This is a genomic window from Variovorax brevis, assembly GCF_030317105.1.
Classification (GTDB): Bacteria; Pseudomonadota; Gammaproteobacteria; order Burkholderiales; family Burkholderiaceae_C; genus Variovorax; species Variovorax brevis.
This window is the reverse complement of sequence record NZ_JASZYG010000004.1, coordinates 620,040-677,710: the sequence shown is the minus strand read 5'-3', so window position 1 is coordinate 677,710 and position 57,671 is coordinate 620,040. Positions and strand designations below refer to the sequence as shown.

36 protein-coding genes (2 of these 36 cut by a window edge) are annotated in these 57,671 nt (G+C 67.5%); 14 read left to right on the top strand and 22 right to left on the bottom strand.

Annotated features, from left to right (window positions below):
* Window positions 1–294, top strand: the final stretch of a protein-coding gene (locus tag QTI66_RS15970; RefSeq protein WP_286560771.1) for an SDR family NAD(P)-dependent oxidoreductase. The gene continues 504 nt to the left of window position 1, outside the view; the window shows 294 of its 798 coding nt (coding positions 505–798); the start codon falls outside the window, past its left edge; it ends in the stop codon at window positions 292–294.
* A 16-nt stretch (window positions 295–310) separates the two neighbouring features.
* Here QTI66_RS15970 and QTI66_RS15965 read toward each other — a convergent pair whose 3' ends face one another.
* The 8 genes from QTI66_RS15965 to QTI66_RS15930 all read right to left on the bottom strand — a co-directional run bounded on the left by QTI66_RS15965 (window position 311) and on the right by QTI66_RS15930 (window position 8,832).
* Window positions 311–1,195, bottom strand: coding sequence for a sugar phosphate isomerase/epimerase family protein (locus QTI66_RS15965; RefSeq protein WP_286560770.1), 885 nt, complete (start codon window positions 1,193–1,195; stop codon window positions 311–313).
* Between the two features lie 31 nt (window positions 1,196–1,226).
* Window positions 1,227–2,738 carry an FGGY-family carbohydrate kinase gene (locus QTI66_RS15960; RefSeq protein ID WP_286560769.1) on the bottom strand — a complete coding sequence of 504 codons (1,512 nt, stop codon included), beginning with the start codon at window positions 2,736–2,738 and terminating at the stop codon, window positions 1,227–1,229.
* A 49-nt stretch (window positions 2,739–2,787) separates the two neighbouring features.
* Window positions 2,788–3,324 (bottom strand): lactoylglutathione lyase, encoded by a 537-nt coding sequence (gene gloA / locus QTI66_RS15955; RefSeq protein WP_286560768.1) that lies wholly within the window; start codon window positions 3,322–3,324, stop codon window positions 2,788–2,790.
* On the bottom strand, window positions 3,321–3,662 hold the full coding sequence (locus tag QTI66_RS15950; RefSeq protein WP_286560767.1) for a ribbon-helix-helix domain-containing protein: 342 nt from the start codon (window positions 3,660–3,662) through the stop codon (window positions 3,321–3,323). The genes gloA and QTI66_RS15950 overlap by 4 nt, the downstream gene beginning before the upstream one ends.
* A 28-nt stretch (window positions 3,663–3,690) precedes the next feature.
* Window positions 3,691–5,259: a GMC family oxidoreductase gene (locus QTI66_RS15945; protein ID WP_286560766.1), complete on the bottom strand. Its 1,569-nt coding sequence runs from the start codon at window positions 5,257–5,259 to the stop codon at window positions 3,691–3,693.
* 52 nt (window positions 5,260–5,311) lie between these two features.
* A complete protein-coding gene (locus QTI66_RS15940; protein WP_286560765.1) occupies window positions 5,312–5,932 on the bottom strand; it encodes a twin-arginine translocation signal domain-containing protein in 621 nt (206 codons plus the stop codon).
* Window positions 5,933–6,046: 114 nt separating this feature from the next.
* The gene (locus tag QTI66_RS15935; protein WP_286560764.1) at window positions 6,047–7,258 is read right to left on the bottom strand and encodes a DUF1501 domain-containing protein; all 1,212 of its coding nucleotides are present in this window, start codon (window positions 7,256–7,258) and stop codon (window positions 6,047–6,049) included.
* A gap of 20 nt (window positions 7,259–7,278) precedes the next feature.
* Window positions 7,279–8,832 (bottom strand): DUF1800 domain-containing protein, encoded by a 1,554-nt coding sequence (locus QTI66_RS15930; RefSeq protein ID WP_286560763.1) that lies wholly within the window; start codon window positions 8,830–8,832, stop codon window positions 7,279–7,281.
* A 261-nt stretch (window positions 8,833–9,093) separates the two neighbouring features.
* Between QTI66_RS15930 and QTI66_RS15925 the strand changes: the two genes are divergently transcribed.
* The 5 genes from QTI66_RS15925 (at window position 9,094) to QTI66_RS15905 (ending at window position 14,828) form a co-directional block, all read left to right on the top strand.
* Window positions 9,094–10,125, top strand: a complete 1,032-nt coding sequence (locus tag QTI66_RS15925; protein ID WP_286560762.1) for an aldo/keto reductase — start codon at window positions 9,094–9,096, stop codon at window positions 10,123–10,125.
* A 131-nt stretch (window positions 10,126–10,256) separates the two neighbouring features.
* On the top strand, window positions 10,257–11,258 hold the full coding sequence (locus QTI66_RS15920) for an autoinducer 2 ABC transporter substrate-binding protein (RefSeq protein WP_286560760.1): 1,002 nt from the start codon (window positions 10,257–10,259) through the stop codon (window positions 11,256–11,258).
* 31 nt (window positions 11,259–11,289) lie between these two features.
* A complete protein-coding gene (locus tag QTI66_RS15915) occupies window positions 11,290–12,774 on the top strand; it encodes a sugar ABC transporter ATP-binding protein (RefSeq protein ID WP_286560759.1) in 1,485 nt (494 codons plus the stop codon).
* Window positions 12,767–13,786 (top strand): ABC transporter permease, encoded by a 1,020-nt coding sequence (locus QTI66_RS15910; RefSeq protein WP_286560758.1) that lies wholly within the window; start codon window positions 12,767–12,769, stop codon window positions 13,784–13,786. Before QTI66_RS15915 ends, QTI66_RS15910 begins: the two co-directional genes overlap by 8 nt.
* Before the next feature lie 19 nt (window positions 13,787–13,805).
* Complete coding sequence (locus QTI66_RS15905; protein ID WP_286560757.1) at window positions 13,806–14,828, top strand: ABC transporter permease; 1,023 nt, start codon at window positions 13,806–13,808, stop codon at window positions 14,826–14,828.
* A gap of 29 nt (window positions 14,829–14,857) precedes the next feature.
* Here QTI66_RS15905 and QTI66_RS15900 read toward each other — a convergent pair whose 3' ends face one another.
* On the bottom strand, window positions 14,858–15,850 hold the full coding sequence (locus QTI66_RS15900) for an alpha/beta fold hydrolase (RefSeq protein ID WP_286560756.1): 993 nt from the start codon (window positions 15,848–15,850) through the stop codon (window positions 14,858–14,860).
* Between the two features lie 310 nt (window positions 15,851–16,160).
* Between QTI66_RS15900 and QTI66_RS15895 the strand changes: the two genes are divergently transcribed.
* Entirely contained in the window at window positions 16,161–16,643 is a 483-nt protein-coding gene (locus QTI66_RS15895) for a DUF4148 domain-containing protein (protein ID WP_286560755.1), read from the top strand.
* Between the two features lie 87 nt (window positions 16,644–16,730).
* On the opposite strand, the gene QTI66_RS15890 is transcribed toward QTI66_RS15895, so the two are convergent.
* Window positions 16,731–16,988, bottom strand: a complete 258-nt coding sequence (locus QTI66_RS15890) for a hypothetical protein (protein WP_286560754.1) — start codon at window positions 16,986–16,988, stop codon at window positions 16,731–16,733.
* 156 nt (window positions 16,989–17,144) lie between these two features.
* On the opposite strand from QTI66_RS15890, the gene QTI66_RS15885 reads away from it, so the two are divergent.
* The 4 genes from QTI66_RS15885 (at window position 17,145) to QTI66_RS15870 (ending at window position 25,083) form a co-directional block, all read left to right on the top strand.
* Complete coding sequence (locus QTI66_RS15885) at window positions 17,145–18,377, top strand: efflux RND transporter periplasmic adaptor subunit (RefSeq protein ID WP_286560753.1); 1,233 nt, start codon at window positions 17,145–17,147, stop codon at window positions 18,375–18,377.
* A 14-nt stretch (window positions 18,378–18,391) separates the two neighbouring features.
* Entirely contained in the window at window positions 18,392–21,568 is a 3,177-nt protein-coding gene (locus QTI66_RS15880; RefSeq protein WP_286560752.1) for an efflux RND transporter permease subunit, read from the top strand.
* A 1-nt stretch (window position 21,569) separates the two neighbouring features.
* Entirely contained in the window at window positions 21,570–23,030 is a 1,461-nt protein-coding gene (locus QTI66_RS15875) for an efflux transporter outer membrane subunit (protein WP_286560751.1), read from the top strand.
* A 136-nt stretch (window positions 23,031–23,166) separates the two neighbouring features.
* Window positions 23,167–25,083, top strand: a complete 1,917-nt coding sequence (locus QTI66_RS15870) for a PhoX family protein (RefSeq protein WP_286560750.1) — start codon at window positions 23,167–23,169, stop codon at window positions 25,081–25,083.
* A gap of 23 nt (window positions 25,084–25,106) precedes the next feature.
* On the opposite strand, the gene QTI66_RS15865 is transcribed toward QTI66_RS15870, so the two are convergent.
* The 4 genes from QTI66_RS15865 to QTI66_RS15850 all read right to left on the bottom strand — a co-directional run bounded on the left by QTI66_RS15865 (window position 25,107) and on the right by QTI66_RS15850 (window position 29,391).
* Window positions 25,107–26,165, bottom strand: coding sequence for a DUF3500 domain-containing protein (locus QTI66_RS15865; protein WP_286560747.1), 1,059 nt, complete (start codon window positions 26,163–26,165; stop codon window positions 25,107–25,109).
* A 94-nt stretch (window positions 26,166–26,259) separates the two neighbouring features.
* Window positions 26,260–26,694: a lecithin retinol acyltransferase family protein gene (locus QTI66_RS15860; protein ID WP_286560746.1), complete on the bottom strand. Its 435-nt coding sequence runs from the start codon at window positions 26,692–26,694 to the stop codon at window positions 26,260–26,262.
* 223 nt (window positions 26,695–26,917) lie between these two features.
* Complete coding sequence (locus QTI66_RS15855; RefSeq protein ID WP_286560744.1) at window positions 26,918–29,035, bottom strand: ATP-binding protein; 2,118 nt, start codon at window positions 29,033–29,035, stop codon at window positions 26,918–26,920.
* Window positions 29,032–29,391 (bottom strand): DNA-binding transcriptional response regulator, encoded by a 360-nt coding sequence (locus tag QTI66_RS15850; protein WP_286560743.1) that lies wholly within the window; start codon window positions 29,389–29,391, stop codon window positions 29,032–29,034. Before QTI66_RS15850 ends, QTI66_RS15855 begins: the two co-directional genes overlap by 4 nt.
* 117 nt (window positions 29,392–29,508) lie before the next feature.
* Here QTI66_RS15850 and QTI66_RS15845 point away from each other — a divergent pair, with 117 nt between their 5' ends.
* Window positions 29,509–30,246 carry a response regulator gene (locus QTI66_RS15845; protein WP_286560894.1) on the top strand — a complete coding sequence of 246 codons (738 nt, stop codon included), beginning with the start codon at window positions 29,509–29,511 and terminating at the stop codon, window positions 30,244–30,246.
* A 45-nt stretch (window positions 30,247–30,291) separates the two neighbouring features.
* On the opposite strand, the gene QTI66_RS15840 is transcribed toward QTI66_RS15845, so the two are convergent.
* The gene (locus QTI66_RS15840; RefSeq protein ID WP_286560742.1) at window positions 30,292–30,813 is read right to left on the bottom strand and encodes a Dps family protein; all 522 of its coding nucleotides are present in this window, start codon (window positions 30,811–30,813) and stop codon (window positions 30,292–30,294) included.
* Between the two features lie 256 nt (window positions 30,814–31,069).
* Between QTI66_RS15840 and QTI66_RS15835 the strand changes: the two genes are divergently transcribed.
* Both QTI66_RS15835 and QTI66_RS15830 read left to right on the top strand, forming a co-directional pair.
* Window positions 31,070–31,876 carry an alpha/beta fold hydrolase gene (locus QTI66_RS15835; protein WP_286560741.1) on the top strand — a complete coding sequence of 269 codons (807 nt, stop codon included), beginning with the start codon at window positions 31,070–31,072 and terminating at the stop codon, window positions 31,874–31,876.
* A 7-nt stretch (window positions 31,877–31,883) separates the two neighbouring features.
* The gene (locus tag QTI66_RS15830) at window positions 31,884–32,069 is read left to right on the top strand and encodes a hypothetical protein (RefSeq protein ID WP_286560740.1); all 186 of its coding nucleotides are present in this window, start codon (window positions 31,884–31,886) and stop codon (window positions 32,067–32,069) included.
* On the opposite strand, the gene QTI66_RS15825 is transcribed toward QTI66_RS15830, so the two are convergent.
* The 7 genes from QTI66_RS15825 to QTI66_RS15795 form a co-directional block, all read right to left on the bottom strand.
* Complete coding sequence (locus tag QTI66_RS15825) at window positions 32,038–33,705, bottom strand: ShlB/FhaC/HecB family hemolysin secretion/activation protein (protein ID WP_286560739.1); 1,668 nt, start codon at window positions 33,703–33,705, stop codon at window positions 32,038–32,040. The genes QTI66_RS15830 and QTI66_RS15825 overlap by 32 nt on opposite strands.
* Complete coding sequence (locus QTI66_RS15820; RefSeq protein ID WP_286560738.1) at window positions 33,702–52,406, bottom strand: leukotoxin LktA family filamentous adhesin; 18,705 nt, start codon at window positions 52,404–52,406, stop codon at window positions 33,702–33,704. Before QTI66_RS15820 ends, QTI66_RS15825 begins: the two co-directional genes overlap by 4 nt.
* 215 nt (window positions 52,407–52,621) lie before the next feature.
* Window positions 52,622–53,569, bottom strand: a complete 948-nt coding sequence (locus QTI66_RS15815) for a hypothetical protein (RefSeq protein WP_286560737.1) — start codon at window positions 53,567–53,569, stop codon at window positions 52,622–52,624.
* Window positions 53,570–53,649: 80 nt separating this feature from the next.
* Entirely contained in the window at window positions 53,650–55,224 is a 1,575-nt protein-coding gene (locus tag QTI66_RS15810; protein WP_286560736.1) for a phospholipase D family protein, read from the bottom strand.
* 349 nt (window positions 55,225–55,573) lie between these two features.
* A complete protein-coding gene (locus QTI66_RS15805; RefSeq protein ID WP_286560893.1) occupies window positions 55,574–57,067 on the bottom strand; it encodes an MDR family MFS transporter in 1,494 nt (497 codons plus the stop codon).
* Window positions 57,068–57,108: 41 nt separating this feature from the next.
* The gene (locus QTI66_RS15800; RefSeq protein WP_286560735.1) at window positions 57,109–57,582 is read right to left on the bottom strand and encodes a MarR family winged helix-turn-helix transcriptional regulator; all 474 of its coding nucleotides are present in this window, start codon (window positions 57,580–57,582) and stop codon (window positions 57,109–57,111) included.
* 70 nt (window positions 57,583–57,652) lie between these two features.
* On the bottom strand, window positions 57,653–57,671 hold the 3' end of the coding sequence (locus QTI66_RS15795) for a DciA family protein (RefSeq protein WP_286560734.1). The gene runs 287 nt beyond the window's last position; the window shows 19 of its 306 coding nt (coding positions 288–306); its start codon lies off the right edge, out of view; it ends in the stop codon at window positions 57,653–57,655.

Below are 57,671 nucleotides of genomic sequence, written 5' to 3'. Positions count from 1 at the left end.
TCTTACCAGTCGACCAAGGGCGCTGTCGTCAACATGACGCGCGCACTGGCCGTGGAGTGGGCGGCGCAGGGCATTCGCGTCAACGCCGTGGCACCGACCTGGGTGCGCACCGAATTGACCCAGGGCTTGTTCAGCAACGCCGAACTCCTCAAGCGCGTGCTCGACATGACGCCGATGCGCTGCCTGGCCGAACCGGCCGACGTGGCCGATGCCATCGTGTTCCTTGCCTCGGACAAGGCACGGATGATCACGGGCCACACCTTGCCCGTGGACGGCGGTTTCCTGGCGCAGTAGCAGGCGCGTGCGGGATTCAGGTCAACGCCGAGCGCGCATGCGCTTCCCGCGCCGACTTCATCCCGTGCTCGATGAATCCCTTGGCGTGACGCGCCAGGTCGCCGCCGTCTTCCCACAGGTTGCGCCAGATCCCGAGGATGCCCTGCAGCTGCTTGTTGACCACCGCCGAGGAGAAGGATTCGAAGGTGATCGGTCCTTCATACCCCGCCTTCGCCAGCCCCCTGAAGACGCGGTCGAAGTCGATGTTGCCGGCGCCCAGGTAGCCGCGCCCCGATTCGCCGATGTGGAAGTAGCCCATCATGTCGCCGGTGTCGATCAGCGCCGATTCGATGTCGGCTTCCTCGATGTTCATGTGGTAGGTGTCCAGGTGCACCTTGACGTTGGGCAAGCCCACGCGCCGCGCGAAATCGACCGCCTGGGCGGCCGTGTTGAGCACGTTGCTTTCGTAGCGGTTGACCACCTCCAGCCCTATGGTGATGCCGTGCTGCGCCGCATGCTCGCCAATGCGCCGCAACACATCGACGGAGCCTGCGATGCCCGCTTCGGTCGGTGGCTCGAAATACTTCTGGAAGGCCGAATACAAAATGCCGCAGACATGCGTGGCGCCGATGTCGCGCGCCACGGAAAGCACCTGCATCAGCCGCGCCTGGCCGCGCGCCTGCTTGTCCGGGTCGCCGCTGGAGATGTCAGTGGCGGCGTCGAGCCCAAGCGACATGGTCGTGCCCAGCTGGTACCGGTCGAGCATCTTGCGCGTGAAGGCGCTGTCGATGGATGACGGGTCGAGCGCGGGAATCTCGATCAGGTCGAAGCCGATCTCTGCCGTCTGCGCGATGGTGCGCTCGCATTCCTCATGGCTCCAGCCGCCCACCCAGACCAGCGCATGCACACCGAGCTTGTTCATGGTTCGCGTCTCCTTGCTTGTGTTGAAGGGGCTATCGCTTTGACTGCCGCGTGGCGAGACGGTGCACGACCCGCCTCGAATCCAGATAGAGATCGAGATAGTCGCGATAGAGCGCGTCGTAGCCGGGCCGCAGCGCCGCCGCCGGCTCGATGACGCGTCCCGGCCGCACCCACTCGTCGATCTGGTCGCGCTGGAGCAGGCCCGCCGCGCAGCCTGCGAGGAACGCGTCGCCATAGCACGCGCCCACGGTGACGGTCGGCACCTCTTGCCGCAGGCCCGACACGTCGGACACGATCTGCAGCCAGGTATCGGTCTGCGCACCGCCGCCCACGGCCACCACGCGCCCGACGTGGGCGCCCAGGTCCGCCAGCGTCTCGACGTTGTGCCGCACCCCGCAGGCAACACCTTCCAAGATGGCACGGAACATCTGGTCGCGCGTGTGCGCCAGGCTGAGACCGGCCATCAGGCCGCGCGCCAGCGGGTCGTTCAGCGGAGTGCGCTCGCCGCTGAAGTAGGGCAGGAACACCAACCCGCCCGCGCCCGGCGCCACGCGCGCCGCCGCGTCGAACAGCGCGTGCGCGTCGCCCTCGGGCAGGTCGCGCGCGAGCTGGTCCTGGAACCAGCGCGTGAGGCTGCCGGTCGTGCCCATGCCGGCGGCAAGATTGAACTGCCCGGGCCACGCACCCGCCACGGTCCACACGCGCTCGTCGGGCGTGGGTGCCGACTGCACGAGGATGAAGAAGGTCGTGCTGCCGTACATGATCATCAGGTCGCCCGGACGCACGACGCCCACGCTGATCGCCTCGCTCAAGGCATCGACCGCGCCCACGGCCACGGGCGTTCCGGCGGCAAGGCCCGTGGCTTGCGCGGCAGCGTGCGTGACGGTGCCCGCCACTTCATCGCTCCAGCCGGGCGACGGCAGCATCCACACCGGCGCGACGTGTTCGGCATGCCGCGAGTCCCATTGGCCGGTGGCCGGGTCGTACAGCGGCATGAAATGGCTGGCGGTGTGGCGGTCGATGCGGTGCTCGCCCGTCAGGCGCCACGTGAGGTAGGCGCTGGCGGTCGTGAGCCGATGCGTGCGCTGCCACACATCAGGCTCATGCTTGCGCAGCCAGCGGATCTTCGGGCCGATGGCCTGGCTGGTGTGGCTCATGAGGGAGAAGCGCAGGATCCCGTCGCGGCCGATCAGCGCGTCCAGCTCTCCGATCTCATCGGTGGCGCGCACGTCCACGCCGTACAGGATGCCGGGGCGAAGCGGGCGGCCTGCCTCATCCAGCGGCAGCAGGCAGGGGCCGATGGCGCTCACCGCCACCCCGGCGACATCGCTGCCGCGCCAGGGCGAGCCGTCCAGGAGTTGCATGCACAGGCTGCACAGGTCGTGCCACCAGACGGCATCTGCGTCCTGCTCGACGTGGCCGGGCGCGGGCGTCGAGATGCCGTGCGGCACGACGGCCGTGCGCAGCACCTCGCCCGCAGGCGTGACCAGCGCGGCCTTGCTGCTGAAGGTGCCGACGTCGATGCCGAGCAGAAGCGAACTCATGGAGCCGCCGTTTCTACAGCGCCCATGCCTTCAGCACAACTGCCGCTGGTCAAGTGCCCAGCTTCTTCAGCCTTTCGGGCTCCACGATCTCCACCCAGTAGCCATCCGGATCCTTGATGAAGGCCACGTCTTTCATCTTTCCCTGCTCGGGGCGCTTGACGTAGGGGATCTGGTTGCCGTCGAACCACTGGATGGCGGCGTCCAGGTCGGGCACCGAAAAGCAGATGTGGCCGAAGCCCTGCGGCTGCGCATTGCCGTCGTGGTACCTGAAGGCGGGATCGTTTTCGGTGCCCCAGTTGTGGGTCAGTTCCAGGATGCCGGTCTGGCTGAAGGTCCAGGCGGTGCGTTCGCCTTCGTCGTCCGGTGGTGCGTTGCCTTCCACGGGCCGGTGCAGGAAGTACAGCGAGAACTTCATCTCCGGAAAGTCCAGCTTGCGCAGCACGCGCATGCCGAACACGCGGGTGTAGAAGTCGAGCGAAATGGCCGGGTCCTTCACGCGCAGCATGCTGTGGTTGAGCACGAAGCCCTGCGAATTCGCAGGCGGCTGGGCGCACACGCCCGGATGGTTTTCGGTGTCGAAGCTCATCGCGCCACCGCCAAAGGGCGAACGGCCGCCAGCGTGGGTGGGTTGCTCGCGGCGCGTGGCGCCTGTTCCAGGGCCATGAGCCGCCGTCGCAGGTAGCGCATGCAGGTCACGCGCAGGAAGGACGCGAAGTTGGGCACCTCGCCGCGGTGGGCCATGATCTCGTCGTGGAAGAGGGCGATCAGCGCATTGGTGGTGCGGCCTTCCTCTTCGGCCATCTCGGCCAGCGTGTCCCACATCATGTTCTCCAGCCGCAGGCTGGTCAGCACGCCGTGGATGCGCACGGTGCGCGAGCGTTGCTCGTACTGGATCGGGTCGGCCTTGACGAAGAACTCACACATGGCGTGTCTCCTTGGTGGGCCCGCCGCGCTACACCGTGCGGGCGCTCATCGCGCTGGCAATGTACTCCGCTTGCCGGATCGCCAGCGTAACGATCGTGAGCGTGGGGTTTTCCGCGCCACCGGTCGTGAACTGGCTTCCGTCGCTGATGAAGAGGTTGGGAATGTCGTGCGTCTGGCCGTGGGCGTTGCACACGCTGTCTTTCGCATTCGCGCCCATGCGGCAGGTGCCCAGGTTGTGCGTGCTCGGGTAGGGCGGCGTGCGGAAGGACTTGACGGCGCCGGCCGCTTTGTAAACCCGCTGGCCCTGGCGGAAGGCGTGTTCGCGCATCGCGAGGTCGTTCTCGTGGTCGTCGTAGTGCACGTTGGGAATGGCATTGCCCCACTTGTCCTTCAGGCTGGTGTTGAGCGTGACGCGGTTGCTCTCGCGCGGCATGTCTTCGCCCACGATCCACATGCCGGCCGTGTTGGCGTAGTTGTCCATGTAGTCGGCAAACTCGGCGCCCCAGCCGCCGGGGTTCAAAAAGGCCGCCATGAAAGGAACGCCGAGCGACAACGTCTCCATCTCGTAGCCGCCGACGAAGCCGCGCTTTGGATTCGAATGCGCCTCGTCACGGATGATGCCGGCCATGGTGGTGCCGCGGTACATGTTCACCGGCTGCTTGAACACCGCGTACACCGACGCGGTGAGGTGTCGCATGTAGTTGCGCCCGACCTGGCCGGAGCTGTTCGCCAGCCCGTCCTTGAAGGTGTTGGAGGCAGAGAGCAGCAGCAGCCGCGGCGTCTCGATCGAATTGGCCGCCACGCACACGATGCGCGCCTTCTGCCGTTGCTCCTTGCCGTCCTTGTCGAAGTAGACGACGCCCGTCACCTTGCCCGCGTCGTTGTGCTCGATGCGCGTCACGTGGCTTTCCGGGCGCAGGTCGAGGTTGCCGGTGATCTCCGCCTTGGGCAGCTCGGTGTAGAGCGTGCTCCACTTCGCGCCGCTCTTGCAGCCCTGGAAGCAGAAGCCCAGCTGCATGCAGCGTGCCCGTCCGTCGCGTGGATGACTGTTGATCGCCATGTTGCCGGTGTGCACGTCCTTGTAGCCCAGCTTGGTCGCGCCGGCGTACATCACCTTGAAGTTGTTGTTGCCCGGCAGGCCCGGAATGCCGTGGGTGCGCGTGACGCCCATCTTGTCTTCGGCGCGGTCGTAGTAGGGCTCCAGCTCCTTGAGCGTGAGCGGCCAGTCCATCAGGTTGGCGCCCTTGATGTTTCCGTAGACCGTGCGCGTGCGGAACTCGTGCTCCTGCAACCGCAGCGAGGCGCCGGCCCAGTGCGTGGTCGTGCCGCCGACGGTCTTGCAGGTCCAGGCGGGCAGGTTGGGGAAGTCCTTGGCAACCCGCCAATTGCCGGAGGTGGTGCGGTTGTCCAGCCAGGCCAGCTGGCTGAAGGACTTCCATTCGTCGTTGATGAAGGTCGCGCTGGACTGCTGCGCGCCGGCCTCCAGCACCACGACCTTGATGCCCTTCTGGCACAGCTCGTTGGCCAGGGTGCCGCCGCCGGCGCCGGAACCGATGATGACGACCACCGAGTCGTCGCCGGAATCGAACTTCGCCATGATGTCTGTCTCCTGCTTGCTGTGTACGGGTACGTGGCTGGCGGGGTGGGAGTCAACCGATGTAGGGCGGCGGACTGGCGGCTTGCGGCGGCGCGGGCAGCCACTTCAGATCCTGGAAGCCGCGCGTGATGTAGCCGCCTTTTTCCCAGGACGATCCGGGGTAGCCGAACACGGCGAAGGCCATGTCGTTGTTGTAGAGCGAAGTCACGCACTGCCCACGCACGGTGTTGAAGAAGGGCGTGCCTTCGATGGCCTTCACGGCGGCCAGCTGCTTCGCGGGCGCGGCACTGACGAAGCTGCCGCCCGTCGCCTGGTCCAGGCCGGCCATGCCGGTGCGCAGCATGGGCAGTTGCTCGGCCTTGCCGTCCAGGTCCTTCACGAGCAGCGCGTAGACGGCATCGGGCAGCTTCTTGTGCGGATAGAGCACGCGGCCCATCGCCATCAGCGTCTTGCCTTCGGCTTCGTTGAGTTGCTGCAGTTCGAGCGCCCATACGGAAGATGGGGCCAGCGTCGCCAGAACCGATCCGGCGGCAAGGGTGCCCATGAGGATGCCCGAGCCCTTGAGGAACTCGCGTCGCGCCAAGGGCAGGTCGAGGCGGGGCACTTGGCCGTCGTCTTCGTGGCAGGCGTGCGCGCCGGCGGGCACCGACGCTTCGATGGGTATCACGCGCATGGCTTGTCTCCTGTTGCGTCGGGGCTCGACGCAGGCCCCGTGCGCGCAGTGTTGCACCCGTATCGGCCGACCGGGTTTTAGCCTGCTACCTACACCTCCAGCACGCGGCGCGGGTCAGACCAGCTTCAGATCCCTGGGCGTCACGCCCGCAAAGATGCGGTCCAGCTGTGGCCGCGACAGCCCGTACATCCGCTGGAACAGGCCACCGAACACCGCCCGGTATTCGTTGAGCACGGGGTAGTCGCGGTCCTGGAACAGCGTGGCCTGCGACACGGCGACCTGCTCGCCCAGCACCTGACCGCCGGCCTGCGCGGCAAGGCCGCCGCCGAGCACCCAGTACACCGTGCCGTGCCCGTGGTCGGTGCCGCGGTTGCCGTTCTCGCGAAAGGTGCGCCCGAACTCGCTGATGACCACCACCACCGTGTTGCGCCAGGACTCGCTGCCCAGTTCGTCGGCAAAGCCGGCCAGTCCGCGCCCCAGTTCTTCGAGCCGGTTGGCCAGCACGCCGGTGGCGCCGCCTTGCGCCACGTGCGTGTCCCAGCCGCCCACGTCGACAAAGCCGATGTCGAAGCGCTCCTGCATCAGGCGCGCCATGCGACGCGCCACGAGTTCGAAGCCCTTGGCAGTCATCGCGCTGCGTCCGGCGGCGTCCATTTCCTGCTTGACGCTGCGCTGCACTTCGTCGCGCACCTCGAATCCCTCGGCCACGGTTTGGGCGAGCGGGGTGTTGCGGTACATCGAGGTGATGATCTGGCTCCTCCGATCGTCGATGCCTGATTTGCCGACGGAGGCGAGCGACATGTTGGCGGCTTTGGCGTCGCCACGCAGTGCGATCGGCAACAGGTCGGTGAATGCGATGGGCGCCACGTTGGCGTGCGCGCCGGCGCCGAGCACGCCCGCCAGCCGGTTCAGGAATCCGGAGCGCGGGTCGCGCTTGCCATCGGGGGCCTGGCCCAATTCAATGGAATCCTGCGTCTCGAAATGGCTGCGCGTGAGGTCGTCGGTGCCGGCGAATGCAATGAAGGCGGCCTCTTTCTTCTGGAACAGCGGGTGCACGCTGGACGCCAGGGCCGGATGCAGTCCCCATTGCGAATCAAGGGGCAGGGCGCCGCTGGGCTGGCCCGGCCGGGCGATGGCGATGTTGGGCCGCGCGCTGTAGTAGAAGTCGCTCGACACGGGCACCAGCACGTTCGCGCAGTCGTAGGCGCCGCGCAGGAATACGACGAGCAGTTTGGCGTCGCTGGCGGCCGGTGCGGCGATCAGCCGGCCCGCCGCGCCGCCCAGTGGCGCAGCGGCAAGGTATTTCAGGAGTTCGCGTCGTTGCATGTGGGGGCTCTTTTTTCTTTTCAGCGGCGCATCAGCTCGGGGGAAGCCAGCAGGAAGGTGTTCCACTCCGTGGGCGAACGCGCCTGGGCCAGCGCGCCGCGCGTGTCGGGGCTCATGCCCGACAAAGTGGCGCGGACGGTCGGGGCTTCGGCCAGGGGCGGGTACTGTGGCTTTTCCAGCGGCGCCTTGTCATCGGTGCGAAACAGCACCGCGCCGCTGCCGCCGATGGCTTGCGCGATGTCGAAGCGCGCGTTCATCTGCGCCGCGCTGGCCCAGGCCTCCTGCGTGAGCGGATAGCCGTCGGGTGTCTCATTGGCGTAGAGCGGCTCGCCCAGGCGGCTGAGCCAGCTGATCATCGGGCGGACGTTGGTCGCGACACGCTGGTCATAGGCCAGGCGCACGCTGGCCACCACGTAGTGAACCGGATCGCGGAACTTCTTGCCGAGCGATGCTGCAAATTCCGGTGCTTCGAACATCGTCGTGAGCGTTGCGGCAATGTCGCCGTCGCTGCGCAGGAAGGTCGCGGCCATGCGGTCCACCAAGGCTGGCGGCGGATTGTCGGCCACGAAATAGACGGCGATCTTGCGGGAGATGAAGCGCGCCGTGGCCGGCGAGCGCGCAAGACGGTCCAGCGCCTCATCGGCTTCGGCCAGGCCGCGCTGCCGGATGGGCTGGCCGAGGAAAACCTTGGCGCCATAGTCATGTCGGTTGGGATTGAACTCGAACAGGCCCTGCTGCACGTAGTCGGCCTGAAGTTCGGGCTTGAGCTTGGGCGGCGCGGCGTTGGGTCCCAACGGGGTCATGCCGATGCCCGTGAGAATGCGCGCAAGCTCCTGAACGTCGCGCTGGGAGTAGCCACTGCCCACGCCGAGCGTGTGCAGTTCCATCAGTTCGCGCGCATAGTTCTCGTTGATGGCATTGACCGCATTCACCGAGTTGTCGAGGTACCGCAGCATGGCGGGGTGGCGCATCGTTGCGCCCAGCATGACGCGGAACCTGCCCAGTGCATTCGGGCGAATGACGGTCTCTTCGTAGTCGCCGACGGTGGCGCGTACGTTGGCCTTGCGCACGCTCACGTGGAAGTGATTCATCCAGAACCACGTCATCTGTTCCTGCAACTGGTTGGGCGAATAGAGGGCCCGAAGCAGCATGCGCTGCTGCGCCTCGCGCGACAGCAGATTCATCGTGTCCTGCGGAAGCTGCTGGGCGGCCTTCTTTTGCGCGTCGTCGCTCATGGGCGCCGCCGCAGCGCGCAACTGGCTTTCCACCGTCGCGAGCAGTTGCGGAAAGGGCGTCTGCGTGATGGTCATGGCGTCGATCTGCGCTTGGGCCTGTGGCGGCAGCCTGGCCGGGCCGGGGTGCAGTTGCTCCCGCAGCCACGCCGGCAGACCGGCCTTTGACAGGCGCTCGGCATCCTCGCCATTGGCGCCCCAGCTCACACGGTCGAGCCAGCGCAACTGGGAAGCCTTGTCAGGTGCCGAGACCTTCAGCGGCGGGCCGAGGTTGAATGACGCGCACGCGGCCAGCAGCAGGGCGGCTGCGGGCACCATCCATCGCCAGGGTGCGCGGGTCATGCGGCGGCCCTCAGCCAAGTTTGCGACTGTGCGGATTGCGTCTTCAAGCTTCTTCTCCCTGCCATTCATCGGCGGCTCATTTATAACCAACGGGTCCGGCGACGGTTGACTCGCCTGAATGTAAAGGCGCCCGGCGTGATGCAAACCCGCGGCCTGCGCGCTATGCTGCCGCCTGCCACCCATTCGCTTGTCGTCCCGTGTCCCGAACCGGAAATTCGGGCCACTGGCGACAAGCCGTTTCCAGCCAGGAGACATCAAGAAATGAAATCGCGCAGCTTCAAGAGCCGCAACGGCACGGATCTGGTGTTCTCGGCCATCGGCCTGGGAACGGCGCCGATGGGCGATCTTTACGAACTCCTCGACGAAAAGACCTCGATCGCGACGATCGAGCGGGGCGTCGAATGTGGCGTTCGCGTGTTCGACACCTCGCCGCACTACGGCAACGGCTTGTCCGAATCGCGTGTGGGCGCCGGCCTGCGCTATGCCCCGCGAAAGGACATCATCGTCTCCACCAAGATCGGCCGGGTGATGGACCCTTTCACCCAACCGCCGCCCAAGAACCCCGATGTGTTCTCGCCGGGCTTCAAGGGCGGCTACCCGCACGCGCCGCGCTTCGACTATTCGTACGACGGCACGATGCGCTCGGTCGAGCAGTCGCTCCTGCGCATGGGGCTGGACCGGATCGACGTGCTCCTCATCCACGACTGCGATGTGTGGACTCACGGCAAGACGGACGCGCCGATCCGCTTCAAGGAAGCCATGGACGGCGCCTACAAGGCGCTCGACAAGCTGCGCAGCGAAAAGACGGTGGCGGCCATCGGCTTCGGCATCAACGAGGCCGACACCTGCGTCAAGTTCGCGAAGGCAGGTGACTTCGACGTGGCGATGATGGCCGGGCGCTACTCGCTGCTGATCCAGAACGGCTTGGCCGAATTCCTGCCGCTGGCGCTGGAAAAGAACATGGGCGTGATGCTGGCCGGCGTGTTCAATTCCGGCATCCTGGCGACGGGTGCGGTGCCCGGCGCCAAGTTCGAATACGGCCCGGCGCCCGACGACATCATGGCGCGCGTGCGCAAGATCGAGGCCGTCTGCGCCACGCATGGCACGTCGATCCGGCGTGCGGCGCTGCACTTCGCGATGTCGCATCCCGCGGTGGTGAGCGTGGTGCTCGGCGGTGTGAAGCCCGGGGAGGTCGAAGCCAATGCGGCCGATGCCGACGGGCAGGTGCCGCCCGCGCTGTGGAGCGACCTCAAGTCCGCCGGCTTGCTCGACGCCGCCGCGCCCGTGGGCTGAGCAGATCCGCCGAACGGTCACCGGGCGCTGTTGTCAACCAACACCCGACGCACTAGCATCGGCGCAGCTTCGCGTTTCACCTGGGAGGACCACACAACCCGCCAAGAGCGGAAACAACTCGGAGACATCCAGTGGACAGACGCAAGACTCTCAAGACATTGGGAAGCGCCGCCATGGCTGGCGCAACGGGCCTGACCAGCCGACTCGCCTTCGCGGCAAATCCCAGCATGGTCACGGTGGTGAAGATCGCCGGCATACCCTGGTTCAACGCCGTCGAAAAAGGCATCCTCAAGGGCGGCAAGGACTTCAACGTCGACGCCACCATGGTCGGCCCGGCCAATGTCGATCCCGCGCAGCAGGTCAAGCTGCTGGAAGACCAGATCGCCAAGAAAGTGACCGTCATCGGCCTGGTGCCACTGGACGTGAAGGTGTGCGAGCCGGTGCTCAAGCGTGCGCAGGCGGCCGGCATCAAGGTCATCACGCACGAAGGGCCGGAGCAGGAAGGGCGCGACTGGAACGTCGAACTCATCGACTCGGTCAAGTTCGGCGAAGTGCAGATGCAGCGCATCGCCAAGGACATGGGCGAGGAAGGCGAGTACGTCGTCTACGTCGGCACGCTGACCACGCCGCTGCACAACAAGTGGGCCGACGCCGCCATCGCGTACCAGAAGAAGAACTACCCCAAGATGAAGCTCGCCGCCGACCGCTTCCCCGGCGCGGACGAGATCGACACCTCGTACAAGACCACGCTCGACGTGATCAAGGCGTACCCGAACCTCAAGGGCATCCTCGGCTTCGGTTCCAACGGACCCATCGGCGCGGGCAACGCGGTGCGCGAAAAGCGGCTGGGCAAGAAGATCGCGGTCGTCGGCACGGTGCTGCCCTCGCAGGCCAAGGACCTGATCGCCGACGGCATCATCCGCGAAGGCTTCCTGTGGAACCCGACGGATGCGGGCTACGCCATGGTGGCCGTGGCGCGCCTGGTGGTCGACGGCAAGCAGATCAAGGACGGCGTCGAGATTCCGGGCCTCGGCAAGGCGGCGGTGGACGTGCCGGGCAAGCTGATCAAGGTCGACAAGATCATGCGGATCAACAACGAGACCATTGCTGGCTTGATTGCCGGCGGCCTCTAGGTGTCTGAATGCGCAAGTGCTTGAGGCTTGATTGGCGAATTTTCTTGATCTGAAGGCAATCTCCAAACGCTTCGGCGGCGTTGTGGCCTTGCGCGACGTCGACCTCTCGCTGGCCGCCGGCGAGGTGCATTGCCTGGTCGGTGAAAACGGATCGGGCAAGTCGACGCTGATCAAGATCATCTCGGGCGTGCTGCACCCCGAGCCGGGCGGTCGCATCGTGATCGGGGGGCGGGAGTATCCGCATCTCGACCCGGTGCAGTCGACCGCGTGCGGCATCCAGGTGATCTACCAGGACCTCTCGCTGTTTCCGAACCTCACGGTGGCGGAGAACATCGCCATCGCGAGCCATCTGGGTCGGCCGCAGGTGGTGAACTGGAAGCGCCTGCGCGCCACCGCCGCCGCGGCGATGGCCCGCATCGGCGCCTCGCTCGACCCGGACGCGCGGGTGGAGGACCTGTCCATTGCCAACCGCCAGCTGGTCGCCATCTGCCGTGCGATGGCGGCGGATGCCAGGCTGGTCATCATGGACGAGCCGACGGCGTCGCTCTCGCGTCACGAGGTCGAGGCGCTGGTGCGCCTGGTGGACGACCTGAAGCAGCACGGCATCTGCATCGTCTTCGTCTCGCATCGGCTGGACGAGGTGATGGAGATCGCCGAACGCGTGACAGTGCTGCGCGACGGCGCCAAGGTCGGCGAATTCCCGGCGCGCGAGATGGACGACAGGAAGCTGGCGACGCTGATGACCGGCAAGGCCTTCGCGTACAAGACGTCGGCCACGAACGGTGCGAAGCCGGAGTTGGTGCTGTCCGTGCGCGGGCTCACGCGAACGGGCCAGTACGCGGACATCAGCATGGACATCCGCGCGGGTGAGATCGTCGGCCTGACAGGCCTGCTCGGCTCCGGGCGCACCGAGTTTGCGTTGTCGCTCTTCGGCATGAACCGGCCAACCTCCGGCGAGATCCGACTCAATGGCAAGCCGCTGGCGCTCAAGACCAATGCGCAGGCCATTGAGGAGGGCATCGCCTACGTGTCCGAAGACCGGCTCAACCTGGGCCTGGTGCTGGAGCAGCCGATCTCTTCGAACATCCTCGTCACGGTGCTCGACAAGCTTTCCAACGGATTGGGCCTGGTGCGCGAAGAGACGCGCCAGAAGACCGCCCGCCACTGGATCGAGGAACTGGCCATCAAGGCACCCAACGCGGACAACGCGGTGCGCACGCTGTCGGGCGGCAACCAGCAGCGCGTGGTGCTCGCCAAGTGGATGGCGACGCAGCCGAAGCTGCTGATCCTCGACAGCCCGACCGTGGGTGTCGACATCGCCGCCAAAGACGGCATCTATGAAGTGGTGCGTGCGCTGGCCGCTCGCGGCGTGGCGATCCTGCTGATCTCGGACGAGATTCCCGAGGTGTTCTATCACTCGCATCGGGTGCTGGTGATGCGGGGAGGGCGCCTTGTTGGCGAGCGCGTGCCGCACGACTCTTCGGAACAGGAACTGCAGGCGATGGTCGATGCATAGCGCCAGCCACAGCGCGAGCGCCGGCTCTGCGTTGCAGCGCTTTCGGCGAAGCCACGAGTTCTGGCTGCTGGCCGTCATCCTGGTGCTGTCACTCGCGTTGTCGCTGGCCACGGACAGCTTTCTCACGGTGCAGAACCTCTACGACCTGCTCACGTCCAACGCCTTCATCGGCATCCTGGCTTCCGGCTTGCTGGTGGTACTGATTGCCGGCGGCATCGACATCTCGTTTACGGCGACGGCGTCGATTGCGCAGTACGTGGCGCTGACCATCGGCATCCGGCATGGGCTGGGGTGGGCGCCGCTGTTTGCCATTGCCGCCGCGGTGGGCGTGGTGTGCGGCGTGATCAATGCGGTGTTCATCACCAAGCTGCGCATCTCCTCGATCATCGTGTCGATTGCCACGCTCAACATCTTCTATGGCCTGCTCATTTTCTCGACCGGCGGCAAGTACATCACCTCGCTGCCCAAGTTCTTCCGCGACGGCATCTGGTGGTTCGAACAGGTGGACGCGAGCGGCGTGCCCTATGCGCTCAACCTGCAGATCATCGTGCTGGTGCTGGCCTTTGCCGCCGCATGGCTGCTGCTCAACCGCACCAACGTCGGACGGCAGATCTACGCGATGGGTGGCAACAAGGACGCGGCGCAGCGGCTGGGCTTTCATGTGTTCCGGCTCAACGTTCTGGTGTACGGCTACCTTGGCTTCGTGGCGGGCGTGGCCTCGCTGGTGCAGGCGCAACTGGCGCAGTCGGTGACGCCCACCGTGCTGGTGGGAAAGGAGCTCGATGTGCTGGCGGCCGTGGTGCTGGGCGGTGCGAGCCTCACGGGTGGCGTGGGCACGGTCTTCGGCGCCATCCTCGGCGTCGCGCTGCTGGCCATCCTGCAGAACGGCCTGGTGCTCATTGGCGTGTCGTCTTACTGGAACCAGTGGTTCGTCGGCCTGACGATCCTGGTGGCGGTGTCGATGACGGCATGGTCGGAACGTCGACGCCGCGCGGCGAAGGCGATCAACTGATGATGGAGCGACACCACACATGAGCGCTGCGCCATCTCCCGCATCGCGCCCGGCATTCCAGTTGCCGCGCTTCCTGCGCGGCGGCACCGTGCCCATGCTGTCGCTGGTGCTGGTGGCGCTGGTGGCGGTGTTCGGACTCTTGCTGGGCGAACGATTCTTCAGTGTCGGCTCGCTGCAGTCGATGGCCTTCCAGTTGCCCGAACTCGGCATCCTTTCGCTGGCGATGATGGTCACGCTGCTGTCGGGCGGTTTGAATCTTTCGATCATCGCCACGGCCAATCTTTGTGCGCTTGCCATGGCGTGGGTGCTGACGACGCATGTGCCCGGCGCGCAAGGCTTCATGTGGGGCGGCTGGCAGGTCATCGCGATCCTCGCGGGGGTGGCGGTGGCGCTGGTGGTCGGGCTCATCAACGGCTTCGTCATTGCGTACCTCGGCGTGTCGCCGATCCTCGCGACGCTGGGCACGATGACGATGTGCAAGGGCCTGTCGATCGGCCTCACGCGCGGCAACGTCATCTCCGGCTTTCCCGAGCCGATCGTCTTCCTGGGCAACGGCACGCTCGCCGGCGTGCCGGTGGCGCTGCTGATCTTCCTGGCGCTGTGCGTGCCGATGGCGGTGCTGCTCAACAAGAGTCCGTTCGGCCACAAGGTCTACATGATCGGATCGAGTGAGAAAGCCACGCGCTATTCGGGCGTCGACACGCGGCGCGTGCTGCTGGGCGTGTACGTGCTGTCGAGCCTGCTGGCCTTCGTCGCCGCGCTGGTGATGATGGCGCGCTTCAACTCGGCCAACGCGTCCTACGGCGAGAGCTACCTGCTGGTGACCATCCTGGCCGCCGTGCTCGGGGGCGTCGATCCCTTCGGCGGCTTCGGCAAGGTGGGCGGACTGGTGATGGCGCTGGTGTTGCTGCAGCTCATCTCGTCGGCCTTCAACCTGCTCAACTTCAGCCCCTTCCTGACGCTGGCGATCTGGGGAGTGCTGATCCTGGCGGTCACCGCGCTGGGCGTGGTGATGGAGGGGTTGGGGGCGACGAGGCGATAGTGTCTTCATCGCCTCGCGCCTGGTGTGCTTCAGTCGCCCTGGATGAACGCGAGCAGATCGGCGTTGACCTCCTCCTTGCGCGTCGTGCACATGCCGTGCGGCGCGCCCTTGTAGACCTTCAGGGTTGCGTGCTTGACCAGCTTGACAGAGAGCATCGCGGAGTCGGCGATGGGAACGATCTGGTCATCGTCACCGTGAAGGATCAGCGTGGGAACGGTGATGCGCTTCAGGTCTTCGGTGAGGTCCGTCTCCGAGAATGCCTTGACGCAGAAATACGATGCGGGCATGCCAGCCATCATGCCCTGCAGCCAGAACGATTCGCGCACGCCTTCCGACACCTTGGCGCCGGGCCAGTTGTAGCCGTAGAAGGGCATGCTGAGGTCCTTCCAGAAGGCGGAGCGATCGGCCAGCACACCTGCGCGAATCTGGTCGAAGACGTCGATCGGCAAGCCGCCCGGATTCGCGGCCGTCTTGAGCATCAGGGGCGGCACGGCGCCGATCAGCACCGCCTTGGCCACGCGCTTGTTTCCGTGCCGGCCGATGTAGCGCGCGACTTCGCCGCCGCCCGTCGAGTGGCCGACGTGAACGGCATTCTTCAGGTCCAGGTGCTCCACCAGGGCGGCAAGGTCGTCCGCGTAGGTGTCCATGTCGTTGCCGTTCCATGGCTGGCTGGAGCGCCCGTGCCCGCGGCGGTCGTGCGCAATGCAGCGGTAGCCGCGCGAAGCCAGGTAAAACATCTGGTCTTCAAATGCGTCGGAGCTGAGGGGCCAGCCGTGGCTGAATACCACGGGCTGTCCACTGCCCCAATCCTTGTAGTAGATCTCTGTTCCGTCGTGGGTCTTGATGGTGCTCATCGTCTTTCCTTTGCGTGCTGGTGAAGAAGAAAGATCGGCAGCACCGGCAGGCGGTGCGACCGACATCAGGGCGGCGGCCGGAATCCCGGCTGCCAGGGCGATCCCCGCGCCACCCGCGATGAACCGGCGCCGGGACGTCGGGAAGCCTGTCGGTTTCGGGTCATTCATGGAGCGTTCTCCCGGGTTGCGTTGAGGAACGCCCCCACGATGTACGTCGGCCGTTGCATGCTGATTTCCTGGCGCCTTTCGCGGTTACCGGCGTAGCAACCGCGGTTTCATCTGCAATGCGCCGGGCGCCACGGCCGGCTCGCCTGACGGCGCCGTTTCCTGCCGTGTTTCGTTTGCAATCGCGGCGGCGCCACCCGAAATCAACGCGCAACGGGCGCTCCCGACAGTAGAGCCAGGACAAGCGCGGTGCGTTGGTCCGGGGAATCACTGGATGCGTGTCTGCCGGTGCGGCCCCCTCCTTGAATTGCAGATGCGCGCAAAGGAAATCATCATGAAGAAACTCAATCTGACGCTCGCCGTTCTCGCCGTTGGCGCGGCGCTCTCCGGTGCCCAAATGGCTTCTGCGCAGGGACTGACCCGCGCCGAGGTGAAGGCCCAGTTGGCGCAGGCCCAGGCCGATGGCTCGCTCAACGCGCTGAACAACGCCGACAGCGGTTCGTTCTACCTGTCCAAGCAGTTCCATTCCACCGAGCCGCGTTCGGAAGTCAAGGCCGAGCTGGCCGCAGCGGAAGCCAACGGCACGCTCGACGTGCAAACGGGTGAAGACAGTGGCTCAACCTACCTGACGGAGCAATTCCACTCCACCGAGCCGCGTTCCGAAGTCAAGGCGGAGGTCAAGCAAGCGGAAGCAGACGGTTCGCTCAACGCGCTGGACGGCGAGGACAGCGGTTCTTTCTACCTGGCCCGGCATCAAGCAACCCGCAGCGGCAACAACGCAGTGGCAAGTCGCTGATTTCCTCGCCATTGCAGCGAGGCAGGACGTGCAGGCTATCGGCCCGCGGGAAGCGGGGCCGGTCGCCGTGCACGTGCCGGCGCTGCGTCATCCTGGCGGAGATTGCGTGGCGTCTTTTCGTTGCGGGTCGGGCAGATGGCCTTGCGACTGGCTGGCAACGGGTGTCGGGTCGTCCAACTCGCTGTCGATCAGCTTGCGCAGTGATTCGTCCAGCACCGGGGTCTTGCCATCGATCAACCGGACCTCGACAGCGCGTACGACCGTGGAGAGAAGCGCGTCGGGCAACTGACGGCCGTTCAGATAGCTTCCGACCAGCGCATTGGCGGCAAACAGGACGAGGGACATGCGGCCATCGTAGGCCTTTATTTGCTGCACTGCACCATCCGGCGGGTGCGAATGCGAATTTTTAGAGGCCGATACCCAAATTTTTGCACCGTCGCGGTGCATCCACCGAAAGTCGCAGCCAGAACGGCTTGCGGGCCACTGACAGGAGTTCGTTCCATGTACCCGTTCGAAGCACTCGCGCGCTGCCGTGGCAGCGCCGCCCTCTGCGTCCTCCTGCTGGCGGGATGCGGAGACTCGAAACCCCATGCGCCGCCTGTCGCGCAGGTGCCCGAAGTCGAAGTGCTTGCCGTGCACCGGCAAGCCGTTCCGGTGAGCACCGAGTTGCCGGGCCGCACGTCGGCGTACCTCGTGGCGCAGGTTCGCGCGCGGGTCGACGGCATCGTGCTGAAGCGCGAATTCGAGGAAGGCTCGGACGTGAAGGCGAACCAGTCGCTGTACCGCATCGATCCGGCCCCCTACCGCGCCGCACTCGACAGCGCGCTGGCCACGCTGCAGACCGCGCAGGCCAGGCTGGTGTCGGCCAACGCGCTGGCACAGCGCTACAAGCAGCTCATCGAGTCGAATGCAGTGAGCAGGCAGGACCTGGACAACGCGGTCGCCGCGCAGGGCGAGGCGCAGGCGGCGGTTGCCGCCGGCAAGGCGGCCGTCGAGACCGCGCGCATCAACCTGGCCTACACCGACGTGGTCTCGCCGATCAGCGGCCGTGTCGGCATCTCGCAGGTCACGCAGGGCGCCTATGTGCAGGGCAGCACGGCGACGCTGCTGTCCACCGTGCAGCAGCTGGACCCGATCTACGTCGACCTGAACCGCTCCAGCCTGGCAGGCCTGCAATGGCGCCGCGACCTCGCGTCCGGCAAGCTCAAGCTGGATGGCGCCGAAGCGGCGAAGGTGCAGCTCACGCTGGAGGACGGCACGAAGTATCCGCTGCCCGGCAAGCTCGAGTTCAGCGACATCACGGTCGACGCGGGCACGGGCTCGGTGACGGTGCGCGCGGTGTTTCCGAATCCGGCGCATGTGCTGCTGCCGGGCATGTTCGTGCGCGCCAGCATCGACCAGGGCGTGGACGATGGCGCGCTGCTGGTGCCGCAGGTTGGCGTGACCCACGATCCGAAGGGCCAGGCCACGGTGCTGGTCGTTGGCCCGGACGACAAGGTGGCGCTGCGCACCGTGCAGGCCACGCGCACCATCGGTGACAAGTGGGTGGTCGACGGCGGCCTCGCCGATGGCGAGAAGGTCATCGTGGCTGGCCTGCAGAAGGTGAAGGCCGGTGCGCAGGTGCGGCCGGTGGAGACCGCCCCGGCGGGCACGCCTGCGGTGCCGCTTGCGCCTGTCGCGGCCGGCGGAAACGCCCCGGCCGATCGTCCCGTCGTCGCCTCCGCGGCCCACTAGAAAGAGGTCGCGCCATGGCCAGGTTCTTCATCCAGCGGCCGATCTTCGCGATCGTGCTCGCCATCCTCGTCATGCTGGCGGGGTCCCTGTCGATCTTCACGCTGCCGGTCGAGCAGTATCCGCAGATTGCGCCGCCCACGGTGCAGATCACCACGAGCTATCCCGGCGCCTCGGCGACGACCGTGCAGGACACGGTGGTGCAGGTGATCGAGCAATCGATGAGCGGGCTCGACCACTTGCTGTACCTGTCCTCGTCCAGCGACGACACCGGCCAGTCGACCACCACGCTGACCTTCGCGCCCGGCACCAATCCGGACATCGCCGAGGTGCAGGTGCAGAACAAGCTGCAGCTCGCCACGCCGCTGCTGCCCGCGCCGGTGCAGCAGACGGGCGTGCGCATCACCAAGTCCAGCAGCGCGTCGCTGCTCGTGGCGGGCTTCGTGTCGACGGACGGCAGCATGAACAAGTTCGACATCGCCAACTATGTCGTCTCGCATGTGCAGGATCCGGTCAGCCGGATCGATGGCGTGGGCAACCTCAACGTGTTCGGCACGCAGTACGCCATTCGCATCTGGCTGGACACGCGCAAGCTCTACAGCTACGCGCTCACGCCGGTCGACGTGACCACGGCGGTGACCAACCAGAACGTGCAGGTCTCGGCCGGCCAGCTCGGCGGCGCGCCGGCCGTCGGCAACCAGCAGCTGACCGCGACCATCACCGCCGCGACGCTGCTGCGCACGCCGCAGGACTTCGGCGCGATCCTGCTGAAGGTGCTGCCGGACGGCTCGCAGGTGCGCCTGCGCGACGTCTCGCGCATCGAACTGGGTGCCGAGAATTTTGCCGTCGACACGCGCTACAACGGCAAGCCGGCCGCAGGCATCGCCGTGCAACTGGCCACCGGCGCGAATGCGTTGCAGACGGCCACGGCGGTGCGCGGGCGCATCGAGGAACTGTCGAAGTATTTCCCGCCAGGCTTGAAAGTCGTCTACCCGAACGACTCGACGCCCTTCATCCGCGAGTCGATCAAGGAAGTGGTGAAGACGCTCTTCGAAGGCATCGCGCTGGTGTTCCTCGTGATGCTGCTCTTTTTGCAGAACATCCGCGCCACCATCATTCCCACCATCGCGGTGCCGGTGGTGCTGCTCGGCACCTTCGGCGTGATGGCGGCGCTGGGCTTCACGGTCAACACGCTCTCCATGTTCGGCCTGGTGCTGGCCGTCGGCCTGCTGGTGGACGACGCGATCGTCGTGGTGGAGAACGTCGAGCGCGTCATGCAGGAAGAGGGCCTGTCGGCGCCCGACGCCACGCGCAAGGCGATGGGCCAGATCTCCGGCGCGCTCATCGGCGTGGCGATGGTGCTGTGCGCGGTGTTCGTGCCGGTGGCGTTCTCGGGCGGCACGGTGGGTGCGATCTACCGGCAGTTCTCGCTCACCATCGTCTCGGCGATGCTGCTGTCGGTGTTCGTGGCGCTCACGCTCACGCCGGCGCTGTGCGCCATGATCCTGAAGCCGGCCCATGACCCGGGCGCGCAGCAGACGGGTTTCTTCGGCTGGTTCAACCGCAGTTTCGACCGTTCGCGCGATGGCTACCTGCGCGGCGTGCGCCATGTGATCGGGCGCGCCGGGCGCTGGTTCGCCATCTACGCCGCGATCATCGCGGCGGTGGGATGGATGTTCGTGCACCTGCCAACGTCCTTCCTGCCGACAGAGGACCAGGGCTTCCTCTACATCCAGGTGCAGACGCCGCCCGGTGCGACGATGGAGCGCACGGGCGGCGTGCTCGAGACCATCTCCGACTACCTTGCGAAGGATGAGGCCGACACTGTCGAGGCCAGCTTTCTCGTGAACGGGTTCAACTTTGCCGGCCGCGGCCAGAGCCAGGGGCTGCTGTACGTGCAGCTGAAGGACTGGCACCAGCGAACAAAGCCGGCGCAAAACGCCGAAGCGCTGACCGCGCGGCTGGCCAAACACTTCGCGACTTACAAGGACGCGGTCATCATCCCGATCACGCCGCCGGCGATCCAGGGACTGGGCACGGCCGCCGGCTTCGACTTCGAGCTGCAGGACCGCGGCGGCGTCGGCCACGAGAAGCTGATGCAGGCGCTCGACAAGCTGCTGGACCTCGCAAGGCACGACCCCGACCTCGCGCTGGTGCGGCCCAACGGACTGGCCGACAACCCGACCTTCAAGGTCGACGTGGACCGCGAGAAGGCCAGCGCCCTGGGCGTCGCCATCACCGACGCCGACCAGGCCTTCTCGACCGCCTGGGGCTCGAAGTACGTCAACAACTTCCTGGACACCGACGGCCGCATCAAGAAGGTGTATGTGCAGGCCGACGCGCCCTTCCGCATGAATCCCGAGGACCTGGACCGGCTCTACGTGCGCAACGCGCAAGGCGGCATGACGCCGTTCTCTTCCTTCGCGACAGGCACGTGGACCTACGGCCCGCCGCAACTGCAGCGCTACAACGGCGTGCCGGCCGTGGAGATCCAGGGGCAGGCCGCGCCGGGCCGCAGCACCGGCCAGGCCATCGCCGCGATGGAGCGCCTGATGAAGCAGATGCCGCTCGGCATCGGATTCGAGTGGACCGGCGTCTCGCTGCAGCAGCAGCAGTCGGGCTCGCAGGCGCCGTACTTCTATGCGCTGTCGATCCTGGTGGTGTTCCTCTGCCTGGCCGCGCTGTACGAGAGCTGGTCGATTCCGCTGTCCGTCATGCTGGTCATTCCGCTGGGCGTGCTCGGTGCGCTGGGCCTGACGACGCTGTTCGGCCTGTCCAACGACGTGTACTTCCAGGTGGGGCTGCTCACGACCATCGGGCTGTCGGCGAAGAACGCGATCCTGATCGTGGAGTTCGCCCGCGACCTGCAGGCCAGCGGACGCAGCGCACTGGAAGCGGCGGTCGAGGCGGCGCACATGCGGCTGCGGCCGATCGTCATGACCTCGCTGGCCTTCGGGCTCGGCGTGCTGCCGCTGGCGCTGGCCAGGGGTGCCGGCTCGGCCAGCCAGAACGCGATCGGCGTCTGTGTCATCGGTGGCATGGGCGCGGCGACCTTCCTCGCCATCTTCATGATCCCGATGTTCTACGTGGTGGTTGCCGGGCGGCTGGCGCGGACGAAGCCTGTCCATGCGCCTGCGCCTGTGCCTGCACTGCAACGGCCGGGCACCGTGATCGCCACCCCCGAAGGAGCCTGACATGCGCACCCTGAAGCTTTGCACCCTCGCGATGCTTGCCGCCGTTGCCACGGCCGGCTGTTCGCTGGAGCCGCTGTACCAGCGGCCCGCCGCGCCCGTCGCCGCGACCTATCCCCAGGGCGAAGGCCAGGGAAAGCCGGCCAGCGACGCGGCAGGGCAGGCGGCTGCCGCGGACATCGGCTGGCGCGACTTCCTCGCCGATGCGCGCCTGCAGCGCCTGGTGGAAATCGCGCTGCAGAACAACCGCGACCTGCGCGTTGCGATGCTGAACGTGGAGCAGGTGCGGGCGCAGTACAGCGTCCAGCACGCGGCCTTGTTCCCGCAAGTCACGGCCGGCGTGCAGGGCTCGAACGCGCGCACGCCCGGCAGCCTGGAAACGACGGGAAAGCCGCTGGTCGCGCATTCGTCGGCGGTTGCATTGTCCGCGGCGTGGGAGATCGACTTCTTCGGCCGCCTGCAAAGCCTTGGCAACGCAGCATTCGAGCAATACCTGGCCAGCGCGCATGCGCGCCAGGCCGCCGAAATCCTGCTGGTGTCGCAAGTGGCAGACCAGTACCTCGCCACCCTTGCGTACGACGAGCAATTGGCCGTCACGCGCGCGACGCTGGACGCTGTCACCCGCTCGCTCGCAATCGTGCAGCGCCGCTTCGACGTGGGCACCGCGTCTGACCTCGACCTGAGCCAGGCGCAGACGCTGGTCGAACAGGCCCGCGTCAATGAGGCGGCGCAATTGCGACTGCGTGCACAGGCCGAGAACGCGCTGGTGCTGCTGATCGGCGAGCCGCTGCCGGGCGACCTGCCGCCGCCGGTGCGGCTGGGCGAACAGGCCATTCGCGACGATGTGCCGGCGGGCTTGCCCTCCGACCTGCTGGCGCGCCGCCCGGACATCCTGCAGGCCGAAGCGCTGCTGCGCTCGGAGAACGCCAACATCGGCGCCGCACGCGCTGCGTTCTTTCCGCGCATCACGCTGACCGGCGCCTTCGGCTCGGCGAGCCCGACGCTGGGCGGGCTGTTCGGCGCAGGGTCCAGCGCCTGGTCCTTCGTGCCCGCGCTCACCTTGCCGATCTTCGATGCCGGCATCAACCAGGCCAACCTGGACATCGCGAAAGTGCGCAAGGACATCGGCATCGCGCAGTACGAGAAGGCGATACAGACGGCGTTCCGCGAGGTGGCCGACGGCCTGTCCGCGCGCAGCACCTACGGGGATCAGCTCACCGCGGCGCGGCGCCTCACCGACGAAGAGAACCGGCGGCTGCGGATCTCGCAGGCGCGCTACGCAAGCGGCGTGGACGGCTACCTCGATGTGCTCACCGCGCAGACGGACCTTTACAACGCCCAGCTGGCGCTGGTGTCGGTGCAGATGAACCGGCTGGAAAGCCTGGTCGACCTGTACCGCGCGCTGGGCGGCGGCTGGATCCGCGACACCGGCGATGCGCCGCGCGTGGCGGGTGATTTCAGATAGGCCACTGGCGCGACAGCGAAGGCCTGGCTGGCTGGGGGGATTCCAGGCCTCGCCCATGCAGGAACTCCCTTCGCCTGTCATTGAACCTTCACGTCGTCGATGCACCATCGGGGATCCCCCACGATGTGAGCACGGCATGGCCAAGGACTTCGCGCGCATGGAGAACTCCAACTCCAGCGCCAACCCCAGCATTCACGAGGTGTCCGATCCACGGCGCCGCATCCTCATCCGCGGGGGACTGGCCGCTGCCGTGGCCGGCACCCTCGGCCCGCTCGCGGTCGGCAGCATCGCGGGCTGCGCCACCTCGCCGTCCTTCGCGTCGATCGGCCGCGCCATCGGTTTCAAGAGCGTGCCCATGAGCGCCACCGACCAGGTCGTGGTGCCTGAAGGCTACACGGCACGCGTGCTCTATCGCTGGGGTGATCCGACCGGCTCCGGCGCCATGCCCGCCTTCAAGGCCGATGGCAGCAACACGGCCGAAGAGCAATCCGAACAAGCCGGCATGCACCACGACGGGATGGCCTTTTTCCCGCAGGGCAGTGATCGCGGCCTGCTCGTGCTGAACCACGAATACGTCGATGACGGCCTGCTCCATCCCGACGGCATGAAGACGTGGACGCCCGACAAGGTCCGCAAGTCCATGAACGCGCACGGCGTGTCGGTCATCGAACTGCGACGCGAGGGCGGCCAGTGGAAACAGGTGCTTCCGTCGCGCATGGCGCGCCGCATCACGGCCAGCACGCCGATGACCGTGACGGGCCCGGCGGCCGGCCACGAGATGCTCCGCACGGCCGCCGATCCGGGCGGCACCGAAGTGCTGGGCACCTTCAACAACTGCGCGAACGGCCAGACGCCCTGGGGCACCTACCTGACCTGCGAGGAGAACTTTGCGGACTACTTCGAAGGGCCGGAACAGCCTGACGCGCACCAGCGCCGCTGGGGCATCCGAAAGGGCAACGGCGCCAAGTACCGCTGGCACGAGCACGAGGCGCGCTTCAACGTCGCCAGCCATCCCAACGAACCCAACCGCTTCGGCTGGGTGGTGGAGATCGATCCGCTCGATCCCGCCTCCAAACCCCGCAAGCGCACCGCCCTCGGCCGCGCGGCGCACGAAGGCGCGGCGACCGCGACGACGCGCGATGGCCGCGCCGTTGTCTACATGGGGGAGGACTCGCGCTTCGAGTACATCTACAAGTTCGTCAGCCGCGACCGGATGCAGCCGGGTGGTGCGGCCGCCAACCGGGACCTGCTCGACAACGGCACCCTGTATGTCGCTCGCTTCGACGTCGATGGAACCGGCGAGTGGCTGCCGCTGGTGCAAGGCCGCGGTCCGCTGACGGCGGACAAGGGTTTCGCCAACCAGGGCGATGTGCTGATCAAGTCGCGCCAGGCCAGCGACCTGCTCGGCGCGACGAAGATGGACCGGCCCGAGTGGACCACGGTCGATCCGCTCACCGGCGAGGTCTATTGCACCCTGACCAACAACAGCAACCGGGGCGCGCCCGGCCAGCCCTTCATGGACGCGGCCAACCCGCGTGCCAACAACACCATGGGCCAGATCATCCGCTGGAAGGAATCGGGCGACCTGGACGCCGCAAAGTTCGAGTGGAACCACCTGGTGCTGGCCGGCGACCCCAAGCAGTCGCGCTTCGAGGCGCAGGGCAATGTGAAGGGCGACACCTTCGGCAGCCCCGACGGCCTCATGGTGGACGCGCGCGGCGTGCTGTGGATCGAGACCGACGTCTCCACGTCCACGCTCGGCCGGGGCGACTACAGCAACCTGCCCAACAACCAGATGCTGGCGTGCGACCCCACGCGCGGCGAGATCCGGCGATTCCTGGTCGGCCCGGCTGGCTGCGAGGTGACCGGCCTGGCGACCTCGCCGGATCTGCGCACGTTGTTCATCAACATCCAGCATCCGGGCGAGCCCGCCAACGAGCGAAGCGACCCCGACCGCCCGCTCGCCGTCTCGCGCTGGCCGGATGGCAGCGGCCGGCCCCGCTCCGCGACCGTGGCCATCACCAAGGACGACGGGGGCGTGATCGGCACCTGAATTCGATCCTCGAACCCGGGCACTCAGTGCTTGTGGTCGCTGCCGCGCGCGCGGCGGTAGTGTTCGCCGAGCACGTCGCGTCCCCAGTCGCCCTCGAAGTCGCGCCACACGTTGTGGATGTGGTTGCCGCCCGAGTTGTCCCATTCGATGAGAAAGCGCGCGCCCTGGATGCGCCAGTAGTGCGGCTGGCCGCGCTCGGTGGCGCCGGCCCACGCGAAGCGGATGCCGTCCAGGCCGCCCGCCCGCACGCGTTCCAGCCGCTGCTGCGCCAGCGACGGTTCGGCCACCGAGGCCAGCGACTCGACGATGCGCAGCAGCAAGGCCTGCTGCGCCGCGTCCATGGCGCTGAAAGGCAGGCCCACCGGCGCCAGCGGGTCCAGCTGTGCGGCGTTGCGCGTGACGATGTCTCCGAAAGGCTTGGTACTGAAGACGGCCTGCTGGCGCTGCGCCGGCGAAAGCGCGCCCAGCAGCGCAAAGGCGCGGTCTTCCTCCTCGCCCAGCGCGCGCTGGCCCTTGCGCGGGCCCTGGTTGGCGATGTCGCGCGGCACCTGCGCCGGGTTGGCACCCAGGAACTGCGGCAGCGTCGCCACGACCTGGCCGTCAGCCAGCGTGAAGTGCAGCGAGAGATGATGTCCTTCGATGCGCCAGCCCCATGCCGAGCTGGCGTCCGGCGTGCCGAACAGCGCGAAAGCGTAGTTCTCCGGATCGCGCGAGAAGCCGAAGGATTCGATCTCGCGCAGCGCGATTTCCAGGGCGATGATGGCCTGCACCTTCACCAGACCGGGTTCCGACAAGGCCGCGGCGAGCAACTGTTGCGCCGCCTTGCGCTGTGCGTCCGCCATGGTCTTGAACGGGATGCCAGGCCGGCTGCGTGGCGTGTAGTTCCAGTCGCCACGGGCCTCCAGCGTGAACGGCCGCAGCAGCTCGGGTCGCTGCGCCGCCGGCGTGGCCTCCAGCAGCGCCCGCGCCGCGGCCGTCATCGCTTGCGCCGCGCGGCTGGTGTCCGCCGCGGCAGCGACCAAGGGCACGACGGCGAGCAAGGTCCAGCAGGACAGCCAGGTGGAGAGCGTGCGCAGCAGCATGGTTGGTCCTTCTGCGTGAGATGACCAATGAACAGGCGCAAGGATGCCGGAGTTGGCGTGGCGAGTCGAGTTGGGGGTCATGGCGACTCCTGCATCAACGGCTGGGCGCCAGCGGTCCCGGATGGCCGAGCACCGACAGGATGCGATGCACGCGTACGCGCAAGGCATCGACCTGGGCGCTGCGGGCGATGCCATGCGCGCACCATGTGCAGAAGTGCTCGCAATTGTTGGTCCACAGCGAGTAGCGGTCCTCGCCCATGCGCTGCCGTGCACGCGCGACGCGGGCTGCACCGTCGTGCCGGGCACCTGCGTCGTCCACCACGGCGACTGGTCTTCCCATGCAGAAGCGGCCCAGCGTCACTTCTTCGACCGGCCCCGCCCACCAGCCGCGGCTGAAGCCGGCGTAGTGGATCACGCGGCCCTGGCCGGCGTAGATGCCGTGGTGCTTGTAGCCACGACGCGGCGACACGAGGTGGGCTCCGAGGGGCCACGCGTGCGGCGAAACGGGGGTGTGCGTATCCGGGTTCATGGGCCCCAGTCTTGCCACCCCCGGTTGCGAGCGAATGCCACGCGCGCCGGCGTGCATTGCGTTTGAAACACCGCCGCAACCGGCGAGTGCGTCGCCGCCACTTGCACGCAACCCCGACGCCAAACGCTGGCAACAGTTGCCAGGCCGAATCGCGACCGGCAGTCACAAGCTCATCGCCGAAGCGGCGATGCATCGATGCCTTGCAGTTTGGGCAAGCGCCCGATCAGGACCGGGGTTGCGTGGCTTGCGAGCCGAGCGTCTGCGCCAGGCTCTCGGCCAGTTCCTGCAGGCGCAGCGGCTTTCGAAGGAGCGTGGCGACCCCGGCGTCGCGCGCCCGCTGCTCCAGCGCAGCGCCGACGTTGCCGCTGACCAGGATCACCGGCAGGTCAGGCCGAACGGCGAGCAGACGCCGCGCCAATTCGCTGCCCGCCAAGCCGGGCAGCATCTCGTCGGTGAGCACCGCGTCGAAGCGCTGCGGGTCGGCCATGAAAGCCTCCAGCGCGCGCTCGGCGGAATCGAAGCCGTCCGGCTCGTAGCCCAGCACGGCCAGCAGTTCCTCCGCCAGCTCGACCAGTGGCCGCTCGTCGTCCACCACCATCACCACTTCGCCGTTGCCCAGTGGCCAGCTGGGGTCCAGGCGTGCCGGCGCGGCTTCCGCTTCACCGGACACGGGCAGCCAGACCGTGACGCGCGTGCCGCGCCCCGGCTCGGTCTCGATGTCGATGGCGCCGCCGAGATCGGCCACGATGCCGTGCACCATCGACAAGCCCAGGCCCGTGCCTTCGCCCACCTTCTTGGTCGTGAAGAAGGGGTCGAAGGCGCGCTGCAGCACGTCGGCCGACATGCCGCGGCCGGTGTCCGACACGGCAAGGCGCGCGTACGGGCCCGCGGCCAGCTCGCCGTGCAGCAGCGGCTTTGGCGCGTCGCACTGCACGCGGTCGAGGTGCACGTCGATGGTGCCGGCATCGACGATCGCCTGCGCGGCGTTGGTGCACAGGTTCATGACGACCTGGTAGAGCTGCGTGCCATCGCCCAGCACGGCGGCGGTGCCGGCTTCCAGCCTGGCCTCGAACCGGATCGCTTCGGGCAGCGTGGGCCGCAGCATCCCGATGGCCTCCGCCGTGACCGCCTGGATGTTGACCGGCAGCCGTTCGGCCACGCCGCTGCGGCTGAAGTCGAGGATGCGTCGCACCAGCACCCGCGCCCGAGCGCCGGCCTCCATCACGCGATCGACGTAGCGGCGCATGTCGCTGCCCGGCGGTGCGTGCTGCTGCGCCATTTCGCCGAAGCCGAGGATCGCGCCGAGGATGTTGTTGAAGTCGTGGGCGATGCCGCCGGCCAGGGTGCCGAGCGACTCCAGCCGCTGGGCCTTCTGCAGCCGGGCCTGCAGCGCGGCCTTTTCTGCCTCGCCGGCCTCCAGCCGCCGCAACTGGCGCAGCAGGCCGGCGATGGTCAGCACCACCAGCGCCGCCAGCAGCAGCGTGCGGATGATGGCGCTGCGCATCTCGTCGTGCCAAGGGCGCAGCGCGTTTTCCTCGTCGCGCATGATGGTCAGCGTCAAGGGCCGCCGGGCGACACCCACGGCAGCGAGCAGCTTGGCCCGGCCGTCGACCGGGCTGATGGAGCGGTCGATGAGTGGCGCGCCCTTGAAAGCTGCCAGCTCGGGATAGCGCCGTCCCACGTCCGGCGTGGTCGCCTCGGGCTGGCGCACCACCAGTGTGCCGTCGTCGAGCGTCAGCAGGAGGGCGCTGCCTTCGCCCAGCTCGATCGCGGAATAGGCCGCCTGCATCTGCTGCAGCGTGACGATGGCGGTGACGACGCCGTCGAAGTCGCCATCCGGCGTGCTGAGGCGGCGCGACACCACCAGCGCGGGCAGCCGCTCGGTGCGCGTCACCACCGGCTCGTTGATGTAGAGGTCGCCCGTCGGAAGTTCGCGCTGGTTGCGGAAATAGGGCCGGTCGGAGACGTCGGCCAGCGGCTCGCCGGTGACGCGGGAGCGGTGGCGCTGCCTGCCCTGCGCATCGACGATGGTCAGCACGCTGACCTGCGAGACGCCGACCACGCGCGAGGCCAGCGCGGCGGAGATGGCATCGGGCGGAAGGTTGCGGCCGGTGATCTGGTACCACTCGGCGGTGTCGCGCAGCAGCACGTCCACGGCCTGCAGGGTTCGGGCGCCTTGCTCGGCCAGGGCCTTGGCGAGGTTGCCGAGTTCGCGCTCCGTTGCGAACGTGATCTGCTGGTGCAGCCGCCAGCCGTCGTAAACCGCTGCGCCGGCAAAGGCCGCGATCAGCACGGCGCCGGCGGCAATAATCCGCTGCCTCAGGCGCTCGCTCGAGGTCATGCGGCGGCCGCCACGGCGCCCAGCAGTTCATCGCGGCTGCACGGCTTGGCGAGCAGCCGGCGGACCCCGAGCGCACGGGCGGCGTCCGAATCGCTGCCCAGGCTGCGTCCGAGCTGGGCGGAGATGCCGATCACCGATGAATGCGGAAAGGCCGCGCGCACCGCCTGCACGGCACGGGCCGTCTTGCCGTCGCGCGAGCGAGGCTCGGGGAGGTCGAGGATGACGAGGTCCACCGTGTCGTCGGGCGCGGCGTCGAGCCGCGGCAGCGAAAGCACTTCGTGCCCTTCGCCGGCCAGCCATTCGGAGATCAGCACGCGCATCGCTCCATCCTTGTCTATCACCATGATCTTCAGCATGGACACCATTGGCGCTCATGCAAATGCCGGCGCCATGTCAGACGCATGGAAAAACCATTACACCTGTAATGTGCCGGTAGCCCCTTGTAGGAGCAATTGAACTACGCTTCGAGCGCCATGAACACCGCCGCTTCACCCCACATCCTCGTCGTCGACGACGATCCGGCACTGCGCGAACTGATGTCGGACTACCTGGCAGAAAACGAATTCAAGGTGACCGCCGTGTCGAGCGGCGCCGAGATGAACGCGATCCTGCAGGAAAGCGTGATCGACCTGGTCATGCTCGACCTGCGCCTGAGCGGCGAGGACGGCATGCAACTGGCGCGCAGCCTGCGCGACACCAGCGACCTGCCGGTCATCATCGTCACGGGCAAGCAGGACGAGGCCGATCGCGTGATGGGTCTGGAAATTGCCGCCGACGACTACGTGACCAAGCCCTTCAGCAACCGCGAGATCCTGGCCCGCATCCGTGCGGTGCTGCGCCGCTACCAGGCGCGCTCCGACGCGGCGCCGCAGGCGCGCAGCACCAAGCGGCGGGCCTATCGCTTCGCCGGCTGGGAGCTCAACCTGCTGGCGCGCCGGCTGACCTCGCCGGACGGACAGCGCGTGGAACTCAGCAACGGCGAATTCAACCTGCTGCTGGCGCTGTGCGAGCAGCCCCAGCGCGTGCTGTCGCGCGACCAGTTGCTGGAGATGTCGCGCCTGCACGGCGCGGAGGTGTACGACCGCTCGATCGACGTGCAGATCCTGCGGCTGCGCCGCAAGATCGAAACGGACGCCTCGGCGCCGAAGATGATCCGCACCGAGCGCGGCGCCGGCTACGTGTTCGAGCCCCAGGTGCAGGTGCTGCACTGAGCCGCGGGCCGGACCGGCCCACTTTGTTCCGGCCCGGCGCGCGCGTCAGGCTTCGCGTCCGGTCTCGAACAGGAACCACGCGCGCCGCTCGGCTTCGTCGATCCACACCTCCAGCAGGCTGGCCGTGGCGACGTCGCCGTACGCGTCGCACAGCGCGTGGGTCGCTCGCAGGAAGTCCACCAGGCGCAGGTTGTCCTGGCGCAGTTCGGCCAGCATGTCGGCCGGCGTGACGAAGGGCGCGTCGTTGTCAGACAGCCGCTGGTGGCGCGAGATGTCGCCGATCGAGCGCAGCGTGGTGCCGCCAATCTTGCGCGAGCGCTCGGCGATCGGATCGGTGGTCGCAAAAATTTCGGACGCCTGTTCATCGAGCATCAGGTGGTAGTCCCGAAAGTGCGGGCCGGACATGTGCCAGTGGAAGTTCTTGGTCTTCAGGTACAGCGCGAAGCTGTCCGCCAGCAAGGCCGACAGGCCGCCGGCAATGTCGCGCCGGGCTTCGGTGCCCAGTGCCGTGGGCGTGCGCAGGGGCGCCTGGCGGCGCGCGATGGAAGATTCGACAGTGATGGTCATGGAAGGTGCTTCTGGTTGGCGCGCATCGGAGTGAACGCGGGTCGTCCGGAGATGCGCATCCGGCCGCCCGGGTTCGACTGTGGTGTGGCGGCGCTGCGGCTTCATTGCCGCGCCGGTTTCATCTGAAACCGGCGCCGTTGCGATCGCAGCGGTGCGCGGGCCGCCTGCAATGGCCAGGCAACGGCGGCAAGAGATCTTTCAGGTGTCAGTTCGAGGCCTGCGCATCCCGCGCTGGCGTCTGACCCAGGAGACTCCCATGCTCAATCGCCGCAACTTTTCCGCAACCCTGGCAGGCGCGGGCGCCGCGCTCTTTGCCGCTTCCTCGATGGCCCAAGCGGCCTCCGCGCAGCCGGCGCGCCCAACACCGGCCAGCGCCGCCAACGTGCGCGTTCGCAACGTCGTGCTGGTGCACGGCGCCTATGCCGATGGTTCCTGCTGGACCGAGGTGATCGCCCGGCTGCAGGCGGCCGGCCTGCGCGCGACGGCGGTGCAGAACCCGCTCACCTCGCTGGACGACGACGTGCAGGCCACGCGCCGCATCCTCGAATTGCAGGACGGCCCGACCGTGCTGGTCGGCCACTCGTGGGCCGGCATGGTCATCAGCGAGGCGGGCGTGCACGAGAAGGTGTCGGGGCTCGTGTATGTATCGGCCCGCGCGCCCGATGCGGGCGAGGACTTCGGCGCACTCGCCGCGAAGTTTCCCAAGCCCCCGGCCAGCGCCGGCCTTGTCACCTCCGGCGGCTTTGCGCAGCTGAGCGAGGAAGCCTTCCTGCGCGACTTCGCGGGCGACATCGATCCGGCGAAGGCACGCGTGCTCTATGCCGTTCAGGGCCGCGTGTCATCGACGCTGTTCAGCGGTCGAACGACCGTGGCGGCCTGGCGCAGCAAGCCGACCTGGTACCAGGTCTCGACCAACGACCGCACCATCGACCCGGAGCTCGAGCGATTCCTGGCCAAGCGCATGGGCGCGAAGACCATCGAATTGCCGGCGAGCCACCTGGGCCTCATTTCGCATCCGGACGAGATCACCCGTCTCATCCTGGACGCGGCTGCCAACAGCTGAGAAAGCCATGCTCTGGCGTGTCGTGCCCATCATCGGGTTGATCTGGCTGGCGGCCGCCGGACCGATGCCGGCGTTCGCGAAGACGGGTGGCGTGCAGACGCGCGCCGTGTTTGACACTGGCCGTACCGCCGGCATCGCGCCGATGCCGCCCGACGCCCGCGTCAAAGCACGCTGGCAATCAGCTGGAACATGACCTGCTTTTGCTGTCCCTGATTGGGCGGCGGCAGGCGATCCAGTCCCCACGCAAAGGTGAGCCGCGCACTGAGGTTCTTGCCGAGCGCCGCGTTCAGGCCGAAGCCGACGCCGGTGAGCTGCTCGCTCGGCGGCAGCAGCGACTGCGGCGGCCGAAAGGGCTCGACGCGGCCGTAGTCTGCAAACAAGAAGGCACTGGGCACCAGCGCCTGCGTGCCCAGCGCCAGCGAGGGCAGGGGATGGTGCAATTCCAGGGTGGCGGTGTAGCCCTGGTCGCCCGACACGCTGCCGACCGGGTAGCCGCGCACGCTGCCTTCGCCGCCCAGCACGATCTGCTCGGCCGACGGCAGGTTCTTGTCCCGCGCCGATTGACCGCTCAGGTTGGCGCGCAGGGCCAGGTCCCACGGCAGCGCCTGGTTGTAGCGCAGCCAGGCACGGTCGACCATGAAGGTTCCCGGCACGTCGTTGGTCGTGGCGTCGATCCAGTAGGTCACCAAGCTCGCCGACACCGTGCTCGCGGTGCCTGTCCAATTCCATTCGATGCCGAGGTTGCGGTCCTTGTCGTCCGTGCGCTGGAGGAAGACGCCATCGATGTAGTTGCTGCTCACGCGCTGCTTGCCGCCGCCCACCAGCGTCCATTGCGAGCGCGAGTCGATCCACACCGGCTGGCGAATGCCCAGCACCTTGGCGTTCGACGTGCCGGTGATGTTGAGTGGTGCCAGCGGGCCGTACTTGATCGACGTCTTGTCTTCGTAGACGCCAAAGCTCAGCCGGCCGCCCCAGTGGTTGATGGGGATGGCGTAGCTGACGGCCTCGCTGTTTTGCCCGCCCGCGCCGGTGTACGACATGTACAGCTCGTCGCGCAGGCCCAGCAGGCTGCGGTTGCGGTAGGACACGCCGCCGCGCCATTCGCCGGTGAGCTTGCTGCCCAGGTTGTCTGCGATGAGCAGCAGTTCGTGCCGGGGCGGTTCGGCCACGACCACGTTGATGTCGGTGGTGCCGAAAACAGTGCCGGGTTGCAGGTCGGCCTGCAGGCGAATGTCGTTGCTTTCGTTGAACCAGATCAGGCTGCGTTCGAGCTTGTTGAGGTCCACCAGTTGCCCCGCGCTCAAGGCCAGGCGCGGCGTGATGTAGTCGTCGCGTGTGGACGCGTTGCCGGAGATCTTCACGGCGCCCACGCGGCCTTCGACCAGGCGCACTTCGATGATGCCTTCGGTCACGTCCTGCTGCGGGATGGTGGCCAGCGCCGTGACCACGCCCTTGGCCTTGTAGAGCGCGTTCACGCGGTCGGCCAGTTGCTGCAGTTCGGCCAGCGAGACCTGCTTGCCGCGGTAGTCGGCGGCAATGGCTTCCAGCTCGGCGGCGCTCAGGATGTCGGAGCGGGTGAAGCGGATCTCCTTGACGGTGATGCGCACGTTGGCGTCGGCGCGCGGCACCGCGGGTGCGGCGGGCGCGGCGGGCCGCGTCAGGGGTTGCGCGGGCTGCGGCAGTTCGCGTTCCGCTTCACGGCGGCGCCGCTCTTCGTCGAGCTGGCGTTGCTGCTGCGCGCCGGCATCGATGGCCGGCGGCAGGTTCACCTGGGCGGCCACCTGGAAGGCGGCCAGGGCAGCGAAAGCCGCTGCGCTGTGTCGAATCATTTCTTGCACTCCGGAACCAGGCCGCACTGATTGCCCAGGGAAACAGGCAGGCCCGAATAACTCACAGGCGATGCCTGCTCTTCTTTGCCCGGTTGGGCATCGTTGTCTTGCTTCATGTTGGCGTCGCTGGCCACGGTGAGGGCCAATTCGCTGTACTCGGCCGCGCTGCGGTTCAGGCCCATGCTGGCGATCTGGTCGTGCTGCGCGTCGCGGTAGATCACGTAGGCGTTGGTGAACACGTGGTTGTCGTACATGGAGAACTTGAAGGGCGCGCCGTTGGAGTAGATCTGCACGTTGGCGCCCGGCTGGATGCTGCGGTCGTGCTGGTCGACGATGACTTGCGTCATCGGGTTGCCCACGGTGGCTCGGTCCACGATCTGCATGTTGTCGACCGAGAGGGCGCCCGGCGCCACGCTGACCGCGGCGGTGCGCGCCTGGAAGTTGTCGACGTCGAACCCGCCCGCCCCGGCGAGCGCCAGCAGCACGTTGGTGGCCACGCCGCCGTCGTAGCCGGTGACGGTGCCGCGCACCGGCGTCGCGCCGCCGTTGATGTTCGCGCTCACCATGTCGCCTGCCAGGCGGAAGAAGGACGCGACGTTGAGCTGGTCGGCATGCACGGTGCCCGCCGCGTTCATCACCACGCCGTTGGCCGTCAGCGTGCCGGCCGTTGCGTTGCCGCCGGTGGACGTCAGCGAGAAGGTGCCGCCGGAGGTGCCGTTGCCGATCGACACGTCACCCTGCGAGACCAGCGTGAAGTCGCGGCCGGTGTTGACCGTGCCGACGATCGGCTGGCCTTGCGGGGCGCTGAGCGTTCCGTCCAGATGCGCGTCGAAACCCTGCACGCGGATGTCGCCGGTACGCGCGAGGGCGGCGATGCTGCCCGAGGTGCTGGTGAGCTGGCCGGCCGTGAGGTTGCGGCCGGCGTCGAGAGCGATGTCGCCTTGCGCGGTGGCGGTGCCGAGCGTCATGTCGCGGCCACTGCTGGCGTCGATGCCGCCGTGGGTGCTGGTCAAGCTGCTGGCGTTGATGTCGCGTCCGGCGGTGAGGGCGATGTCGCCGGCTGCGGTCACGGTGCCGAGCGAGATGTCTTGCGCGGCGTTGGCGGTGAAGTTGCCGCTGGCCAGGCTGTCGTTCGCGTTCACCGAACCGGCGTTGGCCGTCATCGTGATGCTGCCGCCCGCTTGCGTGGTGCCGGCGTCGACGTTGCCGGTGCTGGCGTGCAGGCTGACGTCGCCGCTTGTGGTGGAGACGGTCGCGGTCGTCACGTTGCCAGTGGCTGATGTCGCTGCGATGGTGCCCGTCGTGCTGGTCACGCTGTTGGCCTGCACGTCGCCGCCGGCTGCCAGCGTCACGTCTCCGCCGGCATTGACGGTGTTCACCGTGACACCCTGCGCGGCTTGCGTCGTGAAGGCGTTGCCGGCACGGCTGTCGTCGGCTTGCACCGAGCCCGCGTCGGCGATGAGCTGGATGCTGCCGCCAGCCTGCGTGCTGCCCGTGTCGACCTTGCCTGCGGCGGCATGGAGCGCGACGTTGCCGTTCGTGCTGGTTGCCGCGCCGGTCGTGATGTTGCCGGTCGCCGAATTCGCGACGATGTTGCCGTTTGCGCTTGTCAGCGTCGTGGCTTGCACGTCGCCGCCGGCCGTGAGCGTGATGTTGCCGCCTGCGCTGGTGTTGTTCAGCGTCACGTCTTGCGCGGCACTGATGCCGATCTGTCCGCCGGCCGTCGTCTGGTCCGCCTGCACCGCGCCCGTGGCGGATGTCAGCGTCACGTCGCCGTGTGCGCTTGTGCTGCCGGCGTTCACATCGCCGCCGGTGCTGGTGATCGCCACGCTGCCCAGTGCGCTGTCGACCTGCGTTGTCGTCACCGTGCCTGCGGCCACCAGCGCCACGTTGTCGAGCGCCGTGAGCGTGCCGACGGTCACGCCGCCTTGCACCGCCAGTTCGACGCCGCCGCCGGACGATGCGTTCAGGTTCAACAAGCGGACTTCCAGCGCATTGCCCTTGCCGATGTCGCCGCCTGCCGTCATCGTGAGACCAGCCGCCGGTGCGGTGTCGGCGACGATGTCCAGATGCGTGTCGCCACCGTCGCGGATGTCGCCGCCGGCGGTGATGCGCACCGCGTTGGCCGTCGCGTTGTTCGTCGAGATGCCGGTGATGGTCGCGTCGCCTGTGGTGTCGATGCGCACGGTGCCGGTGTTGCCGGTCAGCGTCGCGCCGTCGGCCATTCGCAGTTCGTAGGCCTGCAGGTGCAGGTCGCCACCCGTCGAGAGCGTGGTCGACGTGCTGTTCATCGTCAGAACGTAGCCCGCCGAGATGTCGACGTTGCCGGCTGCGATCAGCTTGCCGTCCAGCATCGTGTCGATCTGGCCCGCGAGGCCCAGCGCGGCGCCGGCCGTGAGGTCGCCCAGGAAGAAGTTGCGGCCGGCGGTGCCGTTGAGGTACAGGTTGCCCGCCGCCGTCGCCGTGATGCGGCCGTCGGTGCTGGCCACGCCCGTGCCCAGCGCGCCCAGGCCTGAGCCGCCGATGGAGCCGTTGATGGCGGTCAGTTCGATGTTGTCCGCCAGCACGTTGAGCTCGTTCGTGCCCACCGCGTCGTTGATCGAGCCACCCGCTTTCAGCTTGACCGTCTTGCGCGAGTAGACGGTGTCGACGTTCATGTCGTCCTGCTCGCTGATCTCGACGTTGTCGGCCGCGCGCGCGGTGAGCGATGCGCCGTCGCGCAGGTTGAGGCGCAACGGTTGCGAGGTGCCCGGCGTGGTGCCGTCGCCCGACACGAAGCCGATGCCGTTCGACGCCGATTCGAGCACCAGGTTGCCTGTCTGCACCGCCGGCGATGAGCCCAGCGCGTTGGTGATGGCGCCGCGAACCTTGATGCGCGTGTCGCCCGTCACGTCGATGGTGCCCAGCGGCGCACTGCCCATCGATGCGAGATAGGCCGCGCCGAAGTCGGTGCCGGCCGCAGGCGTCGCCGTCACCGCCACGTTGAGCGCGTCGACCACGCTGAAGTTGACCGGCGCGCGGCGCAGCACGGTGATGCTGCCGTCCGTCACCACCACGTCGGAGCGCTCGGCCGAGGCCAGCGCCACCTTCATCTCATCCGTCAGGTTCTTCGGGTCGATGTTGGTCGGCACCACCACGGCCGCCTGCGTCTCGCCGATGGCCGTGCCGGCTTGCAGCGTCACGGTGCGGCCCGAGACGTTGGCGCTCTTCACGATGGGGTTGGTGCTGGTCACATCCTTCAGCAAGCCGGCGCTGATCGAGATGCCCAGTTCGCGGTCCGTCCAGGACGCCTTCGCAAGGATCGCATCGCGCTCCGGCTTGCTCGCCGCGTACTTGAAGCTGCTGTCGTAGCTGCTGGTGATGCCGCCGACGGACGCGTTCAGGTCGTGGTACTGCGCGGTGCGCTGCGCCTCGAAGTTGGCAATGGCCGTGGGCGTGCCCAGCGCCTGCTTCTCCGCGGCCGAAGCCTTGTACTGGAAGGCCGCGTCGTACACGGAAGGATCGGCCTGCGTGCTGCGCATCTGCCAATACAGCTTGTACTGCTGCGTCTGGCCCTGCTCGAAGGACTTGATCGCCTGCGCCTGGTTGGCGGCGTTCTGCGTGGTGCCGGCCCGAAGGCCTGCGTTGTCCCAGAAGGCGAGCAACTCGTTCCAGGTGCGCGTGTCGACCGACTCGATCGGGTTGTTGTCGATGATGCGGCCCGGTGTTTTCAGCAAGACATCGCCGCCGTTGGAGACCACCGTGTCGACCAGCAGGTCGCCGTTCGCGTTGCCGCTCCACGTCTGCGCTTCGATGCCGATGTCGCCTTGTGCCGACGCGCGTACGCCGTAGAGGCCGCGTTTGGAAAGGTCACTGCTGTAGCCCACGTTCACCATCAGCGGAGAGGCCGTGCTGCCGATGCTGCCGCCCTGCGAACTGAGGTCGATGCGGTCGCCCTGGATCCGCGATGCGGCGCTGGCTGCAAGGATGCTGCCGTCCGACGCGAGGGTCACGCGGCCGTTGCCGTCCAGCGCACTGCCGCCGGCGGTGATGGTGCCGATGCGCAGATCACCCACCGTCTGGTCGATGTTGACGTTGCCCACGCCGGCCGTCGCATTCAGTTCACCACCGTTGACGGCGACATTGATGGCCTTCGCCGGATTGCCGCCGATGGCGCCGCCCACGTCGCCCGTCGCGTTGAGCGTGATGTTCTTGCCCGTGACCAGCGCCGTGTCGTTGAGCTGCACGATCGAACGATCGGCCGTCGACACGCCCGCAGCCGCCGTCACGCCGCTGCCGGCGTTGATGGTGGTGTTGCCCGCGCTGTTGCGGATTTCGCCCTTGAGCAGCACGTCGGCGGCCGAGTTGATTGCCACCGTGCCGGTGTCGTAGCCGCTGAACTCGATGCGGATCGGGTTGTCCGCTTTCAGCGTCTTGGTGGTGATGGTCTTCGTCGGCGTCGTCTGCGTGAAGGTCATGTGGTAGTCGCCGGCGATGCACAGCGTCCACCAGTTGCAGGTCGACCATTCGTCGGTCTTGACCCACAGCGCCGGGCCGTTGGGCACGGTGCTCGGCGTCGAGGTGTAGGCCGTGCCGGTGATGCCCGTGTCCTTGTAGAGGTAGGTGCCGTTGTCCAGGCGATAGCTGTCCAGCAGGTAGGGGCCGGACTGGCTTTCCACATGGCCGGTCGGCGCGTTGCGCAGGTCGCTGGAGCCGAAGTACTGCGCGCCCGAGAACTCCCAGTAGGTGATGGTCGAGTTGTCGGTGCCGGTGGTCCACGCATAGCGCAAGCCGGTCTGCGGTGCGTAGGTGGTGGCGCGGCCGCTGGAGGCGCCTGCGTCGACCACGCTGTTCTTCGTGATGACGCCGTTCTCGCGCTTGTAGATCGTGGTGATGGCCGGCGTGTTGACGTTGGCGCTCTGGATGTCGGTGATCTCGATGATCCCCGCGATGCCGCGGCCGGTGCCGGTCGAATCCTTGCCGGTGTCCAGCTTGTTGATCACCACCGCCAGGCCCGTCGGGTTGTTCACCGCGATCTGGCCGTAGCCGTCGAGTGCCCGCAGCGTGCCCGAGGTGCTGGATGTGTTGATGATCTGCCCGTAGGCCTGGATGTAGCCGCCGCTCACCTGCGTGCCGTCGAGCTCGAAGCGGTTGTTGACCACGTCGTAGCTCGCGCCAATGTTGCCGTAGTCCGACACGAGCTGGTACAGCCCGCCGGTGGTGGCGGTGCGCGTGGCCCAGTCCGTGGTGTTGCGGTCTGCCTTGGCGAAGTCCATGTCGACTTCCAGGCGCTGCAGCTGCGCGTCGTAGCGTACCTGGCCCGCGGCCACGTTGTAGTAGCTGTAGCGCAGGTTTGCCTTGGCCGTGGCGTCGGCCGCGTTGTTGTACGCGGTGACGGCCGCATCGAGCGACGACTGTGCAATGCCGAAGAAGCTCGCCGTGCCCGTGAGCTTGGGCGAGACTGGCAGGTTCAGGCTCCAGTTCTCGATGCCGCTTTGCACCAGGCTGTTGATGTTCAGGTAGCGCGCGCTCAGGAACACGCTGCCGTTGGCGATGATGCCGTTGCCCAGCGTGCTGAGGCCGTCCTGGATCGAGCCCGCGTCGCCGCCCACGTGGAAGAAGTTGTCCACGTAGCTTTGCACGAAGTCGCCGTTCTCGGCCTTGATGTCCACCGAGCCGGCGCGGATCGAGCCGTTCGACAGGATGCTGCCCGCCGCGCTGTGCACGTTGACCGCACCACGCAGGTTGCTGATGTCGCCGGCCAGCTCGATGTTCGGCGCCGGCGCCAGCACCGTGACGCCTGCGCCGTTCGGGTCGTAGGTGCTGGTGATGTTGATGGACGGCTTGGGCGCCGCGCTGCTGTCGCGCGTCAGCACCGTGAGGTCGCTCGCACCCGTGCCGCCTGCGTTCAGCCGGTTGATGTCGGTGGTCGAGTTCACCAGCACGCCGTTGAAGCGCAGCGTGCCGCCGTCGTCGCTGTTCACCGTCAGGTTGCCCAGCTTCAGGAAGTTCGGCGTGTTGTTGGTGATGTCGATGCGCGCATCGCCCGGCGCGCTCAGGTTGCCATTGCCTTCGAGCGTGTCGCCCGTCACGCGGATGTTGCCCAGCTTGACGGTGATGTCGTCGACGGTGATGAAGTCGGCAATCGGCCCGTTGGCGCGCGTGGTCGATTGGTTGGGCAGGTCGGATTGAACCTGTGCGAGGTTGGTGCTGGCGCTGGCCTTGTTGCCCAGCGCCGTGTCGAGCGCCGTCCAGGTCGTGTTGACCGTTTGCACGTAACCCGTGCTGCCGTCGAACTTGCCGGCTTCGGTGTCGATGGTGTTGGCTGCCGTGCTGATGCTCGTGCGCGCGGAGTTGGCAGCCGTGCTGGTGCGCGTGTTGTTGATGTCGGTGACGATCGCGTCCTGCCCGTTGGCCGAGCCCTTGAAGGCCGTGGCCAGCGCCGCCTGGTTGGCACTGATCGTCGCGTTGTTCGTCGCGATCTTGCTCGCGGCCGTGTCGATCAGGTCGTTGCGCCCATCGACGGTCGCCAGCAGCGTCTTGATGTCGCTCGCGTAGGTCTTGATGCTGGCTTGCCGCGTGTCGATCTCGGCTTGCAGCGTGTTGTACTGCGCCGAGCCCACGGTGAGCGACTGCATGGCGGTGCGCCGCGTGCCGATCTCGCTGATGAGCGTGTCGATCGAGCTGTTCTTGCTCGTGATGCTCGCAAGGTCCGTCGCGTTCAGGCCGCGCTGCGTCGAGATGGTGCCCAGCTGCGTCGCGTTGTCGTTGATGAGGTTGACGGTCGCCACGTAGGTGGCGTTCGTCCCGCTGAAGTTGCCGAGTGTCCGCAGCTTGGTGTCGATGCTGCTGTTGGTCGATGCCAGCGTGCTGCCGCTGGTGGCGATGGTGTTGGCGCTGCTGCCGATCAGGTTGCCGGAGGTGGCGGCCGAGCTGGCCGTGGTCTCGATGAGCTGGCCGCTGCCGGTCGCCTTGCCGGTCTCGCTCATCAACTGCAACTGGTACTGCTTGATCTTCGTCTCGGCCAGTTCGCGCGGGCTCGGATTGCTCCATTGGCCCGGGTTGATGATCGGCTGGCCGGTGGTCGCGTCGACCATGATCTTGCCGCTGCCGTCTTCCGCGCCCTTGGCCAGGCCGAGCTCGACCAGCTTGTACATCAGGAAGTTGATTTCCGACTGGTAGGCGCCCGTGGCAATCGTGTCGCCCGCGTACTGCGCCATCAGGCTGCGCAGGCGCTGGATGCGCTCCAGGATGTCGGCGCCGATGCCCTTGCCCATTTCCACCGAGTAGGTCACGCCCTTGCTCGCGGTCGACTTCATGCGCCACAGCACGCGGCTGCCGATCTGCACCGGGTTGCCGTTCACCAGCACCTGGTTGCCGTTCGCATCGGTCTGGTAGACAGGCGCGTAGACCGGTGTGGACACGGGGTTGCCGCTCGCGTCGATCAGCTCGATCTCGAAGGTCAGCGAGGCGCGCCGGTTGATGCCGGTCATCGCGATGCCGTCCACGTGCACTGTCGCCACGCCGCCCACGAAGGTGCTGCCACCCGTGACGTCGAAGGACACGTCGCCGCCGCCGAAGAGATTGCTGATGCCGCTGGCCACCGCCGCGAGCGCCTCGCGGTACAGGTCCTTGCCAATGCCCTTGGCGCTGGCGGTGACCATGCCCTTGTCGGCGAAGAGCGAGATGTCTTCCGCCGCTTCGACCTTGCTGCCCGAAGCCAGCGTCACCTTTGCGTTGTTGCTGATGGTGACCGTCGGGTCGGGCGTGATGCTGATCGGAATCGCCGTCTTGTTCCACAGGTTGACGGACGCGTTGGCGTCGATGCGCGTCTGCGTGCCGTCGGAGCCCTGGCCGCCCGACAGCATGATCGAGCCGTCGTCCGCGTGCACCGTCGCGTTGCTGCCTACCAGCGCCTGGTTGGTGCCCGCGTAGTAGATGTCGGCATGGCCCGAAGGCGCGCCGGCCAGGCCGTAGACGTTGGCCGATGCGCGCGCGTCGAGCGACACGTTGGCGCGTGCGCCGGCGTTGATGTCGCCGATGTCGCTGGTCAGCGTCGCGTCGTCGCCCAGTGAAACAGTGGCGTCGGCCTTGAGCACGCTGATGCGCGACGACGCTTGCGCCACCGAGATCGCGCCGCCCGAATCGAGCTTGGCCTTGTCGCGCGCCACGATCTCGTTGAGCGCGTCGATGTTGACGGTCGCGCGGCCGGCCGAAGGCATGAGCGCATGCACCACGGCATCTGCGCCGATGGCGGCCGTCGTGTCGTGCAGGATGGTCGTGTTGCTCGACGCGGCCGGCAGGTCGATGAGGCCGCCCGAGCCCGAGTCGATGTTGAAGCCCGCGGTGTCGCCGTTGCTGGAGCCAATCCAGTCCTTGCGGCTGGTGTTGCTCGCGACCAGGTCGATGTCGTTGCCCGACACGCGGCCGTCGGCGCCGACGGTGGCGGCCACGGTGCCGTTCACCAGGTTGTTGGCCTGCGCGCCGCTGGCGCCCACCACCGAGGCGTTCACGCTGTTGACGGTGGCGTTGTAGTCGGTGCGGTGCGTGGCCTGCACGCGCACCGCCTTTGCGGCGATGGTGTGGGCGTCGTCGCCGCTGCCGGTGGCTGCCTGCGTGTTGCTCGTGCTGCCGGTGCTCGCTGTTGCCGCCGCGCCGGAGACGAGTCCGCCGCTGCCGGACGTCGCGGTCGCGAAGTTGCGGTCGGTGCCGTCGGCGCTGACTTGCACCGAGTTCATCAGCGTGGCCGGCGAAGTGACGGGCGCGCCGACCTGCAGGCCGTTGCCGAGCAGGGCCTGCGTGACGGTGTTCGACGTCGCACTCGATTCATTCGAGCCTGCAGCGACGATGCCGACGGCCAGGCCCGAGGCGTTGGCGGACTGGCTCGTGTTGTTGGTCGCGTTGACGGCCGCGCTGCCGCTGAGCGTTAACGTGCTGTTGTCGCCCACGGTGCTGGTCACGCGGCTGTCGTGGTCTGCGTGCGCTTCGGTGGCGGTGATGCCGGCGAAGAGGGCGCCTGAAGCGCCGGCCGCATCCGCCCACACGTCGGCGCCGCTGCCGCTCAGTTGCTGCGTGGCGACGACCGTGAGGTTGCGGCCCGTCAGCGTTGTGCTGCTGCCGAGCGCGGCGTTGACGCGTGAGGTGGCATCCGCCGTCGCCACCGAAGCGCCGGCCGATGCGCCGAAGCCGACGTTGACGCCTTCGGCCTGCGCCTTGGCGCGTGTCTTGCCGTTGGCGGTGATGCTGGTGTCTTGCGTCAGTTTGATGGTGCCGCCGCCCACGCTGGCATCGACGTTGGGAGCCGCGGTGGCCGTGGCGACAGAGCCGCTCAGCGCCAGGCCCAGGCCGGCCGCGGCCGCGACGCTGTGGCTCTGCGCATTCACGTCGCCGCTCGCGGAAACGGTGAGTGCGCGCACGGCGTCACCCGGCGCCGAGCCGATGGCTGCGCCAGTGCCAATGGTCGCGCTGGTCGAGCCGTCGATGTCGCTGCTCGCAACAGATGCGCCGCCGGCCACGGCGCCCGCGCTGGCGCCCCAGGCCTGCGCGTCCAGCGAACGCGTGTCGGCCGCGTTCACCGTGACTTCATCGGCCTTGTGGATCGCGACGTTGTTGCCGATGGCCGCACGCGTCACGCTGTCGTCGCTCAACCCGGCATAGGCCGCGTTCAGCGCCACGATGCCACCCGTGCCGGCAAAGCCTTGCGCGGCAGCGTTTTCCGTCAGCGAGGCGCGCACGCGCACGTCGCCATTGGCGCTCAGGGACACGTTGTTGCCCACCAGCGCCTGGTTGTTGAAGTTGAAGCTCGCGATGCCCACGCCGGCGCCCAGGCCCAGCGCGCCAACGGCCACGGCGCCGGTCTTCATCGAGAAGTCCAGCGTGCCGTGCGCGTTCACGCTGACGTCGCGTCCGGCGTTGAGCACTGCGTTGTTGCCGATCTGCGCCGTGTTGCCTGAAGGCAGTGAACTGCTGAGCGACGAGCTGATGCTGACTGTCGAGCGCCTGGCCTGCGCCTTGCCGCCCACGTCGCGCATGTGCGCGTCGTCGGACGCGGCGAACATCTTGCCTACCGTGTCGTCGCCGGCCTGCTTGTCGGCTTCCTCGTTGACGTTGCGGTCGTTGCCTTCGTGCGAAAGCTGGTCCTTCGCGTCCTGGCCCATGGCTTGTCCGACCGAGTACACCGCCACGCCACCCGCGAGGCCGATGAGGCCGCCCGCGCCGCTGACGACGGTCGTCTCGTAGTCCTGCCTGGCGAGCGCGCTCACCTGGATGTCGCGCGCCGCCTGCACCATCGCGCCGTTGCCGATGGTGGCGCCAGTGCGGTTGTTGGTCGTGCCCACGTCCACGCCGCCGGCCAGTGCGCCGGCGCCCAAGGCGAGCGAGCCGGTGATGACTTGCGACGTCAGCTGGTTGTGCGCAGAGACGTTGACGTCCTGCGCCGCGTTGGCACCGGTGTTGGTTTGGTTGATCCGCGCGTTGTTGCCGATGAAAGCCTGCGTGTCCGAGCGCACCGCCTCGACCGAGATCGCGCCCGAGATGCCGGCGTACAAGCCGGCCGCACCGCTGGCGGTCACGGTGAAGAGGTCTTCCGATGACGTGGCCTGCACCTGCACGCCGCGCGCGTCGTTCACGGTGGCGCTGTCGCTCGCACCGCTGTAGGCCGTCATGTTGGCCGTGTTGTTGCCAAGCGCGTTGACCGTCGCGCCATCGCCGATGCCGGCCTGCGTGTCCTTGGTGATGCTGCTGACGCCCACCGCCGCACCCACGCCCGCCACGCCGATGCCAGCGGCGGCCGAGCCGGCGATCATGTTGGTCTGCGTGTCGTCGCGCGCTGCGACGCGTGCGTTGCCGCCGGCGTCCACGCGCGTGCTGCCGCCGGCGATCAATGCCTGCGTCTTGTCGGCGATGGAGACCACCGACACCGACCCCGCCACCGCCACGCTGCCCGCCACGGCCAGGCCGATGCCCATGTCGAGCACTTGCGTCTGGCCTTCGGCGAGCACCTGCACGTCGCGCGCGGCCTTGACCTGCGCGCCGCTGCCGATGTTGGCGAGCGTGTCGTTCTTCGCGACGAACACGTCGGCCCCTGCGCCGATCGCGGCGCCACCCGCGCCCGATGCCGCACCGGCCAGGCCGAGGTGGAACTGTTCGTTGCCCGCCGCCACGCGCACCGACTGCACGCCGTTGGCCGTGCCGCCGGCCGTGTTGACCTGCGCGTTGTCGCCGATCACCGCGTGGGTCGAGGTGTCGATGGTCGACACGTTGGCGCCCAGAGTGATGGCTGCAGCGCCTGCCGCCGCACCGGTGACGGCATAGGCCTTCACGCTGTCGCTGTTGGTGGCGGTGACGGCCAAGCCGTTCACGGCCTGCGTCTGGCGCGCGGCGTTGCGCTGCTTCGTGAGTGCGAGGAAGGCGTCGCGGCCGTTGATGTCGTTGCCTTCGGCGTCGGTCGGCGCGAGGTCGCTCTTGCTCACGCGGCCGTCGCCGGTGATGTTGGCGCCGTAACTGATGTCGTAGTGGCCTGTCGCCGCCTGCACCGCTGCGCCGTTGCCCAGCGCCTGCACCGAAGCGCCGTTGCCGATGCTGCCCAGCGTGGTCTTGTCGAGCACCACCACGCCGGCCGCTGCGCCCAATGCTGCGGAACCACCGCCTGCCGCACTGCCGGCGATCAGGTCGACGGCCGTGCGGCCATCGGCCGACACCACGGCATTGCCGTTGGCACGCACGGTGGCGCCGTTGTCGATGCGCGCTTCGGTGCCGGTCGTCAGCGCATAGGCGGCAGCCGAGCCTGCGAGCCCGGCCGAGCCGCCCACGCCGAAGCCGATGCTGGTCAGGCGCATGTCTTCATTGGACGTGGACTGCACGTTCACGTCGCGGCCCGCCTCGACCCATGCGCCGCTGCCGATGCGTGCCTGCGTGGTCTTGGACATCACGCCCACGTCGGCGGCCGCGCCGCCGCCCACCGAGCCACCGCCACCCGCACCGACCACCACGTCGAACACGGTGGTGTCGTCGCTCGCGTTGACGCTCACGGCTTGCTGGTTGAGTGCATCGCCCTTGTTGACTTGCGCGTTGTCGCCGATCGTTGCCTGCGTCGCCGCGTTCAGCACATTGACGATGGCGGCGCCGCCCACGGCCACCGAGCCGGAAGCCGCTGCGCCGATGGCGAAGGTCTGGAAGTTTTCGCTGGCGCTGGCGTCGAGCCGGGTCGTGCCGGCCACGTGCGCCTGCACGCCCTGGCCCAGCGTCGCGCGCGTCTGGTTCTCGATGGTGTGCACGGCGGCAGCCACGCCCACGCCAACCGATCCGCCCACGGCCACGCCGCTCACGATGTCGAACACCGAGAGCGCGTTGCCCGCGTTGAAGCTCAAGTCGCCGCCGGTGCGAAGACGCGTCGCGGTGGAGTCGGCCACGGTGGCCTGCGCGATGTTCTTCGCGACCAGCACATTGGCCACGCCGGCCACGCCGACGTTGCCGCCCACCGCGCCGCTGAAGCCGACCAGCTTCACGTCCTGCACGTTCTGCGCGGCCAGCTGGATGCCACCCGTGCCCGTGACGTTGGCAGCGGCATCGATGTGCGCGCTGGTGTTGTTCTCGCTCGAGACGGATGCGCTCGACACGCCTACGCCCACCTTGCCGGCCACCGATGCGCCGGCCGCGAGCGAAGTCGCGCCGGTGTCGTTGCGGCTGTTGAGCGAGACATTGCCGCTGGTGGTAACGGTCGAGCCGCTGCCAATGGCTGTCTCGGTCGTGTCGGTGAACACGCTGAGTGCGACCGCGCCACTCACGGCCACGCTGTCGCCGGCCGCGCCGGACACGGCTTCGGTGTAGTAGTTGGTGCCGCCGATCAGCGGACCGCTGGTGAGGCGGTCGGGCAGGTTCTTGACGTCGTCGACGTTGCTCACCTGCAGCGACACGCCCGGAATGCTGACCTTCTTGTTCTCCGCGGTGAGCGCGAGGCTGTCCGCGTTCACCAGCGCGCCGCTTCCGAGCGTGGCCTTGTAGGTGTTGTTGGAGATCACCGTGGCCACGGAAGCGCCGATGCCCACGTTGCCGCCCACCGCGCCGGCCCAAGCCTTGGCGCCGAGCATGCTGGTGTTGGTCGCGTCGATGCTGATGGCGCCCGCGTTGTCGATGCGCGCGTTGTTGCCGATGGAGGCCACCGTCTGCGCGTTGGAAACGACCACGGCGAAGGCACCCGCCACGCCCACCTTGTTGCCGCCCGCACCCGCGACGCCTTCGGCCGCGAGCTTGCGCGCGAAGTCGGGCGATGTGTTCTGCGTTGACTCCGCCGACACGCCGAGATCACCGGCGTTGGTGACGTGCGTGTTGTCGTCCAGCGTCGCGCTGGTGCTGTTGTTGGCGATGCTGATGCCCACGCCCACCGCCACGCCGACTTTGGTCTTGGGGTCGACGGCATCGCCCGCGCCGCGTGCGCTGAAGTTGCTGTCGTTGTGGGCGCTGACGTTCATCGCGCCGCCGGAAGAGATCGTGCGCCCGCCGGTCACGCCCGCCTGCACGTCGTCGTCGAGATCGTTCACGCCGACTGCGGCGGCGATGGCGACCTTGCCGCCGCCTTGCGTGCCCTTGTTGCTTTGGCTGGTCTGGCTCTTGTCGAGGGTCTTCGAGCTTTGCGAGCTGTCGGCTTGCGTCTTGTTGTCCGAATAGGTCTTGTCGGATTGCGAGCCGCCTGCGCTGGCCGTCGCGTCGGAGGTGTAGGCGCGCGTGGCATCGGCGGCGATGTCGAAGCTGCCGCCGGCTGAAAGGTCGCGGTCGAGCGTCGCCTGCGTCACGCTGTCGCTGGTGAGGACGGCCACCGCGGCGCCCACGGCTGCCGTGCCGGACTTCGCTTCGCCCTTGGCGGTGGCAGTGTGTGTACCGCTGCTGCTGGCGTTCAGGGCCACGTCGCCGCCGGTGCTGATGGCGGCGCCCGATGCGATGTCGGCGCGCGTTGTCTGATTAAGCGTGGCCACGGCCACGGCCGCGTCGAAGGCCAGCTTGCCGCCGGCCGCGCCGGCGGTGGCGAGCGCTTCGCTGTCGCCATCGTTCGTCGCGGAGAGCTTGAGGTCGTTGGCGTTGTGGATCGCGGCGTTGGTGCCGACGTGCGCGGCGGCCGTCGAGTTGATGATGTTGATCGCCACCGAGGCGCCCACGCCGACGTTGCCGCCTGATGCGCCGCCCTTGGTAGTGGGTGTGGCTTCGGCCACGACTCTGGATGCGTCGTGCGCGTTGAGCGACACATCGCCGCCGTTGGCATCGAGGCTTGCGCGGTCGCCCACCAGCGCCTGGCTGGCGGTGTCGACGATGTTGAGCGCCAGCGATGCGGCGATGCCGACCTTGCTGCCGCCTGCGCCCGACTGCGCCTTGGCGCCAAGGTCATGATGCTGGTCACCGCTGACATCCGTCATCGAGGCGTCGATGGTGATGCCGTTGGCGCTCACCGACGCGTCCTGCCCCACGCGGGCCGTCGTCGACGAGTTCACCTGGTTGACCGACACGCCGGCGCCGATGCCGACTTGCGCCGTCTTGCCGACCGCCGTGCCGTCGGATGAGGCGCTCGCATCCGTCTGGCCGTTCGCGTTGGCTGCGAACGCACCGCTCGTGGACACCGTTCGTCCGTTGCCGACCGATGCAACAGCTTGCGCGTCGATCACGTTCACCGCGACCGCTGCGGCCACCGACACCTTGCCTTCGCTCGATGAAGCCGACTGCTTGTTGCCCGCCGCGCTGCCCGTTGCGCCCTGCTGGCTGCTGCTGCCGACCTTGTTCTTTGCCTGCTGCTGCTTGCCGTAGGCGAGCTGGCCGTCTGTCTTGTCGTCGACCGTCGCGTCTTCCTGCTTCTTGCCGTCGCTGCCCGTCTTGCCGGCTTCGTCGTCGGACTTGCCGCCCTTGGAACTGGCGCTAGCCGCGGTCGTGTGTTGCGAGGACGATGTGGCGGACAGGCGAACGTCGCCGGTCGCCGCGAGGATGTCGCGCTCCGTCGTGGCGCTGGTGCTGTCGTTGACCAGCGCCAAGCCGACGGCCGCGCCGATGGCGGCCTTCTCGCCCTGCGCACTGCCCTTGGCGGTGGTGGTGGTGAGGTTCGACTGCGCGGCCGACACCGACACGCCAGCCGTATTGCCTAGCGCCGCACCCGTGCCGATGCGTGCGCTGGTCGTGTTGTTGAGCATCGCCAGCGCCAACGCTGGCGTGATTGCGATGCCGCCGGACGCGCCGGCCTCGGCTTCGCTTGTGGCTTCATGCGAGGCCTTGGCATCGAGCGACACGGTACCGGTCGTCGCAACGCTGGCCGCGTCCTCGATCTCGGCGGTGCTGCGATTGCCCGTGACGTTGACCGCCACCGAGGCGCCGATGCCCACCGTGCCGCCGCTCGCGCCCTTGTCCACCGGCGCGGCCTTCGCGCTGATGCGCGTGTTGTTCTCCGCGGAAAGATCGACCGAGCCGCTGCCTGCATTGACGACGGCACCGCCTTGCACTGCCGCCTGGCTGCTCGTATCGATGAGGTTCAAGGCCAGCGCACCGGCCACGCCGATGCTGCTGCCGCCCGCGCCTGCGCTGGCTTGCGTCTCGATGGCGTGGGTCGTGTCGCCGGCAAGATCCGTCATGCCGGCCGAGAGCGACAGGCCCTGCGACTGGATGTGCGCCTGCCCGCCGATCAATGCTTCGTTGACCGTGGCCACCTTGTTCACCGACACGGCAGCGCCGATGCCGATCTTGGTGGCCGGATCGCCGTCGTCCTGCGGCAAGGCGCTGCCGTCGGCCGTGACCTTCGCGTCCGTGTTGTTCGACGAGGCCAGCGTGAGCGCACCTGCGGACGTCACGTCCACCGGCACCTTGGCGCGTGCCGTCGAGTTCTGGATGTTGACGCCCACGGCCGCCGCCACTGCGACCTGGCCTTCGCTGCTGCTGGCCGAAGCACCGCCGTTCTTCTGCGCATCCACGCCATCGCTGGTCGAGGCTTGCTGCTTCGAATCGCCGACCTGGTTGGCCGTCTGCTTCTTCTTGCCGAGGGTGAGTTGCTTGCCGACCTTGTCGTCGACGCTGCCGTCTTCTTTCGGCTTGCCGCTGCCGGCATCCGTGGCGCCGGCATCGCCGGCTTCATGTCCACCGCTGGCGCTGGCCGTTGCACTGACCGTGCTGGCCGATGCGCCCTGGGCTTTCAGCGTGACCTTGCCCTTGCCGGCGCCCGACGTGCCGTTGGCCACGATGGCGCGCGAGGTGTCTGCTTGCACGAGGTCATCGACCAGTGCGACCGCGACCGCCGCGCCGATCGCCGCCTTGCCGCCGACTGCGCTGCCCTTGGCGGTTGTCTCGGTCGTGGCGCTTTGCTCCGCATCGAGCGACAAGTCGCCGCCAAGCGTCAATGCGCTGGCACTGGTGCCGAGCGTTGCTTGCGTCGTGTTGTTGACCAGCGAAATGGCAGCAGATGGCGTGATCGAGATGCCGCCTTCGGAGCCGGCTTCGGTTTCCGTCTTCACCGTGTGCGTGCTGATGGCGGACAGGCTCACGTCGCGTGCGCCGCCGAGTTGCGCGCCGTCTTCCAATTGCGCCACCGTGCGCGAGCCGACGACGTTGACCGCCACCGATGCGCCGATGCCAACCTTGTCGCCGGTCGTGGGACCGTCGGCGGGCTTGGCGCTTGCGCTGCTCGAACTGGCTTCGCCGGCGTGGAGCGACACGTCGCCCGCCGTGCCCGTCATCGTGACGTTGGCGCCGCTGCGCAATGCGGCGGTCGTTGCACTGTCGATGGCGTTGACCGCCAGTGCGCCGGCCACGCCGACATTGCTTGCGCCCGCGCCTGACACGGCTGAAGTGGTGAAGTCGTTCGAGCCCACCGAGGGCGCCATCGTCGCGCCGATGTTCAGGCTCGCTGCCTGAAGCGACTGCGCCACATGGGCGTCGTTGTTCAACTTCGCCAGGTTGATGGCCACGGCCGCCGCAACGCCATTGGCGCCGCCCGTCGCACTGCTGTCGGCGCTCACGTCGACGGTGCTGCCCGCCTGGCTCTGGACGTTGACCGCGCCGGTGACGGTCGCTGCCTGCGTCGAGGCGAGGTAGGCCTGCGTGCTGCTCTTGAGATCGCTCACGACCACCGCGCCCGCGACCTTGATGCCTTCGCCGTCCGCGTTGTCGGTGGTGCTGGCGTTGTCCTTGTACTTGGCCAGCGTCTGGCTGCTTTCGCTCTGGCCGCCCGCGTCTTCCTTCGCGCCTTGCGCGGACGCCTTTGCGGTCACGGTCGCGGTGTTGGCGGATGTCGCTGACAGGTCGAGCGCACCGGCCCTGATGCGCGCAGCGCCATCCACGACGGCGGACGTCGTGCTGTCCACAAGACTCACCGCCACCGATGCGCCCGCGGCGTTGCTGCCAGCGGCTGTCGCGTCGGCGATCGACGTGGTGTTCACCGTGTTGCTGGCGGCGAGTCCGAGATGGCCTGCGACCTTCAGGTCGGCGCTGTCGGTGACGCGGACTTTTGCGCTGCTGGTGACGTCGGATACCGCCACGGCTGCATCGCCGGCGAGATTGGCCAGCGCCGATGTCGGCGCCGCGTGCGTGGTCACGGCGGACGTGGCCGCGAGCGTCGCATCGCGGCCGGCTTCGATCGTGCTGCTGCCGCCGACGTTCACGGAAGCGCTGGCGCCAGCGCGCTGCACCGTGACCGCCACGGGCAGGGTGTAGGTGCCCGTCGTGACCGTGGCGGCCGCGTTGGCCGTGAGGTCCTGCCTGGCGTAGACCTGGCTCGACTGGATGTCGACGCTGGCCGTGGCCAGCGCCTTTTCCACACCGCTGGACACCGCCAGCGACGAATCCGTTCGGGTCGACGTTGCCGCGAGTTCGACGTCGTTAGCCACCAGTTGCGCGCCGGAGAGCGACACGGCCGCCGTGCCGCCCTGCACCTGCTGCGCCACGATGCGGATGCGTCCGTCGGCATTGACCATCGCCGTGGCCACGTCCAGGCCGTTGGCGTTGACCACATCAGAGAAATCCGGCGCCGTTCCCTGGAAGGCCGCGCCACTGTAGATGGCGCCGCCGACGTTGATGGCGCCTGCGCTCAGCGTCACGCCGTTGATCGCGTTGATGCGCCCCTGGATCGAGATCACCCCGTCGCCATTGACCGGCGCGGTGCCGTTCAACAGTTGCGTCACCGACGACGGATTGGGGTTGTTGTTCGACGTGAAGAAGTCGCGTACGAAGGCGCTGGTCGGCGTCGTGACCGTGAGCGAACCCACGTTGACCACGCCACCCGCACCCACCACCACGCCATGCGGATTGGCAAACCACACGTTGCCGCCGATGGCGCCGCCCTTGATCGCATTGACGACGCCGTAGATGTCCGTGCGCGCATCGCGAATGATGTTGATGAGGTTGCTCGCGCCCGTCGGCAGGTACAGGTTGGCGGTGTCGCCAGCCTGCACGCCGAATTTCGAGAAGGCGTTGAAGGCGTTCGTCCCGTTGACCGTCGTCGTGTTGACGTTGACCACATGGGCTGATGGCGTCGTCAGCGTGGTCTGCGTGCGGCCGTCCAGCACGATGTTGTCCGCCGGCCCGGCCCGCGCCACCAAGGGAATGGCCACGCCGGTGAGCGCCGCCAGCAACGCCGCCACGCGGCGCCTGCGGCTGCCGCCCTTGGAGCGGCCCTTCGCGTTCTCCGCCACCGCAACCCACATTTCCAGCGCGTCGCTCCAGACGACACGGTAGACACGGTTCATGGACGAGTGGCTGTGCATGCAAAGTCTCCAGAAGCGGAGCGGCACGCATCAGCAACCGGAGGCACGCCGCGGGGCGGGTGTCACCGGGACGGCAACATCGCGTTACATTCTAGTAACGAGATGAACTTTTTGATACATTTTTAGGCTTCTGGAAAGTACCTAAGAACGCCGGTGAGGCGCCCGTTGAGGGGCCTTGGCGTGGCGTTTTGAGGGGGCGGGCGGGGCAAATGCCCTCAGGCCAGTCCCAACTCGCGTGCCTCGGCTTCGTAGTCTGGATACGACGCTTTCATCACCGCGCCATTGAGGATCATCTCGGCCACGAGTTCGCGTGACGATGCGTCGAACACCTTGGTGAGGATCCACACCGACTCCGTGCGCGCGCTTTCGCTGAGCGCGACGATCTCGCGTTCGAGTTCGTAGTCCTGGTCGACGAACAGCGGACCCTTGACCAAGCGGATCTGCTGCCCCGCGAACAGGCCCACCGCCGGCTTGCGGCCGCTCAGCCCCGACTCGCCGGAGGTGGAGCCGAGCAGCACGCTGATCATCTCCGTCGGGATGATCGCGCGCCCCCAAGGCGACGTGTGGCCCGACTCGCGCGTGTACCAGGGGCTGGGCTCGGTGATCACCTTGAGCTTGTCTGCGAGCGTGAAGGGGTAGTGGTCGCCCATGTGCTGGTCGAAACCCATGCGGATGCGCTCGACGGTGGCACCGCGTTGTCCCACCTTCAGGTCGCGATTGATGACCAAGCCCGCGGCCGGTCGCAACTTGGCGATGCGTTGCGGGATCTCGTGCGCGAAGCGGCTGGCATCGCCCACCGACGCCGTGCCCATGAGCACCGGCGTGCCGTCACGCTTCGCGGCGTGGATGCGCACGAAATCGCTTTGGCCGGCCACGGGCGTGACGAAGGCGCGCACCTCTTCGCCCTCGACCACCATGTTCTGGTAGTGCGCGCTGATGCAGCCCGTCTCGAACCAGGCGGGGCCGAACACGTGGAACAGCAGCGGATCGAACTGGCTGAAATGCGTCGGTCCTTCGATGGGGCCGGCGCGCAGGCCCAGGCCCTCGGCCATGGCGTCGTCGTGAATGGACTTGTGGCCGTCGTACTTCTGGTCGGCCAGCATCTGGCGCGGCTGGCGCAGGGCGCCGCAAAGGGAAGGGGCTTCGGAAAAGGGTGCGGTCATCAGTGGCGTCCGGGTCGGTCGGGAAGATGCCAAAAATTCTAGGCGCGAGGACGCCTGCACCACAGTCGCGCAGGTGCCTGTCAGAGCATCCACTCGATCGGCAGCACGCCCAGGAAATCGACCCACAGGCGCCGCATGCCGCTGCTTCCCGGTTCCGTGGCGAAGACCTTGTCGCCGGTGGCGCTGCCCTCGACCCATTCGATGCTGCCGTCAGGCTTCAGGCGCACCAGGTAGGCCTCGTTCGAAAGGCGCTTGTCGAGCTGGGTCGCCAGCCCGTTCGCGATCACAGGGCTGTCGATGACCACGCCCATTTCCGTGTTCAGGCGCGCCGAGCGCGGGTCGAGGTTGAAGGAGCCCACGAAGATGCGCTTGCGGTCCGAGGCGAAGGTCTTGGCGTGCAGGCTCGCCGCGGAACCGCCGCCGCTGCCACTGCCGCTACCGGGCAGGCCGCCACCGGAGCGGTCATCCTCCTTGAGCGAGGGCACAGCCGCGCCGGGCTTGAGTTCGTAGACGGTGATGCCGGCTTCGAGCAATTCCTTGCGATATTTTGCGTAGCCCGCATGGACCGGCGCGACGTCGGTCGCCGACAGGGAGTTGGTCAGAACGCGCACCTTGACACCGCGCTTGGCCAGCGTCACCAGTCCGGCCGTGCCTTCCTTGCCGGGCACGAAATAGGGCGACACCAGGTCGAGTTCGGTCTCGGGCTTGCCCAGGGCCTGTTCGAGCCGCGGGAGCATCTGCAGGTCTTTGCGGTCCGATGAACTCAGTGCCTTCGCGGGATCGTCATGCAGCACCTTCGCCGTGGTCCACTCGAATGGCACCTTGCGCTGGGCCACCTGCTGCACCAGCGGCGTCTGGCGTGTCGCGGCGACGTAGTTCTTCGCGTCGGGCTTGTCGTGCACGGCGCTCCAGCCGGCGCGCAGTTGCGCAACGCCGTCGGATGGGGCTGTAGGCAGCATGTTGGCCGCGGGATAGGCCGACGCGCTGTTCCAGAAGAGGTCGAATTCATCCGACACCTCCTGCACGACGGGCCCGATCGCCATCACGTCCAGGTCCTGGAAGCCGACTTCCATGTTCGCGCCGAAGTATTCGTCGCCGATATTGCGACCGCCCACGATCGAGACCTGGTTGTCGGCCGTGAACGACTTGTTGTGCATGCGGTGATTCAGCCGCGTGAAGTCGGTGATGAAGCCGCTCGCGCGAAATTTGCGGCTGGCAAAGGGATTGAACAGGCGGATCTCGATGTTGGGGTGCGTGTCCAGCGTGGCGAGCATTGGATCGAGCCCCTTGGTGTTGGCATCGTCGATCAACGCGCGCACGCGCACGCCGCGCTCGGCGGCCGCCCACACGGCTTCCCAAAGCAGTTCGCCCGTGGTGTCGCGGTGCCAGATGTAGTACTGCAGGTCGAGCGTGCGTTGGGCCGATTCCGCGAGCAGGATGCGCGCCGCGAAGGCTTCGTTGGCGACCGGCAGGGCGTGGATGCCGGACTTGCCCGGATGCTGCGACGTTTCGCCGCGCACTGCCTTGCCGAGGCCGGTGTCAGCCGTGTTGGTGAGCGCGCGGGTTTCGGTGCGTTGATCCTGGCTTGGCAAGCTGGCGCAGCCCGTGAAGAGCAGCACCAGGGTGCAGGCAAGGAACGCACGAACGGCATGCATGGGCACCACGGCAACTCCAGGTCAACGAAGGTTCGCAAATTCTAGTGTGACCCCCTTTTTACTCTCTCTCCCGCCGGGAGAGGGTTGGGGTGAGGGCGCCGGGCGGTTGATGGTGCGCAGGCTCATCCATGGCCCGGTGCCCCTCTCCCAACCTCTCCCCGGAAGGGAGAGGAGCAAGTCCGTCTTTACTCCCTCTCCCTCCGGGAGAGGGTTGGGGTGAGGGCACCGGGCGGTTGATGGTGCGCAGGCTCATCCACGGCCCGGTGCCCCTCACCCAACCTCTCCCCGGAGGGGAGAGGAGCAGGTCCGTCTCCCAGCCTCTCCCCGGAGGGGAGAGGAGCAAGTCCGTTCAGTGCGGCACTTCGATCGCAGCCTCTGCGCTCGGCTGGCGTCGAGGATTGCGGATCAACAGCAGCAGCGGAATCGCCACCACCGTGATCACCATCATGATCCCGAAGTCATCCAGGTATCCGACGAGCGCGCCTTGTCGCGTGACTTCGTTGTTGAGCACCGCCAGCCCGCTGAGCGTGCCCGGGTTCATGAGCGAGGGCAGGTTGATGAGCCCCTGGTTGCCTGGAACCAGCGTCGCAGCGATCTCCGCATGCGCCTTGCCCGAACCTTCGGTGAGCAGCGCCTGCACGATCGAGATGCCCACGCTGCTGCCGATGTTGCGCAGCAGGCTGAACACCGGCGTGCCCTGGTGCCGAAGGCGCGGCGCCAGCGTGGCGAAGGTGGCAGTCGACAGCGGCACGAACGTGAAGCCGATGCCCAGCCCCTGAACGAAGCCGGAGAAGACGATCAGCGTGCTGTCCATCTGCAGCGTGAGGCGCGTCATCTGCCACAGCGAGAATGCGGTGAGCGTGAAGCCGACGGCCATGATGGCGCGCACGTCGAAGCGCTGCACCAGCCGGCCCACGATGATCATCGCGATCATGGTCCCGATGCCCCGCGGTGCCGTCACCGCGCCGGTGTAAACCACCGGATAGCCCATCAGGCCCTGCAGGAAGCTCGGCAGCAAGGCCATCGTCGCAAACAGGATCATGCCCACGATGAAGGCGAACAGCAGGCCGGTGACGAAGTTGCGGTCCTTGAGCAGGTCGCGGTCGAAAAACGACACGCCCTGCACCGTCCACGTGTGCACCACGAAGAAGGCAAAGGCGATCAGCGCGGCAGCGGCTTCGAGCTTGATTTCCCACGAGTCGAACCAGTCCAGTTGCTCGCCGCGATCAAGAAAGAGTTGCAGCATGCCGATGGCAAGGCTCAGCGTCACGAAGCCGAAGATGTCCAGCTTCTCGCCTTGCGGCCGGCTCTCCGGCAGGTAGCGCGCGATGCCCCACAAGGCGAAGATGCCCACCGGCAGGTTGATGAAGAACACCCAACGCCAGTCGAGGTTCTCCGTGAGCCAGCCGCCCAGCAGCGGCCCGAGGATGGGCCCGACCATGATGCCGGCGCCCCAGATCGCCATGGCCTGGCCGACCTTTTCACGCGGGTTGATGTCCAGCAGCACCGCCTGCGACAGCGGCACCAGCGCCGCGCCGAACACCCCTTGCAAGAGCCGCGCCGCAACGATGCCGACCAGCGAGCTCGCCACCCCGCACAACGCCGATGCAATGGTGAAGCCCACCACCGAAATGATGAAGACCTTGCGTCGCCCCCATTGCCCGCACAGCCAGCCCGTGAGCGGCAGCGCGATGGCCGAGGCCACGATGTAGGAGGTCAGCACCCAGGTGATCTGGTCCTGCGAGGCCTGCAGGCTGCCCTGCATGTGGGGCAGTGCGACGTTGGCGATGGTCGTGTCCAGCGCCTGCATGATCGTCGCCAGCATGATCGAGATGGTGATCATCCCGCGGTGTGCAATGCCGGCGTGCGAGGTCGTGCCCGTGCTCAAGGTGCGATCTCCTGCGGTGCGGATTGCAGGGCCAGCAGGCCTTCGCGCGCCTTGCCGAGCAGCGACACCAGTTGCGCGCGTTCGTCGGCCGACAGCGCCGCGAGGGCGCGGGCCTGCACCTGGTCGCTGATGGTGAGCGCGGCGTCCAGGGCCTTCACGGCGCTGGGGGCCAGGCGAACTTCGTTCATGCGGCGATCGGTCGGGCTGGGCTGCCGATGGATCCAGCCGGCCGCTTCCAGCCGCTCGCACAGCGCGCCGGCGGCCATGGCGCTCAGTTCGATGCGTTGGGCGAGTTCGGCTTGCGACAGGGGCGGGCCTTCGTCGCCATGCATGGCCAATGTGCCGAGCACGCGGCACTGCGCGCGCGAAAGTCCGATGCGTTCACGCGCCAGCCGGTCGAACTGTTCGCCGTAAAGCTTGGAGACGTCATTGACCAGAAAGCCAAAGCGCTGGGTGTAGTCTCGTTTCATAAGCCCGTTTATTATAAATAGGCTTATGAAAATTTGCAGACCCTCCGCGGAGGACTTGATCAGAGTCTCCCTAACGGTGCGATCGAACC

What these genes read in the sequence shown, in the direction of transcription:
- QTI66_RS15860 (WP_286560746.1), bottom strand. Translation starts at nt 26,694, where the DNA reads ATGAACCCGGATACGCACACCCCCGTTTCGCCGCACGCGTGGCCCCTC.
- QTI66_RS15820 (WP_286560738.1), bottom strand. Translation starts at nt 52,406, where the DNA reads ATGCACAGCCACTCGTCCATGAACCGTGTCTACCGTGTCGTCTGGAGC.
- QTI66_RS15895 (WP_286560755.1), top strand. Translation starts at nt 16,161, where the DNA reads ATGCGCGCAAAGGAAATCATCATGAAGAAACTCAATCTGACGCTCGCC.
- QTI66_RS15900 (WP_286560756.1), bottom strand. Translation starts at nt 15,850, where the DNA reads ATGAATGACCCGAAACCGACAGGCTTCCCGACGTCCCGGCGCCGGTTC.
- QTI66_RS15910 (WP_286560758.1), top strand. Translation starts at nt 12,767, where the DNA reads ATGCATAGCGCCAGCCACAGCGCGAGCGCCGGCTCTGCGTTGCAGCGC.
- gloA (WP_286560768.1), bottom strand. Translation starts at nt 3,324, where the DNA reads ATGAGCTTCGACACCGAAAACCATCCGGGCGTGTGCGCCCAGCCGCCT.
- QTI66_RS15855 (WP_286560744.1), bottom strand. Translation starts at nt 29,035, where the DNA reads ATGACCTCGAGCGAGCGCCTGAGGCAGCGGATTATTGCCGCCGGCGCC.
- QTI66_RS15810 (WP_286560736.1), bottom strand. Translation starts at nt 55,224, where the DNA reads ATGCATGCCGTTCGTGCGTTCCTTGCCTGCACCCTGGTGCTGCTCTTC.
- QTI66_RS15870 (WP_286560750.1), top strand. Translation starts at nt 23,167, where the DNA reads ATGGCCAAGGACTTCGCGCGCATGGAGAACTCCAACTCCAGCGCCAAC.
- QTI66_RS15885 (WP_286560753.1), top strand. Translation starts at nt 17,145, where the DNA reads ATGTACCCGTTCGAAGCACTCGCGCGCTGCCGTGGCAGCGCCGCCCTC.
- QTI66_RS15835 (WP_286560741.1), top strand. Translation starts at nt 31,070, where the DNA reads ATGCTCAATCGCCGCAACTTTTCCGCAACCCTGGCAGGCGCGGGCGCC.
- QTI66_RS15930 (WP_286560763.1), bottom strand. Translation starts at nt 8,832, where the DNA reads ATGACCCGCGCACCCTGGCGATGGATGGTGCCCGCAGCCGCCCTGCTG.
- QTI66_RS15865 (WP_286560747.1), bottom strand. Translation starts at nt 26,165, where the DNA reads ATGCTGCTGCGCACGCTCTCCACCTGGCTGTCCTGCTGGACCTTGCTC.
- QTI66_RS15960 (WP_286560769.1), bottom strand. Translation starts at nt 2,738, where the DNA reads ATGAGTTCGCTTCTGCTCGGCATCGACGTCGGCACCTTCAGCAGCAAG.
- QTI66_RS15815 (WP_286560737.1), bottom strand. Translation starts at nt 53,569, where the DNA reads ATGACCGCACCCTTTTCCGAAGCCCCTTCCCTTTGCGGCGCCCTGCGC.
- QTI66_RS15805 (WP_286560893.1), bottom strand. Translation starts at nt 57,067, where the DNA reads ATGATCACCATCTCGATCATGCTGGCGACGATCATGCAGGCGCTGGAC.
- QTI66_RS15830 (WP_286560740.1), top strand. Translation starts at nt 31,884, where the DNA reads ATGCTCTGGCGTGTCGTGCCCATCATCGGGTTGATCTGGCTGGCGGCC.
- QTI66_RS15875 (WP_286560751.1), top strand. Translation starts at nt 21,570, where the DNA reads ATGCGCACCCTGAAGCTTTGCACCCTCGCGATGCTTGCCGCCGTTGCC.
- QTI66_RS15950 (WP_286560767.1), bottom strand. Translation starts at nt 3,662, where the DNA reads ATGTGTGAGTTCTTCGTCAAGGCCGACCCGATCCAGTACGAGCAACGC.
- QTI66_RS15825 (WP_286560739.1), bottom strand. Translation starts at nt 33,705, where the DNA reads ATGATTCGACACAGCGCAGCGGCTTTCGCTGCCCTGGCCGCCTTCCAG.
- QTI66_RS15845 (WP_286560894.1), top strand. Translation starts at nt 29,509, where the DNA reads ATGAACACCGCCGCTTCACCCCACATCCTCGTCGTCGACGACGATCCG.
- QTI66_RS15905 (WP_286560757.1), top strand. Translation starts at nt 13,806, where the DNA reads ATGAGCGCTGCGCCATCTCCCGCATCGCGCCCGGCATTCCAGTTGCCG.
- QTI66_RS15800 (WP_286560735.1), bottom strand. Translation starts at nt 57,582, where the DNA reads ATGAAACGAGACTACACCCAGCGCTTTGGCTTTCTGGTCAATGACGTC.
- QTI66_RS15940 (WP_286560765.1), bottom strand. Translation starts at nt 5,932, where the DNA reads ATGCGCGTGATACCCATCGAAGCGTCGGTGCCCGCCGGCGCGCACGCC.
- QTI66_RS15850 (WP_286560743.1), bottom strand. Translation starts at nt 29,391, where the DNA reads ATGCTGAAGATCATGGTGATAGACAAGGATGGAGCGATGCGCGTGCTG.
- QTI66_RS15935 (WP_286560764.1), bottom strand. Translation starts at nt 7,258, where the DNA reads ATGCAACGACGCGAACTCCTGAAATACCTTGCCGCTGCGCCACTGGGC.
- QTI66_RS15965 (WP_286560770.1), bottom strand. Translation starts at nt 1,195, where the DNA reads ATGAACAAGCTCGGTGTGCATGCGCTGGTCTGGGTGGGCGGCTGGAGC.
- QTI66_RS15880 (WP_286560752.1), top strand. Translation starts at nt 18,392, where the DNA reads ATGGCCAGGTTCTTCATCCAGCGGCCGATCTTCGCGATCGTGCTCGCC.
- QTI66_RS15840 (WP_286560742.1), bottom strand. Translation starts at nt 30,813, where the DNA reads ATGACCATCACTGTCGAATCTTCCATCGCGCGCCGCCAGGCGCCCCTG.
- QTI66_RS15945 (WP_286560766.1), bottom strand. Translation starts at nt 5,259, where the DNA reads ATGGCGAAGTTCGATTCCGGCGACGACTCGGTGGTCGTCATCATCGGT.
- QTI66_RS15925 (WP_286560762.1), top strand. Translation starts at nt 9,094, where the DNA reads ATGAAATCGCGCAGCTTCAAGAGCCGCAACGGCACGGATCTGGTGTTC.
- QTI66_RS15890 (WP_286560754.1), bottom strand. Translation starts at nt 16,988, where the DNA reads ATGTCCCTCGTCCTGTTTGCCGCCAATGCGCTGGTCGGAAGCTATCTG.